This is a genomic window from Streptomyces sp. HNM0574 (assembly GCF_012726235.1).
GTDB lineage: Bacteria > Actinomycetota > Actinomycetes > Streptomycetales > Streptomycetaceae > Streptomyces.
In genome coordinates this window covers 1-57671 of the sequence record NZ_JAASAH010000003.1, presented here as the reverse complement: position 1 = coordinate 57671, position 57671 = coordinate 1, and the positions used below count along the sequence as shown (strand labels likewise).

37 protein-coding genes and 2 pseudogenes (1 of these 39 running past the window's edge) are annotated in these 57671 nt (G+C 72.2%); 27 read left to right on the top strand and 12 right to left on the bottom strand.

Features of this window, described 5'->3' with window-relative positions; all coding sequences use genetic code 11:
- Positions 1-1354 carry the 3' portion of a PP2C family protein-serine/threonine phosphatase gene (locus HCC30_RS07030; RefSeq protein WP_169441470.1) on the top strand. Its footprint begins 356 nt before the window's first position, so the window shows 1354 of its 1710 coding nt (coding positions 357-1710); its start codon lies beyond the left edge, outside the window; its stop codon occupies positions 1352-1354.
- 208 nt (positions 1355-1562) lie between these two features.
- On the opposite strand, the gene HCC30_RS07025 is transcribed toward HCC30_RS07030, so the two are convergent.
- Positions 1563-2222 (bottom strand): N-acetylmuramoyl-L-alanine amidase, encoded by a 660-nt coding sequence (locus HCC30_RS07025; RefSeq protein ID WP_169441469.1) that lies wholly within the window; start codon positions 2220-2222, stop codon positions 1563-1565.
- A gap of 54 nt (positions 2223-2276) precedes the next feature.
- Here HCC30_RS07025 and mnmA point away from each other — a divergent pair, with 54 nt between their 5' ends.
- Positions 2277-3464, top strand: a complete 1188-nt coding sequence (gene mnmA / locus HCC30_RS07020; protein WP_277347956.1) for a tRNA 2-thiouridine(34) synthase MnmA — start codon at positions 2277-2279, stop codon at positions 3462-3464.
- A 49-nt stretch (positions 3465-3513) separates the two neighbouring features.
- Here the strand turns inward: mnmA and HCC30_RS07015 are convergent, their stop codons facing one another.
- A complete protein-coding gene (locus HCC30_RS07015) occupies positions 3514-4533 on the bottom strand; it encodes a rod shape-determining protein (protein WP_169441468.1) in 1020 nt (339 codons plus the stop codon).
- A 464-nt stretch (positions 4534-4997) separates the two neighbouring features.
- Between HCC30_RS07015 and HCC30_RS07010 the strand changes: the two genes are divergently transcribed.
- Entirely contained in the window at positions 4998-6485 is a 1488-nt protein-coding gene (locus HCC30_RS07010; RefSeq protein WP_169441841.1) for a class I SAM-dependent methyltransferase, read from the top strand.
- 838 nt (positions 6486-7323) lie between these two features.
- On the opposite strand, the gene HCC30_RS07005 is transcribed toward HCC30_RS07010, so the two are convergent.
- Positions 7324-9294 carry an NAD-binding protein gene (locus HCC30_RS07005; RefSeq protein ID WP_240979391.1) on the bottom strand — a complete coding sequence of 657 codons (1971 nt, stop codon included), beginning with the start codon at positions 9292-9294 and terminating at the stop codon, positions 7324-7326.
- A gap of 22 nt (positions 9295-9316) precedes the next feature.
- On the opposite strand from HCC30_RS07005, the gene HCC30_RS07000 reads away from it, so the two are divergent.
- Positions 9317-9847 (top strand): TIGR00730 family Rossman fold protein, encoded by a 531-nt coding sequence (locus HCC30_RS07000; protein WP_169441839.1) that lies wholly within the window; start codon positions 9317-9319, stop codon positions 9845-9847.
- Between the two features lie 39 nt (positions 9848-9886).
- Here HCC30_RS07000 and HCC30_RS06995 read toward each other — a convergent pair whose 3' ends face one another.
- Positions 9887-10768: an ABC transporter permease gene (locus HCC30_RS06995; RefSeq protein ID WP_169441467.1), complete on the bottom strand. Its 882-nt coding sequence runs from the start codon at positions 10766-10768 to the stop codon at positions 9887-9889.
- Positions 10765-11802 (bottom strand): ATP-binding cassette domain-containing protein, encoded by a 1038-nt coding sequence (locus tag HCC30_RS06990; protein WP_169441466.1) that lies wholly within the window; start codon positions 11800-11802, stop codon positions 10765-10767. Before HCC30_RS06990 ends, HCC30_RS06995 begins: the two co-directional genes overlap by 4 nt.
- Positions 11803-12008: 206 nt before the next feature.
- Here HCC30_RS06990 and HCC30_RS06985 point away from each other — a divergent pair, with 206 nt between their 5' ends.
- The 11 genes and pseudogenes from HCC30_RS06985 (at position 12009) to HCC30_RS06935 (ending at position 27137) form a co-directional block, all read left to right on the top strand.
- Positions 12009-12698, top strand: coding sequence for an SDR family oxidoreductase (locus tag HCC30_RS06985; protein ID WP_169441465.1), 690 nt, complete (start codon positions 12009-12011; stop codon positions 12696-12698).
- Entirely contained in the window at positions 12695-13729 is a 1035-nt protein-coding gene (locus HCC30_RS06980) for a methionine synthase (RefSeq protein ID WP_169441464.1), read from the top strand. The genes HCC30_RS06985 and HCC30_RS06980 overlap by 4 nt, the downstream gene beginning before the upstream one ends.
- Positions 13730-13795: 66 nt before the next feature.
- On the top strand, positions 13796-16003 hold the full coding sequence (gene ligA / locus HCC30_RS06975) for an NAD-dependent DNA ligase LigA (protein ID WP_169441838.1): 2208 nt from the start codon (positions 13796-13798) through the stop codon (positions 16001-16003).
- 288 nt (positions 16004-16291) lie between these two features.
- A pseudogene (locus HCC30_RS06970) lies at positions 16292-18445 on the top strand (bifunctional diguanylate cyclase/phosphodiesterase); the annotation flags it as partial.
- Positions 18446-19154: 709 nt separating this feature from the next.
- The gene (gatC, locus tag HCC30_RS06965; protein WP_169441462.1) at positions 19155-19451 is read left to right on the top strand and encodes an Asp-tRNA(Asn)/Glu-tRNA(Gln) amidotransferase subunit GatC; all 297 of its coding nucleotides are present in this window, start codon (positions 19155-19157) and stop codon (positions 19449-19451) included.
- Between the two features lie 5 nt (positions 19452-19456).
- Positions 19457-20950, top strand: a complete 1494-nt coding sequence (gene gatA, locus HCC30_RS06960) for an Asp-tRNA(Asn)/Glu-tRNA(Gln) amidotransferase subunit GatA (protein ID WP_169441461.1) — start codon at positions 19457-19459, stop codon at positions 20948-20950.
- A complete protein-coding gene (locus HCC30_RS06955) occupies positions 20947-21192 on the top strand; it encodes a hypothetical protein (protein ID WP_169441460.1) in 246 nt (81 codons plus the stop codon). The genes gatA and HCC30_RS06955 overlap by 4 nt, the downstream gene beginning before the upstream one ends.
- A gap of 27 nt (positions 21193-21219) precedes the next feature.
- The gene (gene gatB, locus HCC30_RS06950) at positions 21220-22728 is read left to right on the top strand and encodes an Asp-tRNA(Asn)/Glu-tRNA(Gln) amidotransferase subunit GatB (RefSeq protein ID WP_169441459.1); all 1509 of its coding nucleotides are present in this window, start codon (positions 21220-21222) and stop codon (positions 22726-22728) included.
- 425 nt (positions 22729-23153) lie between these two features.
- The gene (locus HCC30_RS06945; protein WP_169441458.1) at positions 23154-25148 is read left to right on the top strand and encodes a LodA/GoxA family CTQ-dependent oxidase; all 1995 of its coding nucleotides are present in this window, start codon (positions 23154-23156) and stop codon (positions 25146-25148) included.
- Complete coding sequence (locus HCC30_RS06940) at positions 25145-26341, top strand: FAD-dependent monooxygenase (RefSeq protein WP_169441457.1); 1197 nt, start codon at positions 25145-25147, stop codon at positions 26339-26341. Before HCC30_RS06945 ends, HCC30_RS06940 begins: the two co-directional genes overlap by 4 nt.
- A 28-nt stretch (positions 26342-26369) precedes the next feature.
- Positions 26370-27137, top strand: a complete 768-nt coding sequence (locus HCC30_RS06935) for a hypothetical protein (RefSeq protein WP_169441456.1) — start codon at positions 26370-26372, stop codon at positions 27135-27137.
- Between the two features lie 61 nt (positions 27138-27198).
- Here the strand turns inward: HCC30_RS06935 and HCC30_RS06930 are convergent, their stop codons facing one another.
- On the bottom strand, positions 27199-29094 hold the full coding sequence (locus HCC30_RS06930) for a sugar-binding protein (protein WP_346776526.1): 1896 nt from the start codon (positions 29092-29094) through the stop codon (positions 27199-27201).
- A 368-nt stretch (positions 29095-29462) separates the two neighbouring features.
- Between HCC30_RS06930 and HCC30_RS06925 the strand changes: the two genes are divergently transcribed.
- The 4 genes from HCC30_RS06925 (at position 29463) to HCC30_RS06910 (ending at position 35931) form a co-directional block, all read left to right on the top strand.
- Positions 29463-30383: a hypothetical protein gene (locus tag HCC30_RS06925; protein ID WP_169441455.1), complete on the top strand. Its 921-nt coding sequence runs from the start codon at positions 29463-29465 to the stop codon at positions 30381-30383.
- A 202-nt stretch (positions 30384-30585) separates the two neighbouring features.
- A complete protein-coding gene (locus HCC30_RS06920) occupies positions 30586-32718 on the top strand; it encodes a phospholipase C, phosphocholine-specific (RefSeq protein WP_169441454.1) in 2133 nt (710 codons plus the stop codon).
- Positions 32719-32897: 179 nt separating this feature from the next.
- Positions 32898-35237: an MMPL family transporter gene (locus tag HCC30_RS06915; RefSeq protein ID WP_169441453.1), complete on the top strand. Its 2340-nt coding sequence runs from the start codon at positions 32898-32900 to the stop codon at positions 35235-35237.
- A gap of 88 nt (positions 35238-35325) precedes the next feature.
- Positions 35326-35931, top strand: a complete 606-nt coding sequence (locus tag HCC30_RS06910) for a hypothetical protein (RefSeq protein WP_169441452.1) — start codon at positions 35326-35328, stop codon at positions 35929-35931.
- A gap of 111 nt (positions 35932-36042) precedes the next feature.
- On the opposite strand, the gene HCC30_RS06905 is transcribed toward HCC30_RS06910, so the two are convergent.
- The 3 genes from HCC30_RS06905 to HCC30_RS06895 form a co-directional block, all read right to left on the bottom strand.
- The gene (locus HCC30_RS06905) at positions 36043-36285 is read right to left on the bottom strand and encodes a DUF6191 domain-containing protein (RefSeq protein WP_346776525.1); all 243 of its coding nucleotides are present in this window, start codon (positions 36283-36285) and stop codon (positions 36043-36045) included.
- A gap of 43 nt (positions 36286-36328) precedes the next feature.
- The gene (locus HCC30_RS06900; protein WP_346776524.1) at positions 36329-37501 is read right to left on the bottom strand and encodes a PQQ-dependent sugar dehydrogenase; all 1173 of its coding nucleotides are present in this window, start codon (positions 37499-37501) and stop codon (positions 36329-36331) included.
- A gap of 345 nt (positions 37502-37846) precedes the next feature.
- The gene (locus tag HCC30_RS06895) at positions 37847-38869 is read right to left on the bottom strand and encodes an aldo/keto reductase (protein WP_169441450.1); all 1023 of its coding nucleotides are present in this window, start codon (positions 38867-38869) and stop codon (positions 37847-37849) included.
- Positions 38870-38995: 126 nt separating this feature from the next.
- Here HCC30_RS06895 and HCC30_RS06890 point away from each other — a divergent pair.
- From HCC30_RS06890 to serA, 6 genes and pseudogenes are all read left to right on the top strand, one after another.
- Positions 38996-39984: pseudogene (locus HCC30_RS06890) on the top strand (2-hydroxyacid dehydrogenase).
- A gap of 546 nt (positions 39985-40530) precedes the next feature.
- Positions 40531-43800, top strand: coding sequence for an EAL domain-containing protein (locus tag HCC30_RS06885; protein WP_240979412.1), 3270 nt, complete (start codon positions 40531-40533; stop codon positions 43798-43800).
- Positions 43801-44057: 257 nt separating this feature from the next.
- A complete protein-coding gene (locus HCC30_RS06880) occupies positions 44058-45929 on the top strand; it encodes an acetolactate synthase large subunit (protein ID WP_169441448.1) in 1872 nt (623 codons plus the stop codon).
- A gap of 21 nt (positions 45930-45950) precedes the next feature.
- Positions 45951-46475, top strand: a complete 525-nt coding sequence (gene ilvN, locus HCC30_RS06875) for an acetolactate synthase small subunit (RefSeq protein ID WP_169441447.1) — start codon at positions 45951-45953, stop codon at positions 46473-46475.
- 148 nt (positions 46476-46623) lie between these two features.
- Positions 46624-47622 (top strand): ketol-acid reductoisomerase, encoded by a 999-nt coding sequence (gene ilvC, locus HCC30_RS06870; RefSeq protein WP_169441446.1) that lies wholly within the window; start codon positions 46624-46626, stop codon positions 47620-47622.
- Positions 47623-48000: 378 nt separating this feature from the next.
- Positions 48001-49590, top strand: coding sequence for a phosphoglycerate dehydrogenase (gene serA / locus HCC30_RS06865; RefSeq protein WP_169441445.1), 1590 nt, complete (start codon positions 48001-48003; stop codon positions 49588-49590).
- 234 nt (positions 49591-49824) lie between these two features.
- Here serA and HCC30_RS06860 read toward each other — a convergent pair whose 3' ends face one another.
- From HCC30_RS06860 to HCC30_RS06850, 3 genes are read right to left on the bottom strand one after another with little or no spacing between them, the layout of a single operon-like run.
- The gene (locus tag HCC30_RS06860) at positions 49825-50226 is read right to left on the bottom strand and encodes an Imm50 family immunity protein (RefSeq protein ID WP_169441444.1); all 402 of its coding nucleotides are present in this window, start codon (positions 50224-50226) and stop codon (positions 49825-49827) included.
- Complete coding sequence (locus HCC30_RS06855) at positions 50216-50710, bottom strand: Imm50 family immunity protein (protein ID WP_169441443.1); 495 nt, start codon at positions 50708-50710, stop codon at positions 50216-50218. Before HCC30_RS06855 ends, HCC30_RS06860 begins: the two co-directional genes overlap by 11 nt.
- Positions 50700-55295, bottom strand: a complete 4596-nt coding sequence (locus HCC30_RS06850; protein WP_169441442.1) for a DUF6531 domain-containing protein — start codon at positions 55293-55295, stop codon at positions 50700-50702. The genes HCC30_RS06855 and HCC30_RS06850 overlap by 11 nt, the downstream gene beginning before the upstream one ends.
- 210 nt (positions 55296-55505) lie before the next feature.
- Between HCC30_RS06850 and HCC30_RS06845 the strand changes: the two genes are divergently transcribed.
- Both HCC30_RS06845 and HCC30_RS06840 read left to right on the top strand, forming a co-directional pair.
- Positions 55506-56468 (top strand): phosphotransferase, encoded by a 963-nt coding sequence (locus HCC30_RS06845; protein ID WP_169441441.1) that lies wholly within the window; start codon positions 55506-55508, stop codon positions 56466-56468.
- A gap of 145 nt (positions 56469-56613) precedes the next feature.
- Complete coding sequence (locus HCC30_RS06840) at positions 56614-57474, top strand: AraC family transcriptional regulator (RefSeq protein ID WP_169441835.1); 861 nt, start codon at positions 56614-56616, stop codon at positions 57472-57474.
- Positions 57475-57671 lie beyond the last annotated feature (197 nt).

The following is a 57671-nucleotide window of genomic DNA, read 5'->3' as shown; positions in this document are numbered from 1 at the left end:
CTACCCGCACATGTCCGAGACCGCGGTCCCCGGCATGTTGGCCGAGGTGCTCCGCACCGGCCGCAGCCAGGGCCCCGTCCCGGCCGAGTGGTACGTACGGGACGCCGACGGGCGCCCGGTGCGGGTCAGCAACGAGGTGCGCGCCGCCCGCTGCGGGGAGCTCGCGCTGCTGAGCTGGGAACGCGGCGAGCGCAGCCGGATGGCGCTGGCGGCGCAGCGGCTCGCCCGCGTCTGCTGGGCCGAGTGGAACCTCGCCGACGACGAGGTGATCACCTCGACGGGGCTCGGCCTCGTCCTCGGCCTCCCCGAGCAGGAGGCCAAGCCGCGCCTGATGGAGCTGGCCCGGATGACCGCGCCGGAGTACCTCGGCGCGCTGGAGGAGGTGCTGCGCGCGGCCCTGGTCCTGGGCAAGGAGGCGACGTGCGACCTGCGGTTCACGCACGCGCCCGAGCGCATGCTGCGCCTCGTCGCCGAGCCGGTACGGATCATGGACGGCCCCGTGTGGACCGTACGGGCCGTGCTCAGGGACGTCTCCGAGGTCGGCCGCAGCCGCGAGATGGCCGAGCGGGCACGCCGGGAGGCGCGCCGCCAGCAGGACCGGGCCGAGGCCGTCGCGGAGATCGCGGAGCGGCTGCGCGAGGCCGTGCTGCCCGGCTTCCCCGCCGACACCGCCCGGCAGGGCCTGGAGTCCGCCGCCGTCTACCGGCCCGACGCGGGCGAGGCGGGCGTCGGCGGCGACTGGTACAAGACGCGGATGCTGCCGGACGGACGCGTGCTCGTCGCGCTCGGGGATGCGCGCGGGCACGGGCTGGACGCCGTCGCGCTGATGGCCAAGCTCCGGTACGCGCTGGCCGGGCTCGCCTACACCGGCGCCGTCGTCGAGCGGCTCACGGCCTGGCTCAACGAGCTGGCCTGCGACGACGGCCGCGAATCCACCACCACTGCGATCATCGCCCGCTACCACCCCGAACGCTGCCTGCTCCGCTGGACCTGCGCGGGCCACCCGCGTCCCGTCCTGGTGCGGGACGGGCAGGCGCTGCTGCTGCCCGGGGCCGTGGGCGGGCCCGGGCTCCCGCTCGGGGTGCTGCCGCACGCCACGTACACGGCCACCGAGACCTGGCTGCGCGGCGGGGACGTGCTGCTGCTCTACTCCGACGGCCTGATCGAGCACCGCGGCGAGGACCTCGACGTCGGCATCGCCGCCCTCCGCGCCGCGGCCGAACGCCGCGCCGGCAGCCTCGCCCCCGGGCCCGAGGCCCTCCAGACCTACACCGACGCCGTCGTCAGCGACCTCACGGGCCCGACCCAGATGGACGACGCAACCGTCCTCACCTTCCGCGCACTGGGCGCGTAGCGCCCTTTGGGGGCGCGGGGAACTGCGCGAACGGCCACGGCGTACGGGGTGGCCCGGCGACGGCGATGAGCACCCCGCGCCGTGGCGGGCCCGCGAAGAGGGGCGCGGGGAACTGCGCGAAAGGCCCGAGCCACGACGGCGCCGCACCCGAAAACCGGGGCGAGCCCGCACACAAGGGGCAAAAACGCACCCCGCGCCGGGGCGGGCCTCAGCCCGACTTCCCCCGCGACAGCGACCGATGCTCCGCAGCGACCAGCCGCACATACCGCTCCCAGTCCCAGTGCGGCCCAGGATCGGTGTGATCAGCCCCCGGCACCTCGTGGTGACCGACGATGTGCTCCCGGTCGGGCGGAAAGCCGTAGCGCCGGCAGATCCCGGCCGCCAGCCGCGCCGACGAGCGGTACATCGCGTCCGTGAAGTCCTCCGGCCGGTCCACGAAGCCCTCGTGCTCGATCCCCACGCTGCGCTCGTTGTACGCGCGATTGCCCGCGTGGTACGCGACGTCCAGCTCCCGCACCGTCTGCACGACCGCACCGTCCTTCGCCCGCACCACGTAGTGCGCGGCCGCCGCGTGCAGCGGGTCCTGGAACACCTTGAGCGCCGTCGCGAAGTTGCTCTGCGTCACATGGATCACGATGCGGTCGACGGTGTAGTCGAAGGGCCGGTCCGCGGTGCGGAGGTTCGCCGCCGAGGCGGCCAGCCAGCGCGCGTCCGCGTAGTCCACCTCGCCCTCCCTGCGCTGCTGGTCGACGCCGGGCAGGCGCCACCACAGACGCGAGGTCTTGTCCCAGGTCAGCGCGCCGGCGGTGCCCAGTGCGACGGCCGCTCCGCCGCCCACCAGCAGCCTCCGCCGAGAGATCGGTTCCATGGAGGGGATAACGCCGACGGAGGGCGCGGCGGTTCCGTCTACCCTGGAAGGGTTATGACTGACGCCCCCCGCAGCTCGCCCCCTCCGTCCGCACCCCCGCAGCCGAAGCACGCCGACGGGACGCCGCGCCCGCTGCGCGTCCTCGCCGCCATGTCGGGCGGTGTGGACTCCGCCGTCGCCGCGGCCCGCGCCGTCGAGGCGGGGCACGACGTCACGGGGGTCCACCTGGCGCTCTCCGCCAACCCGCAGTCCTTCCGCACGGGCGCGCGGGGCTGCTGCACGATCGAGGACTCGCGGGACGCCCGCCGCGCGGCCGACGTGATCGGCATCCCGTTCTACGTCTGGGACCTGGCCGAGCGCTTCCGCGAGGACGTCGTCGAGGACTTCATCGCCGAGTACGAGGCGGGGCGCACCCCGAACCCGTGCCTGCGCTGCAACGAGAAGATCAAGTTCGCGGCGCTGCTGGACAAGGCCCTCGCCCTCGGCTTCGACGCGGTCTGCACCGGCCACTACGCCACCGTCGTCGTCCGCGAGGACGGCAGCCGCGAGCTGCACCGCGCCGGCGACGCGGCGAAGGACCAGAGCTACGTCCTCGGCGTGCTCGACGAACGCCAGCTCGCGCACGCCCTGTTCCCCCTCGGCGACACCCTCACCACCAAGGAGGAGATCCGCGCCGAGGCCGAGCGCCGCGATCTCGCCGTCGCCAAGAAGCCCGACAGCCACGACATCTGCTTCATCGCCGACGGCGACACCCAGGGCTTCCTCGCCGACCGCCTCGGCCGCGCCGAGGGCGACATCGTCGACGAGGACGGGCAGAAGCTCGGCACCCACGAGGGCGCGCACGGCTTCACCATCGGCCAGCGCAAGGGCCTCCGCATCGGCCACCCCGCCGCCGACGGCAAGCCGCGCTACGTCCTCGACATCTCGCCGGTGGACAACACCGTCACCGTCGGCCCCGCCGCCTCCCTCGACGTCACCGCGCTCACCGCCATCCGGCCCCGCTGGTGCGGCACCCCGCCCACCGGTCCCGGCACGTACACGGCCCAACTCCGGGCGCACGGCGGCGAGACGGAGGTCCGCGCCGAGCCGGCGGCCGACGGGACGATCGAGGTCCGCTTCGCCGAGCCGGTGCGCGGCGTCGCCCCGGGCCAGGCCGTGGTGCTCTACGACGGCACCCGCGTCGTGGGCTCCGCGACGATCTCCGCCACCCACCGCGAGCGGGCAACGACCCAGCCGGCGTGAGCGGTTGACGCCGGGGCCCCTCGTCCGGGGCCCCGGCCCGCCGGCCCCGTCAGGCGCCGGCGACGGTGGCGGGGGAGGAGAAGACCGTCTCCAGCTTGTCGAACTCCTCCAGGCAGCGGCCCGTGCCCAGGGCCACGCAGTCCAGCGGGTTCTCCGCGATGAAGACCGGCATGCCCGTCTCCTTCGCGAGCCGCTCGTCCAGCCCGTGCAGCAGCGCTCCGCCGCCGGTGAGGACGATGCCGCGCTCCATGATGTCGCCGTACAGCTCCGGCGGGCAGGCGTCGAAGGCGGTGACCACGGCCTGCACGATGGCCGCCGTGGGCTTCTCCAGGGCTTCCTTGATCGCGGCGTGGCTCAGCTCGACGGTCTTCGGCATGCCGGTGTTCTTGTCCCGGCCGCGTACCGGAACCGAACTGCCCTCGCCGAGCGACATCTTGATGTCCTCCGCGGTCCTCTCGCCCACCGCCATCGAGAAGTTGCGCTCGATGTAGGAGGCGATCGCCGCGTCCAGCGCGTCACCCGCGATGCGCGCCGAGTGGGTGGCGACGGTGCCGCCGAGCGAGATGATCGCTATCTCCGTGCTGCCGCCGCCGATGTCCACCACCATCGAACCGCGGGCCTCGTGCACGGGCAGGCCCGCGCCGATCGCCGCCGCCATCGGCTCCTCGATGAGGTGCACCGAGCGTGCGCCGGCGCGCGTGGCCGTCTGGAGCACGGCCCGGCGCTCCACGCCCGTCACGCCGCTGGGGACGCACACGACCACGCGCGGGGCGCGGCCGCGGCCGACGCGCGCCATGCGGATGAACTGGCGCAGCATCCCCTCCGTGGCCTCGAAGTCCGTGATCACGCCGCCCTTCAGGGGGCGGGTGGCGGTGATGGTGCCCGGGGTGCGGCCGACGGCTTCCTTCGCTTCCGAACCGACCGCGAGGACTTTGCCGTTTCTGGAATCAATCGCCACGACGGACGGCTCATTCAGGATGACTCCGCGTCCGCGGACGTATACGAGGGTGTTCGCCGTGCCGAGGTCTATCCCGATGTCGCGGGTGCTGAACGTGCTGCTCTTCGCCATGTGGTCTCGCCGTGTTCGGTGCGGGGTGTGCCGAATTGTCGTACTGGGAGCGCAGCATACCTAACTGTCCTGGTTTCAGGCCAAGGTGGGTCCGGAAAATCTGAGATCGCATCAACGCTGGTGGGAAGCGGTTTCCCGGCCAACATCGCAGGTATGGGGCTCACTTGGGTGGCATAGATCGGGCCGACATGGACAGCTATGCGTCTGGAGTCGGAGCGCGGTACTCGCGACTGAGACCTGTCATGTCCAGGGACGGGGGCCGCGTCCGCAGGCCACCATCCTCAACTACTGGAGGTTTCGTCATTACCGCGCAACCGGTACAGGAGTTCGGAGACAACCCCGTCGATGTCCGGGAGACCGGGCATTACACCGAAGAATATATTCCCAGCTTCGTCGAGAAATGGGACTCTCTCATAGATTGGGAGAAGCGGACCCAGAGCGAGGGCAACTTCTTCATCGACCTTCTGCGAAAGCGGGGGGTGAAGAGCGTTCTGGACGTCGCCACGGGGACCGGCTTCCATTCGGTCCGGATGCTCGAGGCCGGATTCGAGACCGTCAGTGCAGACGGCAGCGCCGACATGCTCGCGCAGGCGTTCTCCAACGGAATGGAGAACGGCGGCCACATCCTGCGCGTCGTCCAGGCCGACTGGCGCTGGCTCAACCGGGACGTGCACGGCGAGTACGACGCCATCGTCTGTCTCGGCAACTCCTTCACGCATCTCTTCTCGGAGCGCGACCGGCGCAAGGCGCTGGCCGAGTTCTACGCGATGCTGAAGCACGACGGAATCCTCATCCTCGACCAGCGCAACTACGACGCGATGCTGGACGAGGGGTACTCCAGCAAGCACACGTTCTACTACTGCGGCGAGGACGTCGCGGTGGCGCCGGAGTACCTGGACGAGGGGCTGTGCCGCATGCGGTACAACTTCTCCGACGGGTCGAAGTACTACCTGAACATGTTCCCCCTGCGGAAGGACTACACCCGCAGGCTCATGTCGGACGTGGGCTTCCAGACCATCGACACCTACGGCGACTTCCAGCACACGTACCGGAACGAGGAGGAGCCCGACTTCTTCGTCCACGTGGCGCAGAAGGAGTACATACCGGAGGACGACGGCGCCTACTCCGCCGCCACCAACACGGCGCGCAGCTACTACAACTCGCCCGACGCCGACACCTTCTACCACCAGGTGTGGGGCGGCGAGGACATCCACGTCGGCATCTACCAGGGCGCCCAGGAGCCCATCGCCGACGCCAGCCGCCGCACCGTGGAGCGGATGGCGGGCAAGCTCGGGCTGACCGCCGACCAGACCGTCCTCGACCTCGGCGCCGGATTCGGCGGCTCGGCCCGCTACCTGGCCGAGACGTACGGCTGCAAGGTCACCGCGCTCAACCTCAGCGAGGTCGAGAACGAGCGCAACCGTGAACTGACCGCGGCCCGCGGCCTCACCGCCAAGATCGACGTGGTGGACGGCTCGTTCGAGGCCATCCCGGCCGACGACGCCTCGGTCGACGTCGTCTGGTCGCAGGACGCCTTCCTGCACAGCGGCAACCGGAACCGGGTGCTGGAGGAGATCGCGCGGGTGCTCAAGCCCGGCGGCCAGCTGGTCTTCACCGACCCGATGGCGGCCGACGGCACCGACGTCAAGCACCTCCAGCCGATCCTCGACCGTATCCACCTCGACGACATGGGCTCGCCCGGCTACTACCGGCGCCAGCTCGCCAGCCTCGGCTTCCGCGCCGAGAGCGAGGGCGGCTTCGAGGAACTGCGCGAGCAGCTCGTCAACCACTACGGCCGAGTGCTCGCGGAGACCGAGAAGCAGGAGAAGGAGGGCCTCGGCAACAAGATCAGCTCGGACTACCTCGAGCAGATGAAGAAGGGACTCGGCCACTGGGTCGAGGGCGGCAGCCGGAAGAACCTCACCTGGGGCATCTTCCACTACCGCCGCTAGCACCCCGAGGTACGGCAACCGCACGGAGCGCGCCGACGGCAACGGGACCGGCAGGGAGGCCGGCACCGGCCGCACCGCACCGTCCCCCACGGTGCAGGCAGAGCGCGACCGTTACGTACACACCCCCGCACAGACCGGTGACCCCACAGGAGGGGACCCGGCGGTGGCCTCCACGAGAGCGAGGACGCCGCTGAGGACCGGCTGGTGCCCAAGGCGCCGGACACACCGGCCGCACTCCGGCGGCCCCGGTGACGGCGCACGCCCCGCGGCCGCGGCGGACCGGAAGGACCGCCCGACGGACGGCGGTGGAGCGGCAGCCCGGCCGTCGGCAGAGCACCGACGGTGACTCGAGAGCGGGCCTTGGGCGGGACGGAACGCCACGACGGCGGCGGCCGGTTTCAGCGGCCGTTTTTCGCAGCGTCGGGAGCGCGTGCTCCTGGACGTCGTACGAGCGTGCCCGCGCGCAACCCAGCGCGCGGGCACGCGGGGCTTCTTCTGGGGGCGCGCTTCTCGGGGTTCGCGTTGCGTCGCGGGGTGCGGGGCCGTCGTGGCTCGGGGTTTCGCGCAGTTCCCCGCGCCCCTGTTTGTGGGCTCGGCCCGGTGGTTCGGGTGCGGCGCCGTTGTGGCTCGGGCCTTTCGCGCAGTTCCCCGCGCCCCTTATTCGCGGGCTCGCCCCGCTTGGGAGGTCTGCGCCGAGGCGCAGGGCTGGCAAGCGCAGCGCGGGCCCGCCCCGGCGCGGGGTGCTCCATGCCGTCACCGGACCACCCCGTACGCCGTGGCTGGTCGCGCAGTTCCCCGCGCCCCTTACGGGGCGATCCTCCCCGCGCCCCTGGCGGGGCTACCAGCCGTGGCCCGGTGTGCGTGGGTCGTCCTGGGCGCGGGGGGACGGGGGGCCGAAGTGGTATTCGCCGGTGCCGGGGATGGGGGGTGTGCCGTGGCCGGGGCCCGCGGCCATCAGGCGGCCCAGGCCACGGCGGGTCGCCGCGACCACCACCCGCTCGCCGGCCCGCAGCACGTGCTCCGAACTGACCTTCCACTCCAGCCCGTTGCGCCCGCCCGAGGGCACCGGCGTCATGGAGGACAGATCGCGCTGCTCGCCGCCCGCGCCCGCCGCGTCGAGCGCGACCACCCGCCAGCCCTCGGTACGGCAGGCGTCGGCGACCGTACGGTTCTCCAGCAGCGGGTTGCCGCCCACCTCGACCGCGGCGAACACCAGCACGCGGCGGCCCACCGGGATCGCGCCCAGCACCTGCCGCCCCATCAGCGCCCCGGCGAAGGCGGGTGCCGCCAGCGCGGACACGCTGCGGCTGCGGGTCTGCGCCGCCGGGTAGGTGTCGCGCAGGGTGCGGTAGACCGTCGAGGCGAACTCGTCGTCGAACAGGCGCATCACGACGCGGAGTTCGGGCTTGACCTGGCGGGCGTAGAGCGAGGCCTCCAGGTTCGTGCCGTCGTTGCTGGTCGCCGCGAGCAGCGCCCGGCTCCGCTTGATCTTCGCCTCCTCCAGCACGCCGTCCTCCGTCACGTCCGCGATCAGTGTCGGGACACGGCGGGCCCGGGCCAGCGCGACGCCGCGCGCCTCCGGGTCCCGCTCGATGCAGACGACGGGGATGTCCATCTCCAGCAGCCGGTCGAGGACCCGGGTGCCGACCTTGCCCAGGCCCAGCAGCACCACGTGCCGGGACAGCCCGCGCGGCGGATCGGGCAGCGCCACCGCCTTGCGGAACGCGCCGTAGCTCTCCAGCACCACCGCCAGCAGCAGCGGCAGCAGCATCATTCCGGCCAGCGCGGCGAGCAGCTGCATCACCTGCTCGTCGCCCGGCTCCTCGGCCTTCGGGTCGTTGATCGCCAGGACATCCAGCAGCGTCACGTACGCGGCGTGCAGCAGACTCTCGCCGCTCATCAGCCAGTTGACGGCCGTCAGCACCAGCACGATCACCGACATCAGCAGCAGCGCGTACCGCAGCCGGCGGGAGAACAGCTCCTTCAGCACCGGGGCGCGCGGGAACCGGCGCGCACGCGGGGGCTCGTACCCGGGGCGCCGGGTGATGGCCTCCAGGACCACCGTGCCCCGGTGCGCGGGCAGGCCCTCCAGCTCCGCCTCGTCCGGGAGCAGGACGGGCCCGTCCCGGTCGTCCGGGTCCTCGTCGACGTCTCCCTCGTCGGAGTCCTCGGCGCCGGGCAGCAGGGCCAGCGTGCACAGCGGGTCGCGGCGGCCCGCCGTGCCGACGGTGCGTTCCTTCGCGCGCAGCAGCAGCCCGTCCGCGTACACGATCTTGTCGCTGCCGACGACGGCGGCGGCGACCAGGGACGGGGCGGCCGTCTCGGAGTCGGAGAGCACCGTCGTCGAGGCGTCGACCGTCGCCGGGTCCATGGCCGGGTTCCGCACCCGGGCGGCCCGGTCCAGCAGATCCTCCAGGTAGCGGCCCAGGGTGGGGTTGAACATCCGGATGACGAGCCGCAGATGGGGGTTGATCCGGCGGGCGCGCAGCGCGATCGAGATGTTCAGCTGGTCGTCGCCCGAGGTCAGGGCCAGCGCGCTGGCCTCCGCGATGCCCGCCCTGTGCAGCGCCCCGTCGTCCGGGACCTGGGCCTCCACCGCGTCCACCGCCAGATCGGCGCGGCCCGTCAGCTCCGCGATCTGCGGGCCGTGGTCACCGCCCCGCAGCGAGGGCAGGACGACGGTGACGCGCTGCGCGTACACCGTCGCCAGTTCCTTCGAGAGCCGCTGCGCCAGCGCGTTGTCCCCGCAGATCACCATGTGACCTTGCCGTACGGCGCCGTCCCGCTCCCCGTCTAGGCTGCTGTCCATGGCCCCCAAGGACAGTTCCCCCCTGAACATCTGCGTCTTCTGCTCCGCCGCCGAGCTCGGCGACGAATACACCGCCCCCGCACGGGAGTTCGCCGAGCTTATCGGCAGCGGCGGCCACACCCTGGTGTGGGGCGGTTCGGACGTCGGCCTGATGAAGGTCCTCGCCGACGGGGTGCGCGGCTCCGGCGGACGCCTCGTCGGCATATCCGTGGAGTTCCTGCGCGCCTCGGCCCGCGAGGACGCGGACGAGATGATCGTGGCCGCCGACCTCGCCGAGCGCAAGGCCCTCCTGCTGGACCGCGCCGACGCCGTCGTCGTCATGGTCGGCGGGACGGGAACGCTGGACGAGGCCACCGAGATCCTGGAGCTGAAGAAGCACGGCATGCACAGCAAGCCCGTCGTGCTGCTGAACGCCGCCGGTTTCTACGACGGGCTGCGGCGGCAGCTGGAGCGGATGGAGGCCGAGGGCTTCCTGCCACTGCCGCTCGACCGCCTGGTGACCTTCGCCGAGTCCGGCGAGGAGGCCATGGAACTGCTGGCCAAGGAGCGCTGACGGCCGCCCGCGGGCCGGTGGACTCCGGCCCGCGGAGGCTCACTTGCGGTTGTAGAGCCGCATCGTGAGGCTGCCGAAGACCGCGATCAGGGCCGCCGAGGCGACCAGCGTCCAGGTGATCTCGGCCGTGTCCCAGCTGCCCGAGGCCATCCCCCGCACCGCAGCCGTGAGCCGGGTGACGGGGTTGACCTCGACGAACGCCTGGAGCCAGCCCGGCATCGTCCGCGGCTCGACCAGGATGTTGCTCAGGAACGTGAGCGGGAACAGCACCATCATCGCGACGCTCATCACGGACTTCTCCGAGCGCAGCAGCAGCCCGAACATCGTCCAGATCCACGAGAACGCGAACGAGAACACCACCAGCAGCACGATCGCGCCCGCCACCCCGGGCACCCCGCCCTCCGGCCGGTAGCCCATGACGAGCCCGACGACGAGGATCACCAGCGAGGCCGTGGTGTACCGGAAGGCGTCGCCGATCAGATAGCCGACCATCGGCGCGGGGCGCCAGATCGGCAGCGTGCGGAACCGGTCGAACACCCCTTTCCCGATATCGGTGTTGACCGAGACGCCGGTGTACATCGTCGTCATCACGACGCTCATCACCATGATCCCGGGCAGCAGGAACTGCAGGTAGTCGCCCGTCGAACCGGCGAGCGCGCCGCCCAGCAGGTAGGTGAACATCAGCGTCATCATCACGGGGAAGACGGTGACGTCGAACAGCTGCTCCGGGACGTGCTTGATCTTCAGCACGGCCCGCCAGCCGAAGGCCGCCGAGGCGGCGAACGCGCTGGGCCGGTGCGGACGTCCGGTCGCGACCAGGACGTCGGCGAGCTGCCCGGCGGCGCCGCTCCCGGGCGCCTCGCGCGGGGTCCCGTCGACGGGACCGGCCACGGTCCTGGTTCCGGTTTCAGTGCTGCTCATGACGTCGGCTCCCGGGTGCTGTCCGTGGCGCGTCCGGGCCCGTCGGACGCGGTGCGGTCGGTGAGGGCGAGGAAGACCTCGTCCAGGCTGGGCTGGCCGAGCGCGAAGTCGTCGACGCGGACGCCGGCCGCCGTCAGCTCGCGCAGCGCCCGGGCCGCCTGCTCCGCGGCGCCCCGGGCGGTGCCGTCCCCGGAGACGCGGGCGCTGAGCCCGGCCGGGTCGGCAGCCGGGCGCACCGGCGAGCCGAGCAGCCGCTCCAGCAGCCGGGACGCCTCGCCGCGCTGCGCCGCGTCGCGCAGCCGGACGTGCACCGAGCCCGCGCCGATGGACGACTTGAGCTCGCCCGGCGTCCCCTCGGCGATGACCCGGCCGTGGTCGATCACCGCGATCCGGTGCGCCAACTGGTCGGCCTCGTCCAGGTACTGGGTCGTCAGCAGCACCGTCGTGCCCTGTGCGACGACGGCGCGCACGATCTCCCACACCTGGTTGCGGCTGCGCGGGTCCAGCCCGGTGGTCGGCTCGTCCAGGAAGAGCAGGTCGGGGGTGTTGAGGATGCTCGCGGCGATGTCGATCCGCCGCCGCATACCGCCGGAGAACTTCTTGACCTGCCGGTTCGCGGCCTCGGTGAGCCCGAAGGCGTCCAGCAGCCGCTCCGAGCGGGCTCGCGCCGCGCGCCGGGTGTGGCCCAGCAGCCGGCCGAGCAGGACGAGGTTCTCGGTGCCGGTGAGGTCCTCGTCGACGGAGGCGTACTGGCCGGTGAGGCTGACCCGGGAGCGTACGGCGTCGGGCTCGCGCAGCACGTCGTGGCCGAAGACGCGGGCCTGTCCCGCGTCCGGCCGCAGCAGCGTGGCCAGGATCTTCACCGCGGTGGTCTTGCCCGCGCCGTTCGGGCCGAGGACGCCGTAGACGGTGCCGGCGGGGACGGCGAGATCGACGCCGTCCACGGCGCGGGTGCCGCCGAAGGACTTCACCAGCCCGCTGGTGGAGATCGCGAGCGGCGGCGGGGGCGCGGAGCCGGGGGACGGAGCAGGCATACGGCCCTCCCAGGGAACTCGCCCCCGCCCCTTCGACGGGAGCGTCGAGAGTGCAGACCCCTTCCGCGCCGCCGATTCATCGCGGCCCGCGCGGAAGAACCCGTGGGCCGTGGAACCCCGCACGGGGCGCGAATGTTCCCGCGGGGCGGTCACCGGGGGCGGACCGGAGGCGCGGCACGGTCCGCGGCTGCGCGAAAATGGACCGCATGGCAACACATCTGATCACCGGTGCGGGTTCCGGCATCGGCGCCGTCCTCACCCGGCGCCTCCTCGAACGCGGCGACGAGACCTGGCTGCTGGCCCGTGACGCGGGCCGCGCGAAGGAGCTCGCCGAGCGCTTCGAGGGCGCGCGTACGCTCGTCGGCGACCTCGCCGAGCCCGACCGCCTCTCCTGGGCGCTGAGCCACCAGGAGCTGCCCGGCCGGCTCGACTCGCTCCAGCACGTCGCCGGGGTCGTCGAGCTCGGCACCGTCGCGGAACTGGGCACCAAGGTCTGGCAGTCCACGCTCACCGCCAACCTGCTCGCCCCCGCCGAACTGACCCGCCTGCTGCTGCCGCAGCTCCGCCTGGCCAAGGGCCACGTGCTCTTCGTCAACTCCGGTGCCGGGCTGGCCGCCAAGCCCCAGTGGGGCCCGTACGCGGCGAGCAAGCACGGGCTGAAGGCGCTCGCCGACTCGCTGCGCGGCGAGGAGGCGGCCAACGGCCTCCGCGTCACCACCGTCTACCCGGGCCGCACGGCCACGCCGATGCAGGAGAAGGTGCGCCGCCAGGAGGGCGGCGCGTACCAGGCGGACGCGTACATGGAGCCCGAGTCCGTGGCGACGACCCTGCTGATGGCCCTGGACCTGCCCCGGGACGCGGAGGTCACCGACCTCTCCGTCCGGCCCTCCGCATGAGCGCCCCGGCCGGTCCCGGCGCACCGCGCTCCCCCTGGGGCGCGGCCGCCGCCACTGGTGTCGGGTCGATGCCGGGCGGGGACGCGCGGGAGGCGGCGAAGACCGTCACCGGCAGCCTGGAGCGGCTGCCGTACCTGCCGGAGCTGCCCGCGCGCGGGCCCGGCGCCGACATGACCGGGCGCACGGCCGGGATGCTCGTCGAGATGTACGCGAGGGTGGAGCCCAGCGGCTGGCGCATCGGCGACCGGCCCGGCCGGGACACCCGCCGCGCGCGTGCCTGGCTGGGCGAGGACCTGGACGCGCTGGAGGAGTTCACCCAGGGCTACGAGGGCCCGCTGAAGATCTCCGCCGTCGGCCCGTGGACCCTCGCCGCCGCGCTGGAGCGCCGCAACGGCGAGGCCATGCTGGGTGATCCGGGCGCCTGCCGGGATCTCGCGGCCTCGCTCGCCGAGGGGCTGCGCGGCCACCTCGCCGAGGTGCGGCGGCGGGTGCCGGGCGCGAGCCCGGTGCTCCAGCTCGACGAGCCCTCGCTGACGTCGGTGCTGCGCGGCACCGTCCGCACGGCCAGCGGCTACCGCACGTACCCGGCCGTCGACCGCGCGGTCGTCGAGGGGACGCTGCGGGATCTGGTCGGGATGCACGACGGGCCCGTGGTGGTGCACTCCTGCGCCCCCGGCGTGCCGTTCGCGCTGCTGCGCAGGGCGGGCGTCGCGGGCATCTCCTTCGACGCCTCGTTGCTCACCGAGGGTGAGGACGAGTTGCTCGGCGAGGCCGTGGAGGGCGGGACGACGCTCTTCGCCGGTGTGGTGCCGGGGGACGGGCAGGACGCGGGGGCATTGTCGGACCCGGCCGGTAGCGTCGGTGGGGTCAGGACGCTGTGGCGCAGGCTCGGGCTCTCTCCGGGGCTGCTCGCGGAGTCGGTGGTGGTCACGCCCGCATGCGGTCTCGCGGGCGCGTCCCCGGGCTACGCGCGCGCGGCGCTCGCCCACTGCGTCCGGGCGGCGAGATCCCTCGCCGACAACCCTGAGTGACCCGTTGACGACGTGCCTGACTCTGCGCGGGCCAACTGAGAGGACCACACGACGGTGGCTGGTGGACTGGCTGGAGAACAGGGCGCGCACCAGGCGACCGCGCCCGCCGGGGCGCGGGAGCGGCACAAGCGGCTGGCGGAGGAGATCGAGGAGCACCGCTTCCGGTACTACGTGAAGGACGCCCCGGTCGTCAGCGACGCCGAGTTCGACCGGCTGCTGCGCGAACTGGAGTCCGTCGAGGCGGAGTACCCGGAGCTGGTCACGCCCGAGTCGCCGACGCAGAAGGTGGCCGGGCAGTACGAGACGGAGTTCACCGAGGTCGAGCACCGGGAGCGGATGCTCTCGCTGGACAACGCCTTCGACGACGAGGAGCTGGCCGAGTGGGCCGAGCGCGTCGCGCGGGAACTCGCGGGCGTGGAGAGCCACTTCCTGTGCGAGCTCAAGGTCGACGGCCTCGCGGTGAACCTCACCTACGAGCACGGCCGCCTCACCCGCGCCGCGACCCGGGGCGACGGCCGTACGGGCGAGGACATCACGCCGAACGTCCGCACCATCGCCGACATCCCCGAGCGGCTCGCGGGCGACCGCGTCCCCGAGCTGGTCGAGGTGCGCGGCGAGGTCTTCTTCCCCATGGAGCGCTTCGAGGAGCTGAACGCGCGCCTGGTGGAGGCCGGTGAGAAGCCGTTCGCCAACCCGCGCAACGCGGCGGCCGGTTCGCTCCGCCAGAAGGACCCGAAGGTCACCGCCACCCGCCCGCTGCACATGGTGGTGCACGGCATCGGCGCCCGCGAGGGCTTCGACATCGACTGCCTCTCGCACGCCTACGACCTGCTGCGCGAGTGGGGCCTGCCCACCTCGCGGCACAACCGGGTGGTCGAAGGGCTGGCGGGCGTACGGGAGTTCATCGCCTACTACGGCGAGAACCGGCACTCCGTGGAGCACGAGATCGACGGCGTGGTCGTCAAGCTCGACGAGATCCCGCTCCAGGGCCGGCTGGGCTCCACCTCGCGCGCGCCGCGCTGGGCGATCGCCTGGAAGTACGCGCCGGAGGAGGTGAACACCAAGCTGGTCGACATCCGCGTCGGCGTCGGCCGCACCGGCCGGGTCACGCCGTACGCGGTGGTGGAGCCGGTGACGGTCGCGGGCTCGGAGGTCGAGTTCGCGACGCTGCACAACCAGGAAGTGGTCAAGTCCAAGGGCGTGTTCATCGGGGACACGGTCGTGCTCCGCAAGGCGGGCGACGTCATCCCGGAGATCCTCGGCCCCGTGGCGGATCTGCGGGACGGCAGCGAACGCGAGTTCGTGATGCCCGCCGAGTGCCCGGACTGCGGCACGGGCCTGCGGCCGATGAAGGAGGGGGACATCGACCTGCGGTGCCCCAACGCCCGCTCCTGCCCGGCCCAGTTGCGCGAGCGGCTGTTCTATCTCGCGGGCCGGAAGTGCCTGGACATCGAGCACTTCGGCTATGTCGTGGCCAGCGCGCTGACCCAGCCGCTGGAGCCCGCCGAGCCGCCGCTGCGGGACGAGGCCGGTCTCTTCGACCTCGCGGTGGAGGACCTGCTCCCCATCAAGGCGTACGTCCTGGACCCGGACAGCGGACTGCCCAAGCGGGACCCGAAGACGGGCGAGGAGAAGATCGTCACCCTCTTCGCGAACCAGAAGGGCGAGCCGCGCAAGAACACCCTCGCCATGCTGGAGAACATCGAGGCGGCGAAGGAGCGCCCGCTGGCCCGGATCATCACGGGCCTGTCGATCCGGCACGTCGGACCGGTCGCCGCCGAGGCGCTGGCACGCGAGTTCCGCTCGCTGGACCGCATCGCGGAGGCGGACGAGGCGGAGCTGGCGGCCACCGAGGGCGTCGGCCCGACGATCGCTGCCTCGCTCAAGGCGTGGTTCGCGGAGGACTGGCACCGCGAGATCGTCGAGCGCTGGCGGGTCGCCGGGGTCCGGATGGAGGAGGAGTCCGCCGGCGAGGAGGGCCCGCGTCCCCTGGAGGGCGTCACCGTCGTCGTCACGGGCACCCTCGCGACGTACACCCGGGACCGGGCGAAGGAGGAACTCCAGAGCCGCGGGGCGAAAGTCACCGGATCGGTTTCGAAGAAGACCGGTTTCGTGGTTGTCGGTGACAATCCCGGGTCCAAGTACGACAAGGCCGTGCAGCTGAAGGTGCCGATTCTGGACGACGACGGCCTCGGGGTGCTGCTCGGCCAAGGTGCGGACGCCGCGCGGGAGGCCGCACTCGACACCTCGGAGGAAGGTTCCGCCGAAGAGTAGGGGCGAGTGGAGCGGAATCCGTGCCCCGAAGTCCCCTCCTGTGCAACGGTGTTCTCTGTCCGTCCCGCACACCGCAGAATTCACCGCGGGACAATTCGCACAGAATCCGCACAGGAGGGGGCTGTTCTCGCTCCGCGGGGCTGGATCGCGACCATCGCATTCAGGCAACCACGGCCGATCGCTGCCCCTCGCAGCCTTCCGCGTCCTACTGTTGAAGCGGAAGCCTGTGCACGGGAAGGGGTCTGTGCACGCGAAGGGCGGGCACGGACGGCAGCGAGAGGGTCGGGCATGCAGGAAACCCCTGGGGGAGCACGACCCCCGTACCCCCGCCTGTCCGCCGAGACAGCCGGCGGACGTGCCGCGGCGACGGGCGGCACCGCGCGCGGTGCACCCGCGCCCGCGGGCCCGGGAACGGGGGGCCAGACCGGCGCCCCCGAGGACGTGTCGTGGTTCCAGCGCGTCGCCTCGGTGCACGTGCCGGGGCTGCCGCTGCTGGTCGCCGCGCTCGCGGTGCTCGCGCTCGGCACGGGCATCTTCCGTTCCCTGTACGGCGGTTGGGCACTGTTCCCGGACGGCGCCGCCGGCTGGTCGTTCGCGGTACTGACCGGAATCATCGTGGGCCACCTCGTCGCGCTCGGCCGCGACCGCTGGTGGGGCGGCACCGGCTCCGGCGCCGCGCTGACCCTCGCCATCCTGCTGCTGTACGGCTGGGTACCGGCCGTCCTGGTCAGCCTCGCCGTCGTCGCCCTCGTCGGCGCCGCGCGCAGGCACCGCTGGCGGCAGGCCGTGGTGCACGGCTCCGTCGACATCCTCGGCACCGGCTCGGCCGCGCTCGTCCTCGCCGCCTTCGGCAACACCCCCTCGGTGGAACACCCTTGGGACCCGGGCGCCTGGAACCTGCTCGCCGTGCCGCAGATCGTGCTGGCCTCCGCCGCCTATCTCCTCGTCACCCGCGCCCTGTTGTGGTTCTCCTTCGCACCGCGCCAGACGGGCCTGCCGACCGCGCTGCGCACCTCCGTGCTCCGGCACGGCCTGGTCGGCATCGCGCTGCTCGGCATCTCGCCGCTGATCGCGGTGGTCGCGCTGCACATGTCCGTGCTGCTCCCGCTGTTCGCGGTGCCGCTGATCGCGCTCGACACCACCCTGTGGATCGCCCGCGCCCGCGCCGAGGAACAGCTGCGCGACCCGCTCACCGGCCTCCCCAACCGCCAGTGGCTGCTGGAGCGCACCTGGTCGGCACTGGACGAGGCGGACCGGACGGGAGCGCGTTCCGCCCTCGTCCTCATCGATCTCGACCGGTTCCGCTCGGTCAACGACACCCTCGGTCATCTCGCGGGCGACCGGCTGCTGTTGCAGATAGCCGAACGGCTGCGCACGGCGCTCCCGCGCGGCGCCGAGGCGGCCCGGCTGGGCGGCGACGAGTTCGCCGTGCTGCTGCCCGTCGTGGACTCGACGACCAGCGCGCAGCGCGTCGCGCGCGGCCTGGTCTCCGCGCTGGGCTCACCGCTCGACCTGGACGGGCTGACGCTGGTGCTCGAGGCGAGCGCCGGCGTCTCCGTGTTCCCGGACCACGCGCACGAGGCCGAGGGCCTGCTCCGCCGCGCCGACGTCGCCATGTACGAGGCCAAGCGCGACCGTTCGGGCGTCGAGGTGTACGAGGCCACCCGGGACGGCAACACCCCCGACCGGCTCGGCCTCCTCGCCGACCTGCGCCGCGCGCTCGACGCGGGCGAGGTCGAACTGCACTACCAGCCCAAGGTCGGCTTCGACGGCGTCGTCTCCGGCCTGGAGGCCCTGGTGCGCTGGGTGCACCCGGAGCGCGGCCGGGTCCCCCCGGACGAGTTCATCGCCATAGCCGAGACCTCGGGCCTGATGCCCCGGCTCACCGAGTACGTCCTGGAGACCGCGCTCGCGCAGGTCGCCGACTGGCGCTCGCGCGGGCTGACCGTCCCCGTCGCGGTGAACGTCTCGCCGCGCGACGTGCACACCCCGGGCTTCGCCGGCGCCGTCGCCGGGCGGCTGGCCCGGCACGGGGTGCCGCCGGGCGCGCTCCAGCTGGAGATCACCGAGCACGTGCTGCTGGAGGACCCGCAGCGCGCGGCCGACACCCTCGCCGGGCTCACCGGGCACGGCGTGAAGATGTCGCTGGACGACTTCGGCACGGGCTACTCCTCGCTGGTGCACCTGCGGCGGCTCCCGGTCAGCGAGCTGAAGATCGACCGTTCCTTCGTCGCCCGCCTCGCGGTGGACGCCGAGGACGCCGAGATCGTCCGCTGCACCATCGACCTCGCGCACTCCCTCGGCCTGCTGGTCGTCGCCGAGGGCGTCGAGGACGACGAGACCTGGGAGCGGCTGCGGGACCTGGGCTGCGACGCGGTCCAGGGCTGGCTCGTCGCCGCGGCGATGCCGCCGGAGGAGACCACGGCCTGGCTCCGCGCCCGCGACGGTGTCGCCGCCTTCCTGGGCGGCGGCGCCGACCGGCCCCTGGAGCCGGGCCCCTCCGCGCCCGCCACGGGCACGGGTTCCGGTTCGGCCCCGGGCTCCGGTTCCGTCCCGGGCGCCCGCCCGGGCTCCGCCTCGGGGCAGGGCCACAGCCAGAGCCACAGCCAGAGCCACGGCACCGGCCCGGTTCCCGGCAGGCGGGTCCCGGGCAACGCCCTCCCGGGCGGGCCCGGCGGCACCGGCGGCCCGGGCCCGTACGGCGGCCTCACCGGGACCGGCACCGGAACGGGCACCGGCACCGGAACCGGCAACGGCAACGGGAGCCGCGGCGGCAGCCAGGGCGGTTCCGGCGAGCCCGGGGAGTACGGCGTGCGCGGCCCCTACGGCATCCCCGGCGCGTACGTGCCCTCCGCGCTCCCGGGCCAGGGCGGCGCCCGGCACCCGGAGGAGGGCGCGGGCGGACCGTACGGCGACGGCGGGAGCGGGCCCGGACCGCTGCCCGGCAGGGGCCTGCCGGGCAGGCCGGGAGCGAACCGGCCGCCGGGCTGGCAGCCCGTCCGGTAGCCGCCTTCGCGGGGCGCGCGGCCACCCTGAGGAGGGACCGCGCCGTCCACAGCCGGGCGGTTGTCCACAGCCCTTCGCGGACACGGGTGGCGGAGCCATAGGATTGCACCGAACAATCCGCCACTCACCCCCAGAGGATCGCTGCATGCCTGGCATCTCGCGCGAGGAGGTCGCCCACCTCGCCCGGCTGGCGCGTCTCGAGCTGAAGGACGAAGAGCTGGAGCACTTCGCCGGACAGCTCGGCGACATCATCGGAGCGGTCGCATCCGTCTCCGACGTCGCCGACGAGGACGTACCGCCGACCTCCCACCCGCTGCCGCTCACCAACGTCATGCGCCCGGACACCGTCCGGCCCGGCCTGACGGCCGAGCAGGCGCTCTCCGGAGCCCCCGCGCAGGAGCAGCAGCGTTTCAAGGTGCCGCAGATCCTGGGAGAGGACTGAGCGAGATGGCCGACCTGATCAAGCTGACCGCCGCCGAGACCGCGGCGAAGATCGCGAGCGGTGAGCTCACCGCCGTCGAGGTCACCGAGGCGCACCTCGCCCGGATCGAGTCCGTCGACGAGAAGGTGAACGCCTTCCTGCACGTCGACCGCGAGGGCGCGCTCGCGCAGGCGCGCGCGGTCGACGAGAAGCGCGAACGCGGCGAGGAGCTGGGCCCGCTGGCCGGCGTCCCGCTCGCGCTGAAGGACATCTTCACCACCGAGGGCGTGCCCACGACGGTCGGTTCGAAGATCCTCGAGGGCTGGATCCCGCCGTACGACGCGACGCTGACGAAGAAGCTGAAGGAAGCGGACGTCGTCATCCTCGGCAAGACCAACATGGACGAGTTCGCCATGGGCTCGTCGACGGAGAACAGCGCCTACGGCCCGACGGGCAACCCGTGGGACCTCACCCGCATCCCGGGCGGCTCCGGCGGCGGCAGCGCCGCGGCGCTCGCCGCGTACGAGGCCCCGCTCGCCATCGGCACCGACACCGGCGGCTCCATCCGCCAGCCCGCCGCCATGACGGCCACGGTCGGCGTGAAGCCGACGTACGGCGCCGTCTCCCGGTACGGCATGGTCGCCTTCTCCTCCTCCCTCGACCAGGGCGGCCCCTGCGCCCGCACGGTGCTCGACGCCGCGCTGCTGCACGCCGTCATCGCCGGCCACGACGAGCTGGACTCCACCTCGGTGGACCAGCCCGTCCCGGACGTCGTCGGCGCCGCGCGCGAGGGCCAGGTGCGCGGCCTGCGGGTCGGCGTGGTCAAGGAGTTCCGCGGCGAGGGCTTCCAGGACGGCGTGATGCAGCGCTTCGACGAGTCCGTCGAGCTGCTCCGCGAGCAGGGCGCCGAGATCGTCGAGCTGTCCTGCCCGTCCTTCGAGAAGGCCGTCTCCGCGTACTACCTGATCGCGCCGTCCGAGTGCTCCTCGAACCTCGCCCGGTTCGACGCCCTGCGCTACGGCCTGCGCGTCGGTGACGACGGCACGCACTCCGCCGAGGAGGTCACGGCGCTCAGCCGCGAGGAGGGCTTCGGCCCCGAGGTGAAGCGCCGCGTCATGTTGGGCACCTACGCGCTCAGCTCCGGCTACTACGACGCGTACTACGGCTCGGCGCAGAAGGTGCGCACGCTCATCGCCCGGGACTTCGAGAAGTCCTTCGAGCAGGTCGACGTCATCGTCTCGCCGACGGCGCCGACCACCGCCTTCCCGATCGGCGAGCGCGCCGACGACCCGGTCGCGATGTACCTCTCCGACCTGTGCACCATCCCGGCCAACCTGGCCGGGAACGCCGCCATGTCGATCCCGTGCGGTCTCGCCCCCGAGGACGGGCTGCCCGTGGGGCTCCAGATCGTCGCCCCCGCCATGGCCGATGACCGGCTCTACCGTGTCGGTGCGGCGGTCGAGGCCGCCTTCGAGGCACGTTGGGGCCATCCGCTGCTTGAGGAGGCACCGTCGCTGTGAGTGGAAAGCTGCAGAAGGCCAAGGGGTTCAAGCACTCCAGGGCAGGGCTGTACGTGTCGATCGCGGGCTCGCTCTTCGGCGCCGTCGGCACCGTGAAGCGCGCCAAGGAAGCCCGTAAGGAAGGCGACACCCTGAAGCTCGTCGATGTCGCCGTCTCCGCGGCCGGCATCGTCACCGGGGTCGCCCTCCTCGTCCGGGAGCTGCGGCACCTGGACTCGGACGACGTTCTCGCGGACCACTGACGCGGAACTGAGAAAGGTTAGTTTTCTGTGACGGTCATCGACCTGGTGTCGTACGAGGACGCGCTGGCGGACTACGACCCCGTCATGGGCCTGGAGGTCCATGTCGAACTCGGCACCAAGACAAAGATGTTCTGCGGCTGCGCGACGGAGCTCGGCGCGGACGCGAACAGCCAGACCTGCCCGACCTGCCTCGGCCTCCCCGGCGCCCTGCCGGTCGTCAACGCCGTCGGCGTCGAGTCGGCCATCCGCATCGGTCTCGCGCTGAACTGCGACATCGCCGAGTGGTGCCGCTTCGCCCGGAAGAACTACTTCTATCCGGACATGCCGAAGAACTTCCAGACCTCCCAGTACGACGAGCCGATCGCCTTCGACGGCTACCTCGACGTGCAGCTGGAGGACGGCGAGATCTTCCGCGTGGAGATCGAGCGCGCGCACATGGAGGAGGACACCGGCAAGTCGACGCACATCGGCGGCGCCACCGGCCGCATCCACGGCGCCTCGCACTCGCTGCTGGACTACAACCGCGCGGGCATCCCGCTCATCGAGATCGTGACCAAGCCCATCCAGGGCGCGGGCGAGCGGGCCCCCGAGGTCGCCAAGGCGTACGTCGCCGAACTGCGCGAGCTCATCAAGGCGCTGGGCGTCTCCGACGCGCGCATGGAGATGGGCCAGATGCGCTGCGACGTGAACCTCTCGCTGCGCCCCAAGGGCGTCGAGAAGTTCGGCACCCGCAGCGAGACGAAGAACGTCAACTCGCTGCGCAGCGTGGAGCGTGCGGCGCGCTTCGAGATCCAGCGGCACGCGGCCGTGCTCGGCTCCGGCGGCGAGATCATCCAGGAGACCCGGCACTTCCACGAGGACGACGGCTCCACCACCTCGGGCCGCGTGAAGGAAGAGGCGGAGGACTACCGCTACTTCCCCGAGCCGGACCTGGTCCCCGTCGCCCCGTCCCGTGAGTGGGTCGAGGAGCTGCGTGCCGGTCTGCCCGAGCTGCCGCGCGTGCGCCGTAACCGGCTGCGCGAGGAGTGGGGCATCTCCCAGCACGAGATGCAGTCGGTGCTCAACGCCGGTGCGGTCGGCCTGATCGTCGCCACCACCGACGCGGGTGCCCCGGCCGACCAGGCCCGCAAGTGGTGGATGGGCGAACTCGCCCGTCGCGCCAACGAGGAGGGCACCGACCTCGCGGATCTGCCGATCACCCCCGAGCAGGTCGCCCGGCTCTGCGCGCTCGTCGCCGAGGGTTCCCTCAACGACAAGCTGGCGCGGCAGACCATCGAGGGCGTGCTCGCCGGTGAGGGCACCCCGGACGAGGTCGTGGAGAAGCGCGGCCTGAAGGTCGTCTCGGACGAGGGTGCGCTCGGCACCGCCGTCGACGAGGCCATCGCGGGGAACCCGGACATCGCGGACAAGATCCGCGGTGGCAAGGTGCAGGCCGCGGGCGCGCTCGTCGGCGCCGTCATGAAGGCCACGCGTGGCCAGGCGGACGCGGCGCGGGTGCGCGAGCTGATCCTGGAGAAGCTCGGCGTCGAGGGCTGACGCCGGCGGGGCGCGGCCCCGTCGTCAACACCGCTGAAGGGCGGGACCGGTGAGCCGGTCCCGCCCTTTCTGTTTCCCCGGGGCGGGCGCTGGGGCGCTTGAGTGAAATACGGTTCCCCGTTTCGCGTCCGGTGTTCTCCGGGCGGTAAACCGTTTCGCCGGTCGGTGGCGTAGATAAATCCACGGCGGGGCTCTTTCGGCCCAGCGGTGATTCCCTCGCCCGGCTCTCGCGGGGAGAGTGCGCGCTGCCCAAGACGGTTTCCCCGCCCCGCAGTTCGCGTTTCTCTCCCGGCTCCGGGTGCGGAATGCCGTGTTAGCTTCCCGTCCGTCGGTCCGGCGAAACGGGCGTGCGTGCGCATGCCCGATGTGTGTGTCCGGACGGTCAGTGCACGCGGAATTCCCGGGAATGCCAGAGCAGTTGGGAGATGTCCCCGTTGAGCGACGAGATCGCCTACGCGAAAATCCACCCCGCCATCGGAATCGCGCGGGTCGGGAACAGTGAAGAATTCTTCTACGGGCCCGAGGTGCCGGACGCGCCCGCCGCCCAGCCCGGCTTCTACAAGGACGCCAACGGGGCCATCAAGCGCCAGGCCGCCCGCTTCCGGGTGTACGGCTACAACGCGGACGGAAAGGTGGTCGGGGAGATCACCCCGGCCTCCGACCTGGACCCGGGCTTCGACAGCGGCCCGCACGGCACCATCACCTGGCACGTCGAGGTGGCCAACAAGAAGGCCGCCTGGTACCAGTTCCACCTCGCGCTGGACACTCCGGACGGTCAGCGGCTCTACGACTACCAGTACGGCCGTCGCAATCAGAAGTACACGGGCGACCGCAAGCAGCTGGAGATCCGTCCCGGTAAGAAGACCATCAAGAAGGGCGACGGTCCGCAGAAATTCCTTGGGAAGATCAACAACCTTCCCGAGGACGTGTACCTCGGCGAGCTCCGCATCGACGACGGGCCGGACAACGCGCTTCTGGTGCTCGGCGGAAAGGGAAAGTCGGCCGCGTTCAAGACCGGCGAGCCGCTCACCACGTTCGCCAACAATGACTGGTGGTACGACGACACTTCGGACGGGCCGGTGCGGGCCGATGTCGTCATCGGTGGCAAAAACATCCCGGTCGAGCCCGCCTGGGTCGTCGTCGGCCCGCCGAATTACGCGCCCGACGTGAAGTCCATCCGGACGCTCTACGACTGCCTCTACGACCTGTTCGCCGGAAACGGCTGGGGCCTGGCCCCGCCCCAGCAGATCAGTTACGCCGACCACATCGAGCCGATTCTCCGGCGTTTCACCGAGCACCAGTGGGTCAATCACGGCTTCGCCACCCAGTTCGGCTGGAAGGGCGCGTACGACTTCACCGAGGACCGGCTCCGCAAGGAGCTCTCCAGCCCGAAGCCGCAGCACCGCGAACAGCGGCGCCAGGTCTACGAGTCGATGCGCGACTACGCGCGGGACGGCGTCTCGCCCATGCCCTGGCCGTGGCTGTACGGCGACGGCATGGCCGTACCGCCGCGCAGCGAGTACCAGAACCTGATGCTGTCCCCGGCCCAGTTCGACATGCTCGCGAAATGGGCGGAGGGTCACTTCGTCACCGAATCGCTCACGCAGCACTACGAGAAGCTGAGCGACGTCCCGCTCAAGGAGCAGCCGGCGATCCTGGACAGGGCCGCGCTGGACTACTGCCTGGCCGACGCCTTCCACCCCGGCTGCGAGGTCACCTGGCCGATCCGGCACGACACGATGTACAGCGAGCCGTTCCGCATCAAGCACCGCACGGAGCGTGAGCCGGACTACGGCGACCGGCTCACGCCCGGCAAGGCGCTCTCCGCGCGCGGCCCGCTCGGCCCGCAGGGCCCCGGCGACCTGACGCGCTGGATGGCCGTGCCCTGGCAGACCGACACCGCGAGCTGCCGCTCCGGCTACGAGCTGGCGGCCAAGGTCGGCCCGCGCTACAGCCCGTACCTGCCCGCGTTCTGGCCCGCGAGCGTGCCCAACCAGGTGCTGACGGAAGAGGACTTCAACAAGGTCAACGCGGCGGGCGGCGACGACGAGCGCGAAACGGCCTTCGAGCGGCGGGCGGTGTGGCTGCGCTTCCTGTCCAAGGAGAAGCCCAAGGGCATCAACGAGATGATCCAGAAGTGGCACAAGCTCGGCATTGTCGAGGTGCGGGACTACGTCGTCGGGGACGGCAAGTTCCCCAAGAAGATCCAGGTGGAGTCCAAGCCGGACCTGCCGCCCGCCCCCTACTACCAGAACCTGATCAACGTGCACGTCCCCGAGGCGGGCGGAACGCCGCGCTCCTCCGACGGTGAGATCGTCTCCGACGCCGTCGATCGGGTCGCCGAGCAGCTCGGCGTCGACGAGGACCACATCTCCGCCGGGTACATCGAGAAGGTCGACCCCTTCCACGAGGCCCGGTGACCGCCGTCCCGCCACCGGCCCGGCCGGGCGCCGCCGCCCGCGAGGAGTACGACGTGCTCGTCGCGGGCGGCGGCCCCGCGGGAGCGGCCGCGGCCCTGACGCTCCAGCGCGCCGGCCGCCGCGTCCTGCTCGCCGACGCGGGGTCGGGGCCGCCGAAGACGGGGGAGTCGCTCGTCCCCGCGGCGCGGCTGCTGCTGCACGACCTGGGCGTCCCGGCCGCCGCGCTGGACGCCCGCCACCTGCCCTGTTACGCCAACCTCTCGGCCTGGGGCTCGGGCCGGCTGGAGTCCGTCGACTTCGTGCGCGACCCCTGGGGCCACGGCTGGCACCTGGAACGGCCCGTCTTCGACCGGCAGTTGCGGGACGCGGCGCGCGCCGCGGGCGTCGAGGTGCGCGAGCGGCGGGCCGTCGGCCGGGCGCACCGGCTGCCGGACGGCGGCTGGCACGCCCCGCTGAGCGCGACCGGCCCGGACGGGACCCGCGCTCCGCAGCGGGACGGTGCCGTCCGGTGCCGGTGGATCGTCGACGCGACCGGGCGGCGGGCCGCGCTCGCCACGCGGGCCGGGGCCCGGCGGGTCCGGCACGACCGGCTCATCGCCCTGCACCTCGCGCTCGGCCCGGCGCAGGGGGACGGGCCGCCGGGCGCCGGGGAGCGGTGCTCGCTGGTCGAGTCCGTGGCCGACGGCTGGTGGTACACGGCGCCGCGGCCCGAAGGCGGCCGCATGGTCGCGTACTTCACCGACCCCGACCTGCCGTCCGCCACCGCCTCCACCCGGGCCGCGCTGCTGCGGCGGCTGGCCGGTACCCGGCACGTCGCCGCGCGCGCCGCGGGCCGCGCCGTCCCCGCCGGGGCGCAACCCCGGCGCGGCCCCGCGCACACCGCCCGCCTCGACCCCGTGACGGGGGACGGGTGGACGGCGGCCGGGGACGCGGCGGCGGCCTTCGACCCGCTCTCCTCGCAGGGCGTCCTCACCGCGCTCTACACCGGGCTGTCCGCGGGCCTGGCCGTCGACGGCCTGCTCGGCGGGGACTCCGGGGCCGCGGCCGAGTACGCGGGCCGGGTGCGGGAGACCTTCGACGCCTACCTGCACGGGCACCGGCTCGTGCACGCGCAGGAGCGCCGCTGGTCCCGCCACCTGTTCTGGCGGCGCCGACAGGGCGCCGTCGCGGGCGAGTTGCCCGCACCCGTCTGACCACCCACGACCGCTCCGAGGAGGAGACATGACGGACCAGCACGACCACGACCCCCTCAAGCACCAGCACCGCTTCATCCTGCTGGGGGAGAAGCACCTCGTCGCCTACCACCTGTCGCTGTTCAAGGTCCCGGCGCACGCCTACCAGGCGGTGCTGTCGATCACGATGGAGCCGGAGGCGGCGAAGCAGGCGTACCTGACGGACCTGCACAAGGAGAAGCCCGGCGGGTTCGCGTACTACTACTCGATGCTGACCGCGGAGGAGTTCCCGCTCATCGACATCCGGGACGGGAAGCGCACTTCGATGGAGGTGTACCTGGAGCGCGTGACCGTGGACAAGGAGCAGAAGCGGACGTTCACGCGGCTGAAGGACGGCAACGGCAAGGAGGTCAAGGCCACGGTCAAGTTCCCCGATGCCGTCCGGTACTTCGAGGACACCGAGACGAACGCGGCGTACCCCGAGAAGTACACGGGGCTGCTCTTCGGCACCCCGGAGGAGACCTTCCTCGCGCACAAGCTCGTCAAGAAGGAGCACTGGGACGAGGTGATCAGCGTGACCGACGTGAAGGTCAAGGGCCAGGCGCCCACGCAGACGCTGCTCGACGGCGTCCCGCTCGTCACCGTCCCCGCCATCCCGGAGAAGCCGTACCTGAAGACGAAGAGCCCGATGGAACCGAAGTCGGCACAGAGCGGCACCGTCAAGCCCCGCTCCGGCGGCGACGCCGCCCCCCTCACCTTCACCGTCAGCACCCAACGCTGGTGGAACCACACCTCACTGAACACGGCGACGCCGTAGGTGCGCTCCTCCAACACCCCGACGGCCCCGGCGACTTGCCGGGGCCGTCTGTTGTGCTGTCTCAGGCTCTGGGGCCGCCGGCGAGGGGGACGCCGGTGCGTTTGCTCTGTTTGACGGAGGCGGGGGAGTCGATGCTTTTCGCCGCTTCCAGGGGGATGTCCGGTGGGGACGGGGAGACGGCCGGGGGTGCGGCGCCGAGGAGGGGGGTGCGGCCCCAGACGTAGGGGTCGGCCTGGGCGCTGCCGAAGGTGGCCCAGGCGAGGCGGGTCTGGCCGGTCTTGTCGTCGGTGTCCGAGTCGTAGACCATCACGTTCGCCGTGAGCCGCGTGGGGTCGACGGTGGCGGGGAGGACGCGGTACGGGATCTTCACCTCGACCGTGTAGCCCTTGTACGGCTTCGTCACCTGGGACGCGACTTCGAGCCCGGGCGCCGTCCTGGCCGCGGGGCCCTGCCGGTTGTCGGCGTCGCGGGCGGCGCAGGGGCCGCCCGCGTCCGCCGAGTCGGGACGCGGGTCGGTGAAGGGCAGCAGGCCGGTCTTGAAGACGGTGGAGGTGTCGTCGGAGGTGCCCTTCGGGTCGAGGGCGAGCTCCACGGAGTCGGTGCGCCAGTGGCGTTTGCAGTCGTCGGCGCCCAGTTTCGTGCCCTGTTTGTCGTCGGTGACGTGGACGAGGGCGTACAGCGCGTCACCGTGGTGGGACAGCCGGGCCTCGGCCGAACAGTCCTGCGCGGTCGCGCACTTCTCGCCCTGCCAGTGGTCCAGCCGCACCGGGTCGCCCGGGTATTCGCCCTCGCCGGCCTTGCCGTCGACGGCGGGCGCGTGCGCCGCCATCGGCACGGTGGTGCCGGGGCGCTCCGGGTAGTCCGGCTGGGCCTTGTTGGCGAGCCAGGGCATGCCGACGTCACGGGCCCAGCGGGCGAACTCCGCGTACACCGGCTTCAGTCCGGACTGCGGCTCCGCCTTCGCCTTGACCGGCTTCCCGTGCTCGGCGAGCACGGTGAACCAGTCGCACTGCTGCTTCTCCTCCTCGGTGACCTTCTCGGGGACGGAACCGAAGCCCTGTGACACGTACTTGCGCTGCGCGTCCCGCTCCACCTGAGCCCAGCTCGTCCGGTGCTTCCGCGACTCGACGCCGCCCCACCAGCCGCGTACGGGCAGCCCGCTGGCCTCGTCGCGCTGCGGGGACGTGGCGCAGGACTTGCCGCTGGGGCCCTGGAAGCGCCAGTTCTGCGCGAGGAGGCCGGAGGGCTGCCAGGGCTTGTAGCGCTCCTTGGTGATCTGGTGGGGGAACGCCTTCCGGTTCCCGGCCAGTTCGAACGCCTCGGTCGCCAGCCGTCCGGCGAGCTGGTGCCCGCCGTGCTGGTCGAAGGGGCGCGGGTCCATGGTGACGACGGTCTTCGGCGTGGTCGCGCGGATGAGCCGCACGAGGCGTTCCAGGGTGTCCTTGCGGGAGGGTTCCCGGTCCCAGACCTTCGAGGTCAGCGGCGCGGACAGGGTGTACCAGAAGTCCGGCTTGTCGAGGTAGAAGACGTTCCGGACGCCGGCCAGACGGACGGCCTCCCGCTCCTCGGCCTCGCGGAGCATGCCGAGCGGGGCGCCCTCCTCGTTGCCGACGGCGTTGCCGCCGCCCTCGCCGCGGGTGATCGTCACGACGCCGGTGCTGAGCTTCCGCTTCTCCGCCCACTGGCCGAAGGTCGACAGCGACTGGAACTCGTCGTCCGGGTGCGCGCCGATGAACAGCACGTCGGTGTGCGCACGTTTCTTCCTCGCACCGTCCGAGGCGGCGCCGGAGGCGGCTTCGGAGGTGGCGGCGGCCCGTTGGGCTCCGGCCGCGCTCGCGGGCCCGGACGGCTGGGCGGCCGCGGCGGGCAGCATCGTCGTCGCCACCGCGACCGCGGCGAGGCCGCCGAGCAGGGCGTGCCGGAGACGGCCGCGTCCCGGGGGTGCGGGGCGCCTCACCGTCGGGTCCTTCGGGGTGCGCCGGGGACGGCTGGTCTGGGGGTGTGCCGCATGGGGTGCTGACTCCTTCGTCGCTGGGGCGGACGCGTACGCCGGGCGCGCGGCCGCGCGTACCGGGGAAGCACACGGACGCCTGGTGAACTCCCCCTCCCCGCACGGCCGTACACGTGCCGCGGCGGCGTGGGGAACGGGCCCGTACGGGATCTCCGCGTGCCCGCGAAGTCTCGCGAAGGGCAAACGATTCGCCCTCGCCGCACACCCCGTACGTCACCCGAACAGGGACATGGCAGCACCGCGCACGGCCGATTGACTGTCCGTCGGAAGCGCTCCCGCGAAATACGCGGATGTTCAACAGTGAGAGGAAATCCGTGACTTCACCGAAAATCAACCGGAACGAGGACGGAAACCAAGCGGCCGAGCCGGCGCACCCCTTCTACATCACGCGGGAGGAGGAACACCGGCTCCGTATCGCCGCCGAGACGCTCAGCCCCGCACTCGTCATCGACCAGGCGTCGTCCTTCGACGAGTACACCCGGCAACTCATGGTCCCGCCCGCCGTGATGGACCTGAAACGCAAGGCCGAGCACATGCGGCTGGCGGCCTGGGAGGTGCAGGGCATCCGCCGGCTGCTGGAGCCCACCCCGCCGGGCGGCGAGGACCGGCTGCTGCGGCACATCCTCAAGGCGAAGGCGGAGAAGGACGACAGTCACCCGCCCTACATCCGCGTGGCCTGCACCGGAAAGGGCGACTTCGACGACCAGGTGGTCCGGCACGGGTACGTGGCGGACGTCCCCGAGGAGCAGAACATCGGCTCCCCCGTGGTGCTGGAGATCTGGCCCGCGCAGCACTTCTCGCCGATGCACTCGCACGGCAACACCACCGGGATCATCTACTGCCTCGCAGGTCAGCTCGACGTCATGTCGTACGAGGAGCTGGACTGGGACGCGGAGAAGCGCGGGCTGGTGACGCTCACGCCGGGCCGCTGCGCCTGGCTGTCCGGGAGCCAGTACGCGGTGCACAAGGTGTACTGCCCACTGGACGGCGGCCCGGCATGGCAGAAGGACGACCTGCTGAACGACACCGGTGATTTCGCGGCGAGTTTCCACGTCTATCTGAACGAGGACGAGACGGGGATGGACGAGGTCGTTCCCGGGCCGATGTCCCGCAACGAATTCGAGTACATCGAGGAGAAGTTCCCGCACGACCACAACTGGTTCGAGACCCATTCCGACCTTTCCTGGAAGGTGCTGCGGGCCGCACTCGCGGACGAGATGCGGAACCTGTCCTAGGGGTCGCCGGTCCTGCCGGAAAGCGCCGGCGGGCCTTTTCCGCCGGCGCTTCCCGGCCGTTTCCCGCGCCGAATTTCCGGGTCAACCGGCAAGAAACGGACGCCTGTTCACCGAGGCTTCGGGTGCGGGGCTTCCGCCGGTCACCGTGAGCGCGTAGCTTCCCGTCCGGTTCGGGGGATCTTGGGCGAGCCGGGAGGCACAGGTGGGCTGGGAGATATCGAGACGCCGGATGCTGGCGCTGGGCGCGGGAGCCGCGGGCGCGGCGGCGGCCGGTTCGCTGCTGCCGCCTTCGCTGCGGCAGGCGATGGCACAGCAGCGGCCCGGCGAGGGCGCCGGGGGACTGGCGGACATCCGCCACGTGGTGATCCTGATGCAGGAGAACCGGTCCTTCGACCACTACTTCGGGACGCTGCGCGGCGTCCGCGGCTTCGGCGACCGCAACGCCGTCGAAATCCCCGGCGGGCGGAGCGTGTTCGAGCAGCCGGGCGCGCTCGGCGCCGGGACGGTGCTGCCGTTCCCGGTGCGGGAGGCGGCCGAGAAGCAGCGTCAGGACCTGCAGTACATCAGCGACCTGGACCACTCCTGGGCCGGCGGCGGCACCGCCTGGCACGGCGGCTGGTCGGACCGCTGGGTGACGGCGAAGACGGCCGCGACGATGGCGTACTACGAACGGCGGGACATCCCGCTGCAGTTCGAGCTGGCCGAGACGTTCACCGTCTGCGACGCGTACCACTCGTCCATCCACACCTCCACCAGCCCCAACCGGAACCATCTGGTCAGCGGCTGGACCGGCTTCGAGCCGGACGGCGGCGGCCGCGCCGTCAACAACGACTGCTACGCGGAGGACACGCACCCCGGCTACTCCTGGACGACGTACCCGGAGCGGCTGGAGGAGGCCGGGCACTCCTGGCGGGTGTACCAGGAGTGGGACAACTTCACCGACAACAACCTGGAGTTCTTCGCGAGCTTCAAGACGATCGGCGCGAAGGCCCTGGCCGAGGTGGACGGCGCGGAGAACATGACCGCGTTCTACGGGAAGATGGCCGAGGCCGACGAGGCCGGGCGCGCGGACCTGTCGGCCCGGCTGAAGAAGGGCCTGGCCACGCTCACCGAGGCCGAGCGCAGCCTCTTCGACCGCGCCCTGCACCGGGGCGAACCCGGCACCACGGCCGAGGCGTTCGCCGCCGACGTCGCCGCGGGCGAGCTGCCCGAGGTGTCCTACCTGGTGCCCGCCACCGTCGACTGCGAGCACCCGGGCGGCTCCTCGCCCGTGCAGAGCGCCCACTTCGTGTACAAGGTCCTCGACGCGCTCGGCCGCCACCCCGACGTCTGGCGGCACACCGCGCTCTTCCTCACCTTCGACGAGAACGACGGCTTCTTCGACCACGTCCCGCCCCCGGCCCCCGCCGAGGACGATCCCGAAGGCGCCGACGAGTGGTGGCAGGAGCGGCCGACGGGGCTGGGCATGCGGGTGCCGATGACCGTGATCTCCCCGTGGAGCGTCGGCGGGTACGTCTGCTCCCAGGTCTTCGACCACACCTCGATCATCCGGTTCCTGGAGAAGTGGACGGGCGTGCGCGAGCCGAACATCACGCCCTGGCGCCGCTCCGTCACCGGCGACCTCACCGCCGCCTTCGACTTCTCCCGCGGCCGCCGTCAGCCGGAGACCGAACAGCCCGGCGAGGTCCCGCCGTTCACCGAGCGCTGGAAGCCGAAGCCGCCCGCCGAGCAGCGGATGCCCGCACAGGAGCCCGGCACCCGCCCGGCCCGCGCCCTGCCGTACCGGCCCGACGCCGACGGCGCGTACGACCCCGACGGCGGCCGCTTCCGGCTGGGGCTGCGCAACAGCGGCACCGAGAGCACGCACTTCACGCTCTACCCGTACGAGGGCGAGTACGAGCGCCCGCTGCACCGGGACGTGCGGGCCAAGGGCGAGACGGAGGTGGAGGTTCCGGTGCGGGACGGCGTCCACCGCTTCACGGTGACCGGGCCGAACGGCTTCCGCCGCGAGTTCGCGGGCAGCGCGGACGGCGCCGCGGCCGGGCTGAAGGTCGGCACGTACATCGACGGCGACCGGCGCGAGATCCATCTGACGGTGGTCAACACCGGTGCGCGCGCCTGCACGCTCAGCTGCGTGCCGCAGGCGTACGCCGAGGGGCGGGACGCGGAGACGCGGCGGCTCCGGGTGGACGCGGGCAGCACCCGGACCATCGCGCACGCCACGCGCGGCGCCCACGGCTGGTACGACCTGCTGCTGACCGTCGAGGGGGACGACAGCTTCCGGCGGCGGCTGATGGGCCACATCGAGAACGGGGAGGAGTCGGTCACCGGCTGAGGGGTCCGGGGCGGGGCGGGTTCCCGCGCGGGCGGCCCTGTGGCTATCCCCACAAAGGGGACAAAGGATCTTCCGCGGGTGCAAAGCTGCCCCGGAACGCTCCCTTCCGCTCGCGCTCGGCAGCACCGGCCCACCCCGGACGGCTCGACGCACCGACCCGTGAAGAGGTCACCGAGCACATGACCGCCCTGACCCGCTGGTGCATGCGGCGCCGCCTCCTCGTCGTCTCGCTGTGGCTGGCGCTGCTCGCCGCGGCCGGCGTGGGCACGGCCCTCGCGGGGTCCGCGTACTCCAACGACTACGACGTGCCCGGCACCGAGTCGGGGCGTGCGGCGCAGCTGCTCACCGAGGCGTTCCCGGACCGCGCGGGCGACGGCGACACCCTCGTCTGGCACACCGGCGAGGACGGCCCCGGGGACGGCGTCCGGGACGCGGCAGTGCGGGACCGGATGACGGCCACGCTCGACGACATCGCCGGGCTGCCCGGCGTCGCCGACGTACGCGGCCCGTACCAGCCCGGCCCCGAGAGCCAGGAGCGGATCAGCGAGGACGGGCGTACCGCGTACGCCACCGTGTCCTTCGACGCGCCCGCGGACGAGCTCGACGAGAGCCAGGTCCAGCGCGTCGTCGACACCGCGCACGCCGCCGGGGACGACGGCCGGGACCTCCGCGTCGAGATGGGCGGGACGGCGGTGGCGCTGACGGAGGGGATCAGCGGGCACCTCGCCGAGGCCGTCGGGATCGCGGTGGCCGCCGTCGTCCTGCTGCTCGCCTTCGGCTCGCTCGCGGCGATGCTGCTGCCGCTGGTCACGGCCGTGCTGAGCGTCGGCACCGCCGCGCTCGCCACCGGGCTGCTCAGCCACGCCATGACCGTCGCCGACTTCGCGCCCATGCTCGGCACCCTGATCGGCCTCGGCGTCGGCATCGACTACGCGCTGTTCATCGTCACCCGGCACCGCAAGGGCCTGAAGCAGGGCATGTCCGTACCCGAGGCGGCGCAGCGCGCCATGTCCTCGGCCGGACGCGCGGTCGTCTTCGCCGGGGTGACGGTGTGCATCGCGCTGCTCGGGATGCTCGTGCTGCGGCTGACCTTCCTCAACGGGGTCGCGCTGGCCGCCTCGCTCACCGTCGTCCTGACCGTCCTGGCCTCCGTCACGCTGCTGCCCGCACTGCTCGGCGTCATCGGCCACCGTGTCCTCAGCCGCCGCGAACGCCGCGCCCTGGCCGAGCACGGCCCTGACCCGGCCGGGCCGGACGAGAGCGAGGCGGAGGCCGGGAAGCGGACGCGGCGGGGCGGGCCCGTGGCGCGCTGGTCGGCCTTCGTCGAACGGCACCCGAAGCTGCTCGCCGGGCTCGCGGCCGTCTTCATGGCCGTCCTCGCGCTGCCCGTCTTCGCGCTCCACCTCGGCAGCTCCGACCAGGGCAGCGGCCCCGGCACCGCCACGACCCGGCAGGCGTACGACCTGATGGCCGAGGGCTTCGGGCCCGGCACGAACGGGCCGCTCACCCTCGTCGGCGAGATCGACGGCGCGGCCGCCAAGCTGGCCTTCGAGGAACTGCCCGAACGGCTGCGCGGCACCGAGGGCGTCGCCGAGGTCTCGGGCCCCGAGCTGAACGGGTCCGGCAGCGTCGGCGTCATCACCGTCGTCCCCGACAGCGCGCCGCAGGACGAGCGGACCTCGCAGCTCGTGGACCGGCTGCGCGAGCAGGAGCTGCCCGAGGTCTCCGCGGACAGCCCGCTGACGGTGCACGTCGGCGGGGTCACGGCCGGGCAGGACGACTTCGCCTCCGTCATCCTCGGCAAGCTCCCGATGTTCACCGGCGTGATCGTGGCCCTCGGCTGCGCGCTGCTGCTCCTCGCGTTCCGCAGCATCGGCATCCCGCTCAAGGCCGCGGTGATGAACATCCTCGCCGTCGCGGCCGCCTCCGGCGTCGTCGTCGCCGTCTTCCAGTGGGGCTGGGGAAGCGAGCTGCTGGGCCTCGGCGGACCCGGGCCGATCGAACCCTTCCTGCCCGTGATCATGGTGTCCGTCCTGTTCGGACTCTCCATGGACTACCAGGTGTTCATGGTCAGCCGGATGTACGAGGAGTGGCAGCGCACCGGCGACAACCGCAGAGCGGTACGGGTCGGGCTGGCCGAGACGGGGCGGGTCATCAACTCGGCGGCCGTCATCATGATCGCCGTGTTCGGCGCCTTCGTGCTCAGCGGCGACCGGATCATCGCGATGTTCGGCATCGGCCTCGCCGTCGCCGTCGCCCTGGACGCCTTCGTCCTGCGCACCCTGCTCGTCCCGGCGCTGATGCACATGCTCGGCGGCGCCAACTGGTGGCTCCCGCGGTGGCTCGACCGCTGCCTGCCCCGCATCACCATCGAACCCGGGGAGCACGCCGGGGACGGTGACACGCCCGGGCCCGCACCCGTACCGGCCCCCGCCGAGCCGGTGCTGCCCGGGCCCCGGAGCGGGGGCGAGGGGGAGCCCGGGCCCGGCACGGAGCCGCTCGCCGGGCGACGCGGCTGACGCCCGCGCGGGAGCGCGACCGCGCACCGCGTACGGGCCCGGCCCGTACTCTCATCCGGCTCTCAGAATCGTTCCTTACGGTGCGGGCATGGCTACCGAGACCAGCACGAAGAACGAGAAGGCCGCAGAGGCCGACAAGCCGACACCGGAGGGCCGGTCCGAGAGCACCGAGGAGACGGACGAGGGGACCGCACGCGTCCCCGCCGCCACGGAGTCCCCCGAGGAGGGCGACGGGGTGGCCGAGGAGGCCGGGTACGAGGAGCTGCCCGCCGCGGACGAGGGGCGGAGCGGCTTCGGCGCCGGTGCCGTCGCGGTCGTCAGCGCCGGGCTCGGCGTGGTCTCCCTCACCGGCAACTCGCTCGGCGAGATGCTCCGCGAACGCAAGCAGCTCATGGGGCAGTTGGAGTCCCAGGCGCAGCAGATGGGCGGCGGAGGCGGCGCCGGGGACCAGATGAACTCCCTGTTCGGCGCCCCCTGGCACGCGGCGGCCCTGGTCAACGGGATCTTCGCGCTGCTCGCCGTGCTGCTCGGCGGGCTGCTCCTCGCCGTCGTCGCGAAGCGCGCCGGGACCGGTTCGTGGGTCAAGGCCGTCGCGCTGGGCGGCGTGCTGCTGGGCCTCGTCGGCCTGGTCGTCGCCGGTGGCATGTACTTCGACATTCTGGCGCCGCAGCCGGAAATCCCCGGCGCGTCCTGACCCCGCTGTTCCTACCCCCAGGCAGCGGTCACGGGAGACGGAGAGGGGCGGCCCGCCGTGCGGCAGGCGGCAGGCCCCTCTCCGTCTTCGTCGTTTCCGGCGTCCTCCGGCTCAGGCCGCGGACTCGTCACCGGGGGCGTCGGACGGCTCCGGCTCCCGGGCGCGGGCCGGGCCCGGCTGTGCGGGGAGCCGGATCACGACCTGGCCCGACTCCAGGTCGACCGGGCCGCAGCCCGGATCGTTGCTGCCCTCTTCGACGCGGGTGTGGTCCAGCCGCTGCCGCTCGTCCTCGGTGTGCTTGCGGGCGGGCGCGAAGAGCTCCTCGGCCAGGTTGAACATCGGCCCCCCAGACACGGGTCACGGCGTGTGAGCCGAGCCCGCCGGCGCTCCGCCGGGGTCAGCTCACCTTCAGCTCCAGGATACGGTCGTCGCCCTTCCCGGGCGTGCCCCGCGTATCGGTCTCGCTCGTGACCAGCCACAACCTGTCCTTGCCCGCCGGGACGACCGTCCGCAGCCGCCCGTACTTCCCCTCCAGGAAGGACTGCGGCCCGGCCACCGGCCCCGTCCCGTCCAGCGGGATCCGCCACAGGCGCTCGCCGCGCAGGCCGGCCATCCACACCGAGCCGGCGGCGACGGCCAGTCCGCTGGGTGAGGCGTCGGCGGGCTTCCACTGCTCGACCGGGTCGGTGAAGCCGGAGCCGCCCTCCTTGCCCTCCGCCTCGGGCCAGCCGTAGTTGCGTCCCGGGCGGATGCGGTTGAGCTCGTCCCAGGTGTCCTGGCCGAACTCCGAGGCCCAGAGCCTGCCGTCGGCGTCCCAGTCCAGGCCCTGCACATTGCGGTGGCCGAGGGAGAGGACGGGCGAGTCCGGGTCCGGGTTGCCCTTCGCGGGCGGCTCGCCGTCCGGGGTCATCCGGAGGATCTTGCCCGCGGGGGAGTCCTCGTCCTGCGCGAGCTCGCCGTCCCCGGACTCGCCGGTGCCCGCGTACAGCATCCCGTCCGGGCCGAAGGCGATCCGGCCGCCGTTGTGCACGGTGCCCTTCGGGATGCCCTTGAAGACGGTGTCGGGGGCGCCGAGCCTGCTGCCCTCGTCCTTCGCCAGGTCGAAGACCATCCGCACGATGCGGTTGTCGGAGGCCGTCGTCAGGTACGCGTACACCTCGCCCGCGCCGTCGTCGCCCTCGCCGGGCGGGACGGCGATGCCGAGCAGGCCGCCCTCGCCCGCCGGGGCCGTGCCCGGCACCCGGCCCAGCTCGGTCTTCTTCCCGCCCCCGCCGTCGACGTGCACGATCGTGCCCTCGTCGCGGTACGAGACGAGCAGGTCGCCGCCGGGGAGCGGGGCCAGGCCCCAGGGCGCCTTCAGCCCCGTGGCCACGGTGCGCTCCACCGAGACCTCGCCCTTCGCGGGCGGCGGCTTCCCGGCCGGCTCCTTCCCGGGTGACGTCTCCGGCTTCGAGCTCTCGGCCGAGGGGCGCGGGGGATCGCCGCCGCCTCCGTCCGAGGAGCAGCCCGCGACGAGCGCGAGCGCGGCCAACGCCGCAGCGGCGCCCCGAAGTTGCGTACGGCCTCGCACGATCCATCCCTCCCGACATCCGCCGTCCTCCGAGCCCCCAGCACACCACAGCGCCCTCTCGGGGGCGCGGGGAACGGCGCTTGCCGCGGTGATGGGGTGGCCCGGTGACGGCATGGGGCACCCCGCGCGGGGGTGACCGCGCTGCGCTTGCCAGCCCTGCGCCTTAGGCGCAGACCTCCCAAGCGGGGTGAGCCCGCGAAAAAGGGGCGCGGGGAACTGCGCGAAAACCCGGGCCACGACGGCGCCGCACCCGAAGGACCGGGGCGGGCCCGCGAAAGGGGGCGCGGGGAACTGCGCGAAAAGCCCGACGGCGCCGCACCCGGAGAAGTGGCGCGGCCCCGGAAGCTAGTCCCAGGACCCCTGCGCCTCCGGAAGCGCGTCGATCTCGGCGAGGTCCTGCGGGGTGAGGGCGAGCGACGCGGCCGCCGCGTTCTCCGCCGCCCAGCGCGCCTTCTTCGTACCCGGCACCGGCACCACGTGCGGCCCCTTGGCCAGCAGCCAGGCCAGCGCCACCTGCGCCGGCGTCGCCCCCACGCCCCGGTGCCGCCGCGCGACGCGGCGCAGCCCCGCGACGACGGGCTGGTTGGCGGCCATCATCTCGCCGGTGAAGCGCGGGTGCCGGGCGCGTACGTCGTCGGGCTCGAAGCCGCCGCCGGTGGTCAGGGTGCCGCTGAGGTAGCCGTTGCCCAGCGGCATCGCGGCGAGGAAGCCGATGCCGCGGGTCATGCACCAGGGCAGCAGCGTCTCCAGCGCCTCCCGGGACCACACGGACAGCTCGGCCTGCACGCTGCTGACGGGGAACACCTGCTGGATGCGCCGGAGTTGGCCGACCGTACGGTCGTGCACCCCGGGCGTGCGCCCGCGTTCCCCCGTGCGCCCCCGCCGGTCGGCCCGCGCGCCGACGGCGCAGTAGCCGAGGGAGCGGACCTTGCCCGCGGACACCAGTTCGGCCATGGCGCCCCAGGTCTCCTCCACGGGTATCTCCGGGTCGGGGCGGTGCAGTTGGTACAGGTCGATCACGTCGGTCTGGAGGCGCCGCAGCGAGGCGTCGCAGGCCCGCTTCACGTACCCGGGGCGGCCGTTGGCGACGATGTGGTTCTCGCCGACGAGCAGCCCGCACTTGGTGGAGACGAAGGCGTCCGCGCGCCGCTCCCGCAACACCCGCCCCAGCAGCAGCTCGTTGGTGAAGGGCCCGTACATGTCGGCCGTGTCCAGCAGGGACATGCCCGCGTCCAGTGCCGCGTGCACCGTCCGCAGCGACTCCTCGCCGTTCTGTTCCGACGTGGAGTACGCCCAGCTCATCGGCATACAGCCCAGGCCCACGGCGCCCACCCCGAGCGCCGCCGCCCCGATCGTCCTGCGCTCCACCTGTACGAGCTCCCTCCTGACGCCCCCAAACTAGCTGGCCGTCCGGGTGCCTCGCGCACAGCCTCCGGGCGGCGTTCCGGTGCGGGCGGTGCGCGGGCGCGGCCGCCGCGCTCCTATCCTGCGCCCATGGCTTCCGCACAGACCCCCGGCAATCCCCCGGCCCCCGTCCCCGGCGCCCCGGCCTCGGACGTCTGGCTGCCCTACCCGCCCGGCGAGATCGAGGGACTGCCGGAGGGCCTCACCTACCGGTTCTGGGACGGCGAGGAGGAGTTCCCCGCCGACCCGGCCGACTGCGCCTTCTACGTCGTCCCGTACATGAAGGCGCCCGGCGTGGCCACGCGGCCGCTGCCGCGGATGACCGGGGTGCGGGTGGTGCAGACGCTCACCGCGGGCATCGACCATGTCGCGCCCGCCATCGGGCAGTTGCCGCGGGGCACGGTGCTGTGCAACGCCCGCGGCGTGCACGACACCAGCACGGCCGAGCTCGCACTGCTCCTCACCCTCGCCTCGCTCCGCGAACTCCCCGCGTTCGTACGGGCCCAGGACGCGGGGGAGTGGCGTCCGGGGACGTACGCGTCGCTGGCGGACAAGACGGTGCTGATCGTCGGCTACGGCAGCATCGGCGCCGCGGTCGAGGAGCGGCTGTGGCCGTTCGAGGTGGCCGAGGTGCTGCGGGTCGCACGCGGTGCGCGTGAGACACCGCGCGGCCCCGTGCACGCGCTCCCGAGCCTCCCCGGACTGCTTCCGCGCGCTGATGTGGTGCTGCTGTGCACCCCGCTGACGGAGGACACCAGGGGGCTGGCAGGAGGAGACTTTCTGTCCCGGATGAAGGACGGAGCGCTGCTGGTGAACGTCGCGCGGGGCGGAGTGGTGGACACCGGGGCGCTGTTGGCGGAGGTGGGCACCGGCCGGCTGCGGGCCGCGCTGGACGTGACGGAGCCCGAACCCCTGCCGGAGGGGCACCCGTTGTGGTCCGCGCCCGGGGTGCTGCTCACCCCGCACGTGGGGGGCCGTCGTCGGCGTTCCTGCCGCGTGCGCGGCGGCTGCTGCGCGATCAGCTGAGGCGCTGGGCGTCCGGTGAACGGCTGGAGCACGCGGTGGCCGTGGCGGAGTAGCCGAAGGGCCTCCGAGGGCCCCAGAAGCCATGCTACGGACGCGTAGGGTGGCCCTCCGGAAGCACAACGTCGCAGGTCGTCACGTTCTGTATCCGCACTATGTCCCTGAGTGACGGATCTGGTGTATCGTCCGACGGGGGCGATACCCGGACACGAGGGGGGCGACGGGCGCATGCACGACGAACGGGCGAACTGCCGCACGGGGCGGGGAACTTCCCGAATGCGGCCGACGCGGCGCGCGAAGTGCGCCGGACAGCAGCGTGAGTACGAGAAGAAGCCTCCGTCCGGGAGGTGGGTGCGATGACCCTGCGAGGGACGGTCCCACGACAGAGCCGCTGCTGGACGGCGTCGGCACCCGCCGTGCCCTCCGCAGCCTCGGCATCGGCGACTTCGGCCCCGGCGGCCCCGCGTACCGCGCCCTCCTCGGGCGTGCCCCGTGCGCGGGGCCGGTCGCGTGCGGCACAGCCCTGGGGGGCGCGGACCGGGCGGCCGGAGCGCACGGCTGAGCGCACCGAGCGCCGCGCCGCGCCCCGGCTCGCGCCGCAGCTGCTGCTCGCCGCCCTCTGCGCGGCGTACGCGGTGGGCGCGGCCCTCGGCTGGGGCTCCCGCGAAGTCGCCCTGTTCATGGGGGACTTCGGGCTGAGCGCGGCCGGACTGCTCGCCGCCTGCTCCTGCCTGTGGTACGCGCGGACGCACCGCGGCAGCCCGTTCGCGCCCGCCTGGATGCTGTTCGGCATCTCCTCGCTGATGGCCGCCTGCGGCAACGCCGTCTGGGGCTGGTACGAACTCGTCCTGCGGCGGCCGCTTCCCGACCCGTCGCTCGCCGACGCCTGCTTCCTGCTCTTCGCGCCGCCCGCCGTCGTCGGGCTGCTCGTGCTGGCCAAACGGCCGGTCACGCGGGCCGGCTGGATCTGCCTCGGGCTGGACGCCTGGCTGATCGCCGGTTCGCTGGTGACGCTCTCCTGGTCGCTGGCGCTGGCGCACACCTCGTTCCTGTCGGGCGGTTCGGTCCTGCGGGCCGCGCTCGACCTGGCCTACCCGCTGCTCGACATCGTGCTGATCAGCCTGGTGCTGGCGCTGCACTACAAGCGCTCGGCCGCGCACCGCTCCACCGTCAACACCGCCGTGGGCGCGCTGGTGCTGACGGTGCTGTGCGACGCGCTGTTCTCCTCGCCGATGCTCCGCGAGCACTACAGCTCGGGCCAGTTCCTCGACGCGGGCTGGTTCGCCGGTTCGCTGCTGCTGGCCTACGCGCCCTGGGTCGCCCGCCGCGAAGGCGGACGGCGCGGCGGCGGACGGCGCCGCACGGCCAAGGGCGGCGCGGGCCGCACCGGGCGCGCGGGCACCCCGTCGCGGCCGCGCCAGGCGGAACGGCAGGCGGTGCTGCGGCCGCAGCCGCCCGGCCGCCCGATCGCGGGCTCGCTCGCGGCGCTCACCCCGTACCTGGCCGCCGCGGTGTGCACGCTGGGCATCCTCTACAACGCGATGGACGGCCACGAGGTCGACCGCGTCGTGCTGTTCACCGGCTGCACGGTCGTGCTGGCGCTGGTCATACGCCAGGGCATCATGCTCCTGGACAACATCTCGCTGACCCAGGAGCTGGCGCAGAAGGAGAACCACTTCAGGTCGCTGGTGCAGGGCTCCAGCGACGTCATCATGATCGCGTCCTCCACCGGCGTGCTGCGCTACGTCTCGCCCGCCGCCGCCGGGGTCTACGGCCGGGACGGCGACGCGCTCGTCGGCGCCGAACTCGCCGCGTTCATCCACCCCGAGGACCTCGGCCGGGTCCTGCACGAGCTGCGCCGCTTCCTCGCCGCCTCCCCGGAGACCGAGCACTCCACGCGCATCGAGTGCCGCTTCCGGCACGGCGCGGGGCACTGGCTCAACGTCGAGTCCACGGTCAACCGTTACCAGGGCGGCCTGATCTTCAACAGCCGGGACGTCACCGAACGCGTCCGGCTCCAGGCGCAGTTGCAGCACAACGCCTCGCACGACGCGCTCACCGACCTGCCCAACCGCTCGCTGTTCACCGAGCGGGTCCGGCAGGCGCTCGGCGGCCGCCGCGGCGGCGACAGCGAGGCCGCCGTGCTCTACATCGACCTCGACGGCTTCAAGGCCGTCAACGACACCGTCGGGCACCAGGCGGGCGACGAACTCCTCGTCCAGGCCGCCCGCCGGCTCCAGGACTCGATCCGCGCGGGCGACACCGCGGCCCGGCTCGGCGGCGACGAGTTCGCCGTGATCATCCTCGGCGACAGCAACCCCAGCACCCACGCCGAGGTCGAACGCGAGCTGCGCATCCACGAGATCGCCGACCGGCTGCGGATCGCGCTCTCCGAGCCGTACCGCGTCGAGGGCACCGAGGTGCGGGTCGCCGCCTCCATCGGCGTCGCCTTCGCCGAGCCCGGCATCTCGCCCACCGCGCTGATGCGCAACGCCGACCTGGCGATGTACCGCGCGAAGCAGGGCGGCAAGGCGCGCGTCGAGCTGTACGCGCCGCAGATGCAGGCCGAGGTCGTCAAGCGCACCGAGATGGCCTCCCGGCTGCGCACCGCGCTGCGGGACGGCGAGTTCGCGCTGCTGCACCAGCCCGTGGTGGACCTCAACTCGGGCAAGGTGACGGCCGTCGCGGCCCAGCCCCGCTGGCGCTCGGCGCAGGGCATCCTCTTCACCCCGGCCGAGTTCCTGCGCACCGAGGGCGTACCGGCGCAGGACGCGCGCGACGGCGGCCCCTTCGCGCCGGCCCGCACCGGCGACGGAGACGGGCAGCACGAACAGGCCGGCCGGGACGGCGAGACGGGCGCGGGCGCCCAGGGCGACAAGGCGGCCGAGATCAACCGCTGGGTCGTCGAGGAGGCCGTCGAGCAGGCCGCCGCCCGGCAGCGCGCGGGCTGCTGCGACGTCCCCGTGACGGTGCGCATCCCCGCGCGGCGGCTGATCGACCGGTCCATGACGCACAGCAGCCTGGAGGCGCTGCTCGCCCGGCACGAACTGCCCGCGGGCAGCCTGATCCTGGAGCTGTCCGACAGCGACCCCCGCATCCCGCTCGACGAGCTGGAGACCCGGCTCTCGGCGCTGCGCCGGCTCGGCGTGGTGATCGCGCTGGACGGCTTCGGCAGCGGGTACCTGGCCATCTCCGCGCTGCGCCGCCTCCCGATCGACATCCTGCGGCTGGACCGGGGGCTGGTGGACGGCGTACTGGAGTCCCCGCGCCAGCGGAAGATCACCGCGGGGCTGCTGCGGATCGCCGACGACCTGGGCATGACCTCCGTCGCCGAGGGCGTCGACCTGCCCGAACAGGTCGAGATGCTGCGCGAGATGGGCTGCACGCACGGCCAGGGCGCCGTCTTCTCCGGCCCGCTGGATGAGCACCGGCTGCGTCGCGCGCTGTCCCTGGGCGCGTACCCGCTGCCGGAGCCCGCGGGCGCCGTCGTACCGGGCCCGCGCACCCAGGCGGCCGGCGGCCCCGCGCACGCGCCCGCCGCGCAGCCGGGGGCGCACGGAGCCGTTCCGGCGGCCGCCGGCGGGGCGGGCGGGAGCGGTCCGGCATCCGGGACGAACGGTCCGGGGGCGCCGGCGGGCGTCGGCCGGGGCGGTCTTCCGGCGGGGGCGCACGGGCCGCCGCCCGCGGGCGGCGCGGGTCCGGTGGCCGGTCCGTCGGGCGGTCATTCCGGGGGCGGGCGGTCCGTCGTGGTGGCCGGTTCGCTGCCGGTGCGCAGGCAGGACGCGCGGGAGGCGCTGCCGCCGTGGGTGGTCGCCGGGGACGGTCCCGCACCCGCCTGCTCGAATGCTGAGACGCCCGTCCCACCCACTTGACACCCGAGGCTTGACGGGGAGAAGGTCAGTGCCATGCGCACCCGAATTCTCGTACTTGGAAAGCGCGTCGGCTGAGCGGATCCTGCCTCCCAGGATCCGCGACCACAGCGGCGCGCTCCCCTCGCTTGCCTCATGGCACGGGGGGTTTTTTGTTGCACCAGCACCTTCGACCTCACCAGCCCGCATCGTGCGAAACCGCCATCAACCGCACGAGACGACGAGCGTCACACCCGCACTCTTTCGAGAAGAGACAGCCGATGACCGAGCAGGCCACCGGGGCCCCGAAACCGCAGCCGAGGGCCCGTACCGGCGGAGCGCAGAACGCCGCCGCAGAACAGATGACGGGCGCCCAGTCCCTCATCCGGTCCCTTGAGGAGGTCGGCGCCGACACCGTATTCGGCATTCCCGGCGGCGCGATCCTTCCCGCCTACGACCCGATGATGGACTCGACGAAGGTCCGGCACGTGCTGGTGCGGCACGAGCAGGGCGCGGGGCACGCGGCCACCGGGTACGCGCAGGCCACCGGCAAGGTCGGCGTCTGCATGGCCACCTCGGGCCCCGGCGCCACCAACCTGGTCACCCCGCTCGCCGACGCGAACATGGACTCCGTCCCCATGGTCGCCATCACCGGCCAGGTCGCCGGCGGCTCGATCGGCACCGACGCCTTCCAGGAAGCCGACATCTGCGGCATCTCGATGCCGGTGACGAAGCACAACTTCCTGGTGCGGAACGCGGAGGACATCCCCCGGGTCATCGCCGAGGCGTTCCACATCGCCTCCACCGGCCGCCCCGGCCCCGTCCTCGTCGACATCGCCAAGGACGCGCTCCAGGCGAAGACGGTCTTCAACTGGCCGCCGACGGCCGAACTTCCCGGATACCGCCCGGTCACCAAGCCACACGCCAAGCAGATCAAGGAAGCCGCGAAGCTGCTGGCCGAGTCCAGGCGCCCGGTGCTGTACGTCGGCGGCGGTGTGCTCAAGGCGGGCGCGACGGCCGAGCTGAAGGTGCTCGCCGAGCTGACCGGCGCTCCGGTCACCACCACGCTGATGGGCCTCGGCGCCTTCCCCGACAGCCACCCGCAGCACCTGGGCATGCCCGGCATGCACGGCACCGTCGCGGCCGTCACCTCGTTGCAGAAGGCGGACCTGATCGTCGCGCTCGGCGCCAGGTTCGACGACCGCGTCACCGGCAAGCTGGACTCCTTCGCGCCGCTGGCGAAGATCGTCCACGCCGACATCGACCCGGCCGAGATCGGCAAGAACCGCGCGGCCGACGTCCCGATCGTCGGCGACGCCCGCGAGGTCCTCGCCGACCTCGTGGTCGCCGCGCAGGCGGAGTACGCCGCACACGAGGAGGCCGCCGCCGGGGCGGGCACCGCCAGGTACGCGGACTGGTGGAAGCAGCTGGACCGCTGGCGCGAGTCCTACCCGCTGGGCTACGACCTGCCCGAGGACGGCTCGCTCTCGCCGCAGCAGGTCATCCAGCGCGTCGGCGAACTCGCCCCCGAGGGCACGGTGTTCGCCGCCGGCGTCGGCCAGCACCAGATGTGGGCGGCGCACTTCATCAACTACGAGAAGCCCGCCACCTGGCTCAACTCCGGCGGCCTGGGCACCATGGGCTACGCCGTCCCGGCCGCGCTCGGCGCCAAGGTCGGCGAGCCGGGGAAGACGGTCTGGGCGATCGACGGCGACGGCTGCTTCCAGATGACGAACCAGGAGCTGGTCACCGCCGCGCTGAACGGCGTGCCGATCAAGGTCGCGATCATCAACAACGGCGCCCTGGGCATGGTCCGCCAGTGGCAGACCCTCTTCTACAACCAGCGCTACAGCAACACCAAGCTGCACGACGGCCCGGACGAGGCGAGCGAGCCCTGCAAGGGCACCCGCGTCCCGGACTTCGTGAAGCTGGCCGAGGCGATGGGCTGCGTCGGCATCCGCTGCGAGGACCCCGACCAGCTCGACGCCGTCATCGAGAAGGCCAACGCGATCAACGACCGTCCCGTCGTCGTGGACTTCATCGTCCACGAGGACGCCATGGTCTGGCCGATGGTCGCGGCGGGCACCTCCAACGACGAGGTCATGGCGGCCCGCGGCGTCCGCCCCGACTTCGGCGACAACGAAGACGACTGAGGACCGGAGAGGTACCGACAGATGTCCAAGCACACGCTCTCCGTCCTGGTGGAGAACACCCCCGGCATCCTCGCCCGGATCGCCTCCCTCTTCTCGCGGCGCGGGTTCAACATCGACTCCCTCGCGGTCGGTGTCACCGAGCACCCCGAGATCTCGCGCATCACGATCGTGGTGAACGTCGAGGACCTTCCGCTGGAGCAGGTGACCAAGCAGCTCAACAAGCTGGTCAACGTGCTCAAGATCGTCGAGCTGGAGCCGGACCACGCGGTCCAGCGCGAGCTCGTCCTGGTGAAGGTCCGTGCCGACAACGACACCCGGTCCCAGATCGTCGAAATCGTCCAGCTCTTCCGCGCCAAGACCGTGGATGTCTCGCCGGAGGCCGTGACCATCGAGGCCACCGGCGGCAGCGACAAGCTCGACGCCATGCTCAAGATGCTGGAGCCGTACGGCATCAAGGAGCTGGTCCAGTCCGGGACCATCGCCATAGGGCGCGGCTCCCGCTCCATCACCGACCGGAGCCTGCGCGCGCTGGACCGGAGCGCCTGACGCCCCCGGCGCCGTGGCCCACCCCTCGTCACGGCGCCCGGGGCTGTCCGGATCGCGAACTCCCGGTATCCGCGCCGCCCGGCCCGCATAGGTTGGGCGGCAGCACCAGCACCCAGCACCATCCCGCACAAGCAAGGAGAAACCCGAAGTGGCCGAGCTGTTCTACGACGACGACGCCGACCTGTCCATCATCCAGGGCCGCAAGGTCGCGGTCCTCGGCTTCGGCAGCCAGGGCCACGCCCACGCGCTGTCGCTGCGCGACTCGGGCGTCGACGTCCGGGTGGGCCTGCACGAGGGCTCCAAGTCCCGTGCCAAGGCCGAGGAGCAGGGCCTGAAGGTCACCACCCCGGCCGAGGCCTCCGCCGAGGCCGACGTGATCATGATCCTGGTCCCGGACCCGATCCAGGCCAAGGTCTACGAGGAGTCCGTCGCCCCCAACCTGAAGGACGGCGACGCCCTCTTCTTCGGGCACGGATTCAACATCCGCTTCGACTTCATCCAGCCCCCGGCCAACGTCGACGTCTGCATGGTCGCCCCCAAGGGCCCGGGCCACCTCGTCCGCCGCCAGTACGAGGAGGGCCGCGGCGTTCCCTGCATCGCGGCCGTCGAGCAGGACGCCACCGGCAACGCCTTCGCGCTCGCCCTCTCCTACGCCAAGGGCATCGGCGGCACCCGCGCCGGCGTCATCAAGACGACCTTCACCGAGGAGACCGAGACCGACCTCTTCGGTGAGCAGGCCGTGCTCTGCGGCGGCACCTCGGCGCTGGTCAAGGCCGGTTTCGAGACCCTCGTCGAGGCGGGCTACCAGCCGGAGATCGCGTACTTCGAGTGCCTCCACGAGCTGAAGCTGATCGTGGACCTCATGTACGAGGGCGGCCTGGAGAAGATGCGCTGGTCCATCTCCGAGACCGCCGAGTGGGGCGACTACGTCTCCGGCCCGCGCGTGATCAACGAGGGCACCAAGGCCGAGATGAAGAAGATCCTCGGCGAGATCCAGGACGGCTCCTTCGCCAAGAACTGGATGGCCGAGTACAACGCCGGTCTGCCCAAGTACAACGAGTACAAGAAGTCCGACGAGGACCACCTGCTGGAGACCACGGGCAAGAAGCTCCGCAAGCTCATGAGCTGGGTCGACGACCAGGCCTGAGCCGCCTCCCGGCCGCCCGCCGGAACCGCCGGCCCGGGGCGTGCAGCGCGACGCGCTGACCGCCCCGGGCCGAACCTCGTTGCCGGGGTGCGTACTTGACAGCACACCGCCCCGGAGCCCCCGGAGACGGGCCGTGCACGGCGGCATCCGCCACGCGTACACCCGCCCCCGCATGGGGATGATCGATTGCCGGAGGGGCCGTACCGCCGGTCGCATCCGTGGATACACTGCACAGCACAAGCGCTTCGCACAGGCTCACAGCGTCGTGTGTCTGCCCTGCGCCCGCGGGGATGACCCCCCTCCACCGCCTACGGCCGTCGGGACTCGGCCGCTGTGCCCCGCAGACGCCGGGGCTGATCCGCCAGGACTGGAGACCACGTGAGCAAGCCCGTAGTACTCATCGCCGAAGAACTCTCGCCCGCCACAGTCGACGCGCTGGGCCCGGACTTCGAGATCCGGCAGTGCAACGGCGCCGACCGCGCCGAGCTGCTGCCCGCGATCGCCGATGTGGACGCCGTTCTTGTGCGCTCCGCCACCAAGATCGACGCTGAGGCCGTCGCCGCTGCCGGGAAGCTCAAGGTGGTGGCCCGCGCCGGTGTCGGTCTCGACAACGTCGACGTCCCCGCGGCCACCAAGGCCGGCGTCATGGTCGTCAACGCGCCGACCTCCAACATCGTCACCGCCGCCGAGCTCGCCTGCGGTCTGATCGTCGCCACCGCGCGGAACATCCCGCAGGCCAACACCGCGCTGAAGAACGGCGAGTGGAAGCGCAGCAAGTACACCGGCGTCGAGCTCAGCGAGAAGACCCTCGGCGTGGTCGGCCTCGGCCGGATCGGCGTGCTCGTCGCGCAGCGGATGTCCGCCTTCGGCATGAAGGTCGTCGCGTACGACCCGTTCGTGCAGCCGGCCCGCGCGGCCCAGATGGGCGTCAAGCTGCTCTCCCTCGACGAGCTGCTGGAGGTCTCGGACTTCATCACCGTCCACCTCCCCAAGACCCCCGAGACGCTCGGCCTGATCGGCGACGACGCGCTGCACAAGGTCAAGCCCGACGTCCGGATCATCAACGCGGCCCGCGGCGGCATCGTCGACGAGACGGCGCTCGCCTCCGCGCTCAAGGAGGGCCGGGTCGCCGGCGCCGGCCTCGACGTCTACGCGTCCGAGCCCTGCACCGACTCCCCGCTCTTCGAGTTCGACCAGGTCGTCGCCACCCCGCACCTCGGCGCCTCCACCGGTGAGGCGCAGGAGAAGGCGGGCATCGCCGTCGCCAAGTCCGTGCGGCTGGCGCTCGCGGGCGAGCTCGTGCCGGACGCGGTGAACGTCCAGGGCGGCGTCATCGCCGAGGACGTCCGCCCGGCGCTGCCGCTGGCCGAGCGCCTCGGCCGGATCTTCACCGCGCTCGCGGGCGAGGTCGCCGTCCGGCTGGACGTCGAGGTGTACGGCGAGATCACCCAGCACGACGTGAAGGTGCTCGAACTCTCCGCGCTCAAGGGCGTGTTCGAGGACGTCGTCGCCGAGACGGTCAGCTACGTCAACGCCCCGCTGTTCGCGCAGGAGCGCGGCGTCGAGGTCCGCCTCACCACCTCCAGCGAGTCCACCGAGCACCGTAACGTGGTGATCGTCCGCGGCACCCTGAGCAGCGGCGAGGAGATCTCCGTCTCCGGCACCCTGGCGGGCCCGAAGCACCAGCAGAAGGTCGTCGCCGTCGGCGAGCACGACATCGACCTGGCCCTCGCCGACCACATGGCCTTCCTCCGCTACGCCGACCGCCCCGGCGTCGTCGGCACCGTCGGCCGCATCCTCGGCGAGGCGGGCGTCAACATCGCGGGCATGCAGGTCTCCCGCGCCACCGCGGGCGGCGAGGCCCTCGTCGCCCTCACCGTCGACGACACCATCCCCGCCCCCGTCCTCAACGAGATCAAGGGCGAAATCGGCGCCACCTCGGCCCGCTCGGTGAACCTGGAGGACTGAGCCTTCGAGGGAGCTCTTCCCGACATCTGAAACGCGGGGTCGGGCGAGCCCGACGAGGCGTCATCATTGACAGTGAGGGCCGTCTCCCGGAAGGGGGGGGCGGCCCTCACTGTTCTGTCGGTGCAGCGGCTACCGGGGCTCTGGGCAGAGGCCGATGGGAGGCCCGTCCAGAACGCCGGTGCCCGTACAAGACAGAGGCGCCGGAACTCGGCCTGTGGAGGGAACATTTCGCGTTCAGGTGGCGGTCTCCGAGACCAGGGTGGTCCGCACATCCGCGATGCGCACGGACTTGGCGGTGAGGCGCAGCGAAGCGCTTTCGTTTTCCGCCACTACGCTCACTCCGCCCGTGGCCGAGGCCAGTTCGAGCGTGGGCGTCGGGAACCCCCAGCCGTTCAACTCGACTCCCGTGAGCTCCTCGCATACGAGGTAGAAGGTGAGGCGGTTGAACGGCTTGGTTTCCCACTCCGGCAGGGGGCGGTCCGGCAGGTCGCCGGTGCTGAGGCCGAGCGTGGCGGAAGTGCCGCGCTCGTCGAAGTGCAGGTAGTGGAGCGTGCAGCGGTCCAGCGCGGGGACGGTGGAGTACACGTCGGTCAGAGCGCCGAGGTCGGCCAGGAGCTCGGTCCAGTCAGCGGGCATGGAAGGTCTCCGTGGTCGTCGCGGGCTCGCCGGTGCCGTGCAGCTTGGCGTCCAACCTGTTCAGGTAGTGGTGCTCGGGGCTTGTGGTCCCGGAGCGGAATCCGCTGATGTGCCGGATGAGGAACTGCGGATGTGCCTGGAACGTCAGGGCGATGCCCGCCCCCGTGACACGGACTTCGGTGGTGCGGTCGGTGAGCCGTGAAGCCTTGAGGTGTGCCTCCGTCGGAGGTTCCCAGCGGGACAGCGCGAGATTTTCCACGGCCTGGAACTGGAAGTGGCACTGCACGGTGTCGCACTCGGCGGTTTGCCACTGCTCCGGTGGCGCTTCCGGCCCCTCGGGCAGGTCGACCCGCAGGGTCAGTGTCGGCCCGTACGGGTTCACGTTGACCGACCGGATGCGCAGCCGGCCGTACTCCGGGAACCGGCCGTACAGGTCGGTCAGTTGCTGCGGATTGGCCGGCCGGAGCGCGGAATCAGCGGTCATAGTAGTAGTGCTCCTCGCAACCCGGGATCTGACCGTTCCGGGTGTCCTCGAACGGCCGGACGTGGACATGAGGCGGCTGGTAGCCGTCCTCACCCGGCTTCTGGTGACCGAACCAATGGTCCTGGAAGACCACCATGTCATTGCCGTTGGGGTGCTCGTAGGTCTCTTCCGTGTAGAAGATCGGTGAGCCGTCGTCGTTGAGAAGCTGCTTGGCCCCGGCGTACTCCGGACCGCGGGCCGAAACCCACTCGTCGACGTCGATGGGCTCGGCGCCCTCGGGAATTCCGGCATCGCGAAGGGCGTCCGCCTTGGCCTCTTCGTAGGTCCTGCCGGCCTTGGGGATCTCGTCCTCGCAGCTCTCCAGGCCGAGGGGGTCGAGCCAGCTCCACGGGTTGATCACCCATGCAGCCGGGTTCGGGGCGGGGGACAGGCCCAGGGGGTCCGGGCTGTTGTACCTGGCTGCGTCGGGGTCGTAGTGGCGGTAGAGGTTGTGGTGCAGGCCGGTCTCGGGGTCGGCGTACTGGCCCGGATGCCGCAGGGGTGTGTACGCGGTGGCGTCGCGGTTCCAGCCGGTGGTGCCCCAGACGGTGGCGCGGGCCTGCCAGGAGATCTCCCCGGTCTCGCTGAACAGCTCGGTCGGGGTGCCTGCCAGGTCGGTGGCGATGGCGAAGAAGCGTGAGTCGACTTCCTCCTCGGTGAGGTGCTTGCGCTCGTACTGGGCGAGCGGGATGTGGCCGTCGTGCTCCCAGGTAGTGGTGACGCCCGTCGCCGTCGCGTGCTCCTCCGCCAGGCGGGTGCCGTCCCAGGTGAAGTACACGGCCTCCACCGGGGTTTCGCCGTCGCCACCGAGGCGCTGCTTGGTGGTACGGCGTCCCAGGGCGTCGTACGTGTAGACCCAGCGTGTGCCGTCAGGGGTGGTGCAGGCGACGAGGCGGTCCAGGGCGTCCCACTCGTAGTGCCAGGTGTCGGGCTTACGGGACAGGCGCTTCCGCCGGCGCAGCACGGTGCGGCCTGCCGCGTCGTACTCGTAGTGGACGTCTCCGGCGACGAACAGCCGGGTGCCGCTGTACTCGCGGTCACCGAGCGCTTCGGACCGGCCTGCTTCGGCCGGCCATGCGGCCCAGGTCTGATTGCCGATCGGGTCGTACGTGTAGGACTCGGCCCAGTCCTGGGCGGAGACGCCGAGGGGCCGGCCCAGCGGGTCCAGTTCGAACTCCCGGCTCACGCCGGTCAGATCGTCGGTGACGGAGGCGAGGTGTCCGTCGGCGCGGTAGTCGTACGTGCGGGAGGTGAGGGTGCTGCCCGGCACCGCCGCCGTACGGGCGACCAGGCGGCCGGCCACGTCCCAGCTGGAGGTGATGGCCACCGGGCTGTCCTCGTGGCCGAAGCTGCGGGCGGTCTCCCGGCCGACGGCGTCGTGCTCGAAGAGCAGGGCATACCCGTCCAGGTCCAGTTGCCGGGTGCGGCCGACGGCGTCGTACCCGTAGCGGGTGGTGGCCCCGGTCGGTGTGGTGCGCAGGACCCGGCGGCCCTGTTCGTCGTAGCGGTAGTGGACGGTGCGGCCGTCGACGGTCTCGCTCAGTACCCGTCCGCGCGGGTCGCGCTCCACCGTCACCGCCCCGGAGGCGTCGGTTGCCTGGAGGAGGCGTCCGCCGCGGTCGTACCGGTACGTGGTGACGGAACCGGCGGCGTCGCGTCGCAGTATCCGTCCGAACGGGTCGCGCTCGTAGGTGATCCGCTCGCCGGTGGGAGTGGTCCGGGACGTGCGGCGTCCGCACACGTCCTGTGTGTAGGTCTGTGTGCGTCCGTCGAAGTCGGTCTCGGCGACCAGGCGGCCCGTGGGGCTGTAGGCGTATTGCCAGGTCAGTCCCGTCGGGCCGGTGACCTTGGTCAGCCGCAGTTCGGTGTCGTGGTCGAAGGCGTACGTGGCCCCGTCCGGGGTGGTGCGGGAGACCAGCTTGTCGAAGTGGGTGTAGCCGAACGCCGTGACGCCGCCGATGGCGTTGACGTGCTCGACGAGATTGCCTTCCCCGTCCCAGCGCCAGATCTCCTGTGCGCCGTCCGGCAGTGTGCGTGCGGTGAGTTTGCCCTCGATGCTGTGTTCCAGCCGTGTGACCGCACCCAGGGCGTCGGTCATGCGGCTTGGCCGGCCGAGGGCGTCCCGTTCCAGATCGGCGGTGTGGCCGTGCGGGTCGGTGTAGAAGACCGGCAGACCGGCCGCGTTGTTCCGGTACCGGGACACCATCCCCGCTGCTCCGGTGATCGCGGTCACGGCCCCGGTGCTGTCGTACGCGAAGCGGGTGACGGCACTGTCCGGCGCGACCCGTTCGGTCAGGTTTCCCAGACCGTCGAAAGTCTGCCGCCAGACGGAGCCGTCCGCTGCGGTGATCTCGGCCGGCAGGTTCAGATCGTTGTACGTCACCGATGCGACCGTGCCGTCCGGGGCGTGCACCTCGGTCACGTTGTGCGCGGAGTCGTAGACGTAACGCGTCTCGTGGCCTGCCGGATCGGTCCTGCTCAGCACGTTCCCGTGCTCGTCCCACACCCGCTGTGTGGTGTTGCCGAGCGCGTCTGTCTCGGCAACCGGCTGGTGCCGCGCGTTGAACAGGTACACCGTGGCGGCACCTTGGGAGTCGGTGTACCTGGTGGTGCGCCGGACCCGGTCGTAGACGAAGCGGGAGGACAGGTAACCGTCGGGCCCGATCGTGCGGACGACACGGTGCTGATCGTCGTACTCGTACCGGAAGGTCGACCCGTTCCGGTCGGTCCAGGAGGCCATGCGGCCCAGGCCGTCGTAGTCGAACTCCAGCGCTCCGCCGGAGGAGTTGATCACGTGGGTGACGTTGTCTCCTCCCTCGAACCTGTACGACTTCAGCTCCAGCGAACCGTCCGGCGCGTCGAGCGTGAGCCGGGTGCACCGGCCGTTCTCGGCGTGGACACGGACGACGTAACCCCCGGTGTGGTTCAGCGTCGTCGGAGTGCCGTCCGCCCGGCGGGATATGGCGATCTCGTTGCCGTTCCGGTCGGTGATGTGACGGAGCCAGAACCAGCCCGACTTCGACGGACTGTCGGCGAATGACCGGACCCGGCCCGTCCGCGGATCGGTGATCTCGTAGGTGGATTCGCCCAGGGCTCCGGTTCCGGTGTGAGCCAGGGGGAGGGGCTTCCCCGTCACGGGATGGACGGGGATCTTGCTTCCCGGGGCCGGGAGTTCGGCGTAACGCAGCAGGGAGCCGTCCTCGCGGGCCCAGATCACGCCGTCCTCCGTGACCTCGAGCCGCTCGTCCAGGGTGGAGGCCCAGGACGGGCCGAAGAACTGCCCGTACCGGTACGAGGACAGGTGCGCACGCACGAGCCGCAACGGGAGCACCCCGGGCAGGTCGACATCCACCTGCTTGTGCAGCAGCTCGCCGCTGGCGACGTCGACGGGGTCGTTCTCGCAGAACCGGTCATCGGTGCCGCGACCGGTCAGATGCGGGTCGTCCGTCGCGCCGTTGGTGGAGCCGGGGCGTACGTCCGAGGGGCGACCGCCGTCGTTGCCCCCTGGTCCGCCGGGTCCGTCGCCTCCGTCCTTGCCCTTGCCGATCTTCGTCAGGTCGTCGACGACGCCCTGCTCGTTGTCGCGGTGGCGCTTGGCCTGCAGCTTCATCGCGTTGGGCGCCGTCTCGCCGAGGTGCTTGCCGACGCGCTTGACGACCTTCTCGGCTGCGCCGAGGGCACCTTCGGCGACCTCGTCGACCACCTGGGTGAGGACCTCACCCTTGCCCTTGGCGCGACCGTGCGCCGATTTCGCGCGGTCGATGGCCCTGAGGCCGTTGGTCTGCATGTCCGTGCCGGTACGGGACAGTTTGTCGGCGCCCTGGTCGTGTTCGTCGGGGTCGATCTTCACCTTCCCGCCACCACCACCGCCCCCGGCACTGTTGAGCTGCATGCCCCCGCCGCCGTGGCCTCCGCCGTCACCGGAGCCGGACGGCAGCGCCGGGGCGCCGGCGCCGGTGCCCGGCGGGAGGGCGAGGGCGTCGTCGGCGATGTCGAGCAGGGTGTCTTCGACGATCTTGTTGAACTTCTCGGTGACCGGCTCGGTCAGTTGGGCGACGACCTCTTCGACGATGCGTTCCGCGGCCTCGTCGATGATGCGCTTGATCAACTGCCGCATCGCCGCCGTCTCCGCCGCGCCGATGAGCGCGGACAGGCCGCCGGTGACGACGGACAGGCCGACGGCGATGCCGATGGAGGCGGCCATGACGCCGAGCTCGACCTCGGCCTTCCGCTTCATCCCGGCGATGATGTCCGCCGTGAGATCCAGCCCGCCGGCGAAGTTCTTCGCGATCCCCGGGACTTCGTCGAGGTGACCGGACTTCACCTTTCCCCAGTGGGACTCGAGCGAGTCCTTCGCCCACCCTTCGGAGGCCGACAGCACACGGCCGATCGCCCGGTGGGCATCCGCGCCCTTGCCCTCGAAATCGTCCGCGAACTCCCTGAGGGAGTCGGCCATTTCGCGGTAGTCGTCCTCGTCGACATTGGGGAAGTTGATCCCGATGAACTCCAGGATCTCGTCGACCCACCCCGGCAGTGTGTAACCCATCCCCCGGCCCCCAAGCCCCGTGTGAACACGCCTCGGTCAGACGTGCACCGGTCAGTATCGCTCCGTAGGCGGTACCTCGGAACTGCTGGTCAGCCGCTTGTCGCAGTCCTGTGACAAGCGTGGCCGGTACGGAGCCGTGGTGCCGGTCGGACCTCGCAAAGCCGCGGAAAACCGCTCGATGTGTCGCCGTCGGGATGATGGGGTGGCACGGTGACCGATCATGACGAGGCCGCGGTTGTCCGGCCGTTGACGCTGGACTGGGTGAGACGGCAGCTCGGGTACGGCGAACGCGTCGTCGGGGCCGAGGTGTTGCGCGGCGGCATCACGGCCGAGGTGCGGAGGCTGGGCATCCGCACGCCGGACGGGGGGACCCGTCATCTGGTGCTGCGCAGCTTCGTCGAGCCGTTCTTCGTGGAGCGGGCCGAGGAGTGGATGGCCGACGAGGCCGAGGTGCTGTCCCTGCTCGCGGGGACGGACGTGCCGGCTCCCGCACTCGTCGCGGTCGATCCGGACGCCAGGTGTTGCGAGTATCCGTCGCTTCTGATGACACATCTGGCGGGCCGGACGGTCCTGGAGGACGAAGGGGTGGAGGCACGGGTCCCGCTGCTGGCCCGTCAACTCGTGGCGATCCACGCGGTGCGGCCCGCCCAACGGCCCCGGCAGTACGAGACGTTGACGACCGCCGACACGGTCGTGGTGCCGAGGGGCGCCGACGCGGCGGCATGGGCAGCGGCGGTCGACGTGATCCGCAGGCCCGCTCCGCCGGGTGAAGGGCGTTTCCTGCACCGGGACTTCCAGCCGGGCAACGTGCTCTTCGACGTGCCGCAGCACGGCCCGGCAGGCCCTCGGATCACCGGCGTCGTCGACTGGGCGGCGACGTCCTGGGGCCCGGCGGATCTCGATGTGGCGCACTGTTCGACCATCCTCGCGCTGCTGCACGGCCCGGAGTGGGGCCTGCGGTTCGCCGAGGCGTACCGGGAGGCCGGCGGGGCGCTGACCACTGCCGCCGGTGAGCGGCTGTACTGGCTGGTGCGGGACGGGCTGGCGTTCTCGGAGGAAGTGCAGGCGGTGGCGCGGGCATGGCGGGAAGCCGGGAGGCCCGATCTGACGACGCGAGCCGTGGAGCAGCGGCTGGACGCCTATGTCACCGCCCTGATGGACGCGTTGGGCTGAACCGGAGCGGACCGTCCCGCCACCGCACGCGATACGGCCGACAGGCTGAGCCCCCCACCCGACCGCACCCGGCACAGGATGTCGGGTGCGGGACCGCTGGGTGTTCCTAGCGTGGGGGTCGGTAAAGGGAAGGACGGTGGCTGGGGTGCTGGAGTGGCTGAATCTGGCCATGGAGTACATCGAGGAGCATCTTGGTGAGCCGCTGGACGCGGCCGAGGCGGCGCGGATCGCGGTGACGTCGGAGTACCACTTCCGGCGGATGTTCTCGGCGCTGGCGGGCATCCCGCTCTCCGAGTACGTCCGGCGCCGGCGGCTGACGCTGGCCGGGGCCGAAGTGCTCGCCGGGGAGCGGACGTTGCTCGATGTCGCGGTGCGGTACGGCTACGGCTCGGGCGAGGCGTTCGCGCGTGCGTTCCGCGCGCTGCACGGGATCGGTCCCGGTGCGGCGCGGCGGACGGGTGCGGCGCTGTACTCCCAGCCGCGGATGTCCTTCCGGCTGATCGTCGAAGGGAGCAGCAGCATGCGGTACCGGATCGTGGAGCGGGACGGGTTCCGGATGGTGGGCAGGGGGACGCGGGTCCCGCTGGTCTACGAGGGGATGAACCCGGCCATCGTGGAGTTCGTGCGGAGCATCGGGAGGGAGACGCTGGGGCGCTGGGAGGAGTGCGCGGCCGGGGAGCCCGGCGGCGTCGTGGCGGCCGTCAGCAACCACGCGGCGGACGACACGGAGGGCACCGAGATCGACTACTTCCACGGGGTGGTGAGCGGGACGGAGGTGCCGGGTGCCTCGGAGCGGCTGGACGTGGGGCCGGGGACGTGGGCGGTGTTCGAGTCCTCGGGCGCGTTCCCGCAGGCCGTCCAGTACCTCTGGCGGGACGTGTACACCCAGTGGTTCCCGTCGAACCCGTACCGCAGCCGCCCCGGCCCGTCCCTCTCCCGCACCACGGTGTCGGACGACGGCACCCACGCGGAGGCGGAGCTGTGGATTCCGGTGGAGCGGGAGTGAGGCCCGGGCGGGGGCTTGCCACGGCTGTACGGGGCGGCCCGGCGACGCCGGTTGCGCACCCCGCGCGGGCCCGCGATCGGGGGCGCGGGGAACGGCGCGACAAGCCACGACGGCGCCGCACCGGAAGCAGCGGGGCGCGCCCGTGGAAGGGGGCGCGGGGAACGGCGCGAACGGCCACGGCGTACGGGGTGGCCCGG

What these genes read in the sequence shown, in the direction of transcription:
- gatA (WP_169441461.1), top strand. Translation starts at nt 19,457, where the DNA reads ATGGCCGACCTGATCAAGCTGACCGCCGCCGAGACCGCGGCGAAGATC.
- HCC30_RS06850 (WP_169441442.1), bottom strand. Translation starts at nt 55,295, where the DNA reads ATGGGTTACACACTGCCGGGGTGGGTCGACGAGATCCTGGAGTTCATC.
- ilvN (WP_169441447.1), top strand. Translation starts at nt 45,951, where the DNA reads ATGTCCAAGCACACGCTCTCCGTCCTGGTGGAGAACACCCCCGGCATC.
- HCC30_RS06945 (WP_169441458.1), top strand. Translation starts at nt 23,154, where the DNA reads ATGTCCCCGTTGAGCGACGAGATCGCCTACGCGAAAATCCACCCCGCC.
- HCC30_RS06990 (WP_169441466.1), bottom strand. Translation starts at nt 11,802, where the DNA reads ATGCCTGCTCCGTCCCCCGGCTCCGCGCCCCCGCCGCCGCTCGCGATC.
- HCC30_RS07005 (WP_240979391.1), bottom strand. Translation starts at nt 9,294, where the DNA reads ATGGACAGCAGCCTAGACGGGGAGCGGGACGGCGCCGTACGGCAAGGT.
- HCC30_RS06860 (WP_169441444.1), bottom strand. Translation starts at nt 50,226, where the DNA reads ATGCCCGCTGACTGGACCGAGCTCCTGGCCGACCTCGGCGCTCTGACC.
- HCC30_RS06915 (WP_169441453.1), top strand. Translation starts at nt 32,898, where the DNA reads ATGACCGCCCTGACCCGCTGGTGCATGCGGCGCCGCCTCCTCGTCGTC.
- HCC30_RS06985 (WP_169441465.1), top strand. Translation starts at nt 12,009, where the DNA reads ATGGCAACACATCTGATCACCGGTGCGGGTTCCGGCATCGGCGCCGTC.
- HCC30_RS06880 (WP_169441448.1), top strand. Translation starts at nt 44,058, where the DNA reads ATGACCGAGCAGGCCACCGGGGCCCCGAAACCGCAGCCGAGGGCCCGT.
- gatC (WP_169441462.1), top strand. Translation starts at nt 19,155, where the DNA reads ATGCCTGGCATCTCGCGCGAGGAGGTCGCCCACCTCGCCCGGCTGGCG.
- HCC30_RS07015 (WP_169441468.1), bottom strand. Translation starts at nt 4,533, where the DNA reads ATGGCGAAGAGCAGCACGTTCAGCACCCGCGACATCGGGATAGACCTC.
- HCC30_RS06995 (WP_169441467.1), bottom strand. Translation starts at nt 10,768, where the DNA reads ATGAGCAGCACTGAAACCGGAACCAGGACCGTGGCCGGTCCCGTCGAC.
- mnmA (WP_277347956.1), top strand. Translation starts at nt 2,277, where the DNA reads ATGACTGACGCCCCCCGCAGCTCGCCCCCTCCGTCCGCACCCCCGCAG.
- HCC30_RS06935 (WP_169441456.1), top strand. Translation starts at nt 26,370, where the DNA reads ATGACGGACCAGCACGACCACGACCCCCTCAAGCACCAGCACCGCTTC.
- HCC30_RS07025 (WP_169441469.1), bottom strand. Translation starts at nt 2,222, where the DNA reads ATGGAACCGATCTCTCGGCGGAGGCTGCTGGTGGGCGGCGGAGCGGCC.
- HCC30_RS06855 (WP_169441443.1), bottom strand. Translation starts at nt 50,710, where the DNA reads ATGACCGCTGATTCCGCGCTCCGGCCGGCCAATCCGCAGCAACTGACC.
- HCC30_RS06910 (WP_169441452.1), top strand. Translation starts at nt 35,326, where the DNA reads ATGGCTACCGAGACCAGCACGAAGAACGAGAAGGCCGCAGAGGCCGAC.
- HCC30_RS06980 (WP_169441464.1), top strand. Translation starts at nt 12,695, where the DNA reads ATGAGCGCCCCGGCCGGTCCCGGCGCACCGCGCTCCCCCTGGGGCGCG.